Annotated in this window: 57 protein-coding genes (1 of these 57 running past the window's edge); 7 read left to right on the top strand and 50 right to left on the bottom strand. The window is 63.1% G+C overall.

Annotated elements, in window-relative coordinates; translation table 11 throughout:
• Nucleotides 1-219: 219 nt before the first annotated feature.
• The 34 genes from ISS99_RS00930 to ISS99_RS01095 form a co-directional block, all read right to left on the bottom strand.
• A complete protein-coding gene (locus tag ISS99_RS00930; RefSeq protein ID WP_204629693.1) occupies nt 220-630 on the bottom strand; it encodes a DUF2802 domain-containing protein in 411 nt (136 codons plus the stop codon).
• Complete coding sequence (locus ISS99_RS00935; RefSeq protein WP_204629694.1) at nt 620-1,096, bottom strand: chemotaxis protein CheW; 477 nt, start codon at nt 1,094-1,096, stop codon at nt 620-622. Before ISS99_RS00935 ends, ISS99_RS00930 begins: the two co-directional genes overlap by 11 nt.
• Before the next feature lie 9 nt (nt 1,097-1,105).
• Nucleotides 1,106-2,227 (bottom strand): flagellar motor protein MotD, encoded by a 1,122-nt coding sequence (gene motD, locus ISS99_RS00940; protein ID WP_204629695.1) that lies wholly within the window; start codon nt 2,225-2,227, stop codon nt 1,106-1,108.
• Entirely contained in the window at nt 2,224-2,964 is a 741-nt protein-coding gene (locus tag ISS99_RS00945) for a flagellar motor protein (RefSeq protein ID WP_204629696.1), read from the bottom strand. The genes motD and ISS99_RS00945 overlap by 4 nt, the downstream gene beginning before the upstream one ends.
• 76 nt (nt 2,965-3,040) lie before the next feature.
• Nucleotides 3,041-4,981 carry a chemotaxis protein CheA gene (locus tag ISS99_RS00950; protein WP_204629697.1) on the bottom strand — a complete coding sequence of 647 codons (1,941 nt, stop codon included), beginning with the start codon at nt 4,979-4,981 and terminating at the stop codon, nt 3,041-3,043.
• A 175-nt stretch (nt 4,982-5,156) separates the two neighbouring features.
• On the bottom strand, nt 5,157-5,801 hold the full coding sequence (locus ISS99_RS00955; protein WP_204629698.1) for a protein phosphatase CheZ: 645 nt from the start codon (nt 5,799-5,801) through the stop codon (nt 5,157-5,159).
• Nucleotides 5,798-6,205, bottom strand: a complete 408-nt coding sequence (gene cheY, locus ISS99_RS00960) for a chemotaxis response regulator CheY (RefSeq protein ID WP_204629814.1) — start codon at nt 6,203-6,205, stop codon at nt 5,798-5,800. Before cheY ends, ISS99_RS00955 begins: the two co-directional genes overlap by 4 nt.
• A gap of 50 nt (nt 6,206-6,255) precedes the next feature.
• A complete protein-coding gene (locus ISS99_RS00965) occupies nt 6,256-6,990 on the bottom strand; it encodes an RNA polymerase sigma factor FliA (protein WP_204629699.1) in 735 nt (244 codons plus the stop codon).
• Nucleotide 6,991: 1 nt separating this feature from the next.
• Entirely contained in the window at nt 6,992-7,918 is a 927-nt protein-coding gene (locus tag ISS99_RS00970; protein ID WP_284343857.1) for a MinD/ParA family ATP-binding protein, read from the bottom strand.
• 26 nt (nt 7,919-7,944) lie between these two features.
• Nucleotides 7,945-9,279 carry a flagellar biosynthesis GTPase FlhF gene (flhF, locus tag ISS99_RS00975; RefSeq protein WP_204629701.1) on the bottom strand — a complete coding sequence of 445 codons (1,335 nt, stop codon included), beginning with the start codon at nt 9,277-9,279 and terminating at the stop codon, nt 7,945-7,947.
• 304 nt (nt 9,280-9,583) lie between these two features.
• Complete coding sequence (flhA, locus tag ISS99_RS00980; protein WP_425490415.1) at nt 9,584-11,674, bottom strand: flagellar biosynthesis protein FlhA; 2,091 nt, start codon at nt 11,672-11,674, stop codon at nt 9,584-9,586.
• Nucleotides 11,675-11,852: 178 nt separating this feature from the next.
• A complete protein-coding gene (gene flhB, locus ISS99_RS00985) occupies nt 11,853-12,992 on the bottom strand; it encodes a flagellar biosynthesis protein FlhB (protein ID WP_204629703.1) in 1,140 nt (379 codons plus the stop codon).
• Between the two features lie 6 nt (nt 12,993-12,998).
• Nucleotides 12,999-13,766 (bottom strand): flagellar biosynthetic protein FliR, encoded by a 768-nt coding sequence (gene fliR / locus ISS99_RS00990; protein WP_204629704.1) that lies wholly within the window; start codon nt 13,764-13,766, stop codon nt 12,999-13,001.
• A complete protein-coding gene (gene fliQ / locus ISS99_RS00995) occupies nt 13,763-14,032 on the bottom strand; it encodes a flagellar biosynthesis protein FliQ (RefSeq protein WP_204629705.1) in 270 nt (89 codons plus the stop codon). Before fliQ ends, fliR begins: the two co-directional genes overlap by 4 nt.
• Nucleotides 14,029-14,847, bottom strand: a complete 819-nt coding sequence (gene fliP, locus ISS99_RS01000; protein ID WP_204629706.1) for a flagellar type III secretion system pore protein FliP — start codon at nt 14,845-14,847, stop codon at nt 14,029-14,031. Before fliP ends, fliQ begins: the two co-directional genes overlap by 4 nt.
• The gene (gene fliO, locus ISS99_RS01005) at nt 14,844-15,230 is read right to left on the bottom strand and encodes a flagellar biosynthetic protein FliO (protein ID WP_204629707.1); all 387 of its coding nucleotides are present in this window, start codon (nt 15,228-15,230) and stop codon (nt 14,844-14,846) included. Before fliO ends, fliP begins: the two co-directional genes overlap by 4 nt.
• Nucleotides 15,227-15,529 carry a flagellar motor switch protein FliN gene (gene fliN / locus ISS99_RS01010; protein WP_204629815.1) on the bottom strand — a complete coding sequence of 101 codons (303 nt, stop codon included), beginning with the start codon at nt 15,527-15,529 and terminating at the stop codon, nt 15,227-15,229. Before fliN ends, fliO begins: the two co-directional genes overlap by 4 nt.
• A gap of 59 nt (nt 15,530-15,588) precedes the next feature.
• The gene (gene fliM / locus ISS99_RS01015; RefSeq protein WP_204629708.1) at nt 15,589-16,605 is read right to left on the bottom strand and encodes a flagellar motor switch protein FliM; all 1,017 of its coding nucleotides are present in this window, start codon (nt 16,603-16,605) and stop codon (nt 15,589-15,591) included.
• Between the two features lie 12 nt (nt 16,606-16,617).
• On the bottom strand, nt 16,618-17,121 hold the full coding sequence (locus ISS99_RS01020; protein WP_239537537.1) for a flagellar basal body-associated FliL family protein: 504 nt from the start codon (nt 17,119-17,121) through the stop codon (nt 16,618-16,620).
• A gap of 206 nt (nt 17,122-17,327) precedes the next feature.
• Nucleotides 17,328-17,618: a type II toxin-antitoxin system RelE/ParE family toxin gene (locus ISS99_RS01025; RefSeq protein WP_204629709.1), complete on the bottom strand. Its 291-nt coding sequence runs from the start codon at nt 17,616-17,618 to the stop codon at nt 17,328-17,330.
• Entirely contained in the window at nt 17,606-17,878 is a 273-nt protein-coding gene (locus ISS99_RS01030) for a CopG family ribbon-helix-helix protein (RefSeq protein ID WP_204629710.1), read from the bottom strand. Before ISS99_RS01030 ends, ISS99_RS01025 begins: the two co-directional genes overlap by 13 nt.
• A 95-nt stretch (nt 17,879-17,973) precedes the next feature.
• Complete coding sequence (locus ISS99_RS01035) at nt 17,974-19,293, bottom strand: flagellar hook-length control protein FliK (protein WP_204629711.1); 1,320 nt, start codon at nt 19,291-19,293, stop codon at nt 17,974-17,976.
• A gap of 70 nt (nt 19,294-19,363) precedes the next feature.
• Nucleotides 19,364-19,798, bottom strand: a complete 435-nt coding sequence (gene fliJ, locus ISS99_RS01040) for a flagellar export protein FliJ (RefSeq protein WP_204629712.1) — start codon at nt 19,796-19,798, stop codon at nt 19,364-19,366.
• Nucleotides 19,798-21,162 (bottom strand): flagellar protein export ATPase FliI, encoded by a 1,365-nt coding sequence (gene fliI, locus ISS99_RS01045; RefSeq protein WP_284343859.1) that lies wholly within the window; start codon nt 21,160-21,162, stop codon nt 19,798-19,800. The genes fliJ and fliI overlap by 1 nt, the downstream gene beginning before the upstream one ends.
• Nucleotides 21,159-21,803, bottom strand: coding sequence for a FliH/SctL family protein (locus ISS99_RS01050; protein WP_204629713.1), 645 nt, complete (start codon nt 21,801-21,803; stop codon nt 21,159-21,161). Before ISS99_RS01050 ends, fliI begins: the two co-directional genes overlap by 4 nt.
• 88 nt (nt 21,804-21,891) lie before the next feature.
• Complete coding sequence (gene fliG, locus ISS99_RS01055; RefSeq protein WP_204629714.1) at nt 21,892-22,908, bottom strand: flagellar motor switch protein FliG; 1,017 nt, start codon at nt 22,906-22,908, stop codon at nt 21,892-21,894.
• On the bottom strand, nt 22,898-24,589 hold the full coding sequence (gene fliF / locus ISS99_RS01060) for a flagellar basal-body MS-ring/collar protein FliF (RefSeq protein ID WP_204629715.1): 1,692 nt from the start codon (nt 24,587-24,589) through the stop codon (nt 22,898-22,900). The genes fliG and fliF overlap by 11 nt, the downstream gene beginning before the upstream one ends.
• 82 nt (nt 24,590-24,671) lie before the next feature.
• On the bottom strand, nt 24,672-25,007 hold the full coding sequence (fliE, locus tag ISS99_RS01065; protein WP_204629716.1) for a flagellar hook-basal body complex protein FliE: 336 nt from the start codon (nt 25,005-25,007) through the stop codon (nt 24,672-24,674).
• A 36-nt stretch (nt 25,008-25,043) separates the two neighbouring features.
• Nucleotides 25,044-26,501 (bottom strand): sigma-54 interaction domain-containing protein, encoded by a 1,458-nt coding sequence (locus tag ISS99_RS01070; protein ID WP_204629717.1) that lies wholly within the window; start codon nt 26,499-26,501, stop codon nt 25,044-25,046.
• A 353-nt stretch (nt 26,502-26,854) separates the two neighbouring features.
• Entirely contained in the window at nt 26,855-27,442 is a 588-nt protein-coding gene (locus ISS99_RS01075; RefSeq protein ID WP_204629718.1) for a PilZ domain-containing protein, read from the bottom strand.
• A 119-nt stretch (nt 27,443-27,561) separates the two neighbouring features.
• Nucleotides 27,562-27,873 (bottom strand): flagellar protein FliT, encoded by a 312-nt coding sequence (gene fliT / locus ISS99_RS01080; RefSeq protein ID WP_204629719.1) that lies wholly within the window; start codon nt 27,871-27,873, stop codon nt 27,562-27,564.
• Complete coding sequence (fliS, locus tag ISS99_RS01085; RefSeq protein ID WP_204629720.1) at nt 27,870-28,307, bottom strand: flagellar export chaperone FliS; 438 nt, start codon at nt 28,305-28,307, stop codon at nt 27,870-27,872. The genes fliT and fliS overlap by 4 nt, the downstream gene beginning before the upstream one ends.
• 21 nt (nt 28,308-28,328) lie before the next feature.
• Nucleotides 28,329-29,804: a flagellar filament capping protein FliD gene (gene fliD, locus ISS99_RS01090; protein WP_204629721.1), complete on the bottom strand. Its 1,476-nt coding sequence runs from the start codon at nt 29,802-29,804 to the stop codon at nt 28,329-28,331.
• Nucleotides 29,805-29,997: 193 nt separating this feature from the next.
• Nucleotides 29,998-31,251: a flagellin N-terminal helical domain-containing protein gene (locus ISS99_RS01095; RefSeq protein ID WP_204629722.1), complete on the bottom strand. Its 1,254-nt coding sequence runs from the start codon at nt 31,249-31,251 to the stop codon at nt 29,998-30,000.
• 412 nt (nt 31,252-31,663) lie between these two features.
• Here ISS99_RS01095 and ISS99_RS01100 point away from each other — a divergent pair, with 412 nt between their 5' ends.
• Both ISS99_RS01100 and ISS99_RS01105 read left to right on the top strand, forming a co-directional pair.
• Nucleotides 31,664-36,661, top strand: coding sequence for a glycosyltransferase family 92 protein (locus tag ISS99_RS01100; RefSeq protein WP_204629723.1), 4,998 nt, complete (start codon nt 31,664-31,666; stop codon nt 36,659-36,661).
• A gap of 188 nt (nt 36,662-36,849) precedes the next feature.
• Nucleotides 36,850-37,287, top strand: a complete 438-nt coding sequence (locus ISS99_RS01105; RefSeq protein WP_239537539.1) for a hypothetical protein — start codon at nt 36,850-36,852, stop codon at nt 37,285-37,287.
• Between the two features lie 15 nt (nt 37,288-37,302).
• Here the strand turns inward: ISS99_RS01105 and ISS99_RS01110 are convergent, their stop codons facing one another.
• The 3 genes from ISS99_RS01110 to ISS99_RS01120 form a co-directional block, all read right to left on the bottom strand.
• Nucleotides 37,303-38,958, bottom strand: coding sequence for an MASE1 domain-containing protein (locus tag ISS99_RS01110; protein ID WP_204629724.1), 1,656 nt, complete (start codon nt 38,956-38,958; stop codon nt 37,303-37,305).
• A 258-nt stretch (nt 38,959-39,216) separates the two neighbouring features.
• Nucleotides 39,217-39,549 (bottom strand): multidrug/spermidine efflux SMR transporter subunit MdtI, encoded by a 333-nt coding sequence (mdtI, locus tag ISS99_RS01115; protein WP_306482348.1) that lies wholly within the window; start codon nt 39,547-39,549, stop codon nt 39,217-39,219.
• Entirely contained in the window at nt 39,539-39,904 is a 366-nt protein-coding gene (locus ISS99_RS01120) for an SMR family transporter (protein ID WP_204629725.1), read from the bottom strand. The genes mdtI and ISS99_RS01120 overlap by 11 nt, the downstream gene beginning before the upstream one ends.
• Before the next feature lie 144 nt (nt 39,905-40,048).
• Between ISS99_RS01120 and ISS99_RS01125 the strand changes: the two genes are divergently transcribed.
• The 3 genes from ISS99_RS01125 to ISS99_RS01135 all read left to right on the top strand — a co-directional run bounded on the left by ISS99_RS01125 (nt 40,049) and on the right by ISS99_RS01135 (nt 41,983).
• Complete coding sequence (locus tag ISS99_RS01125; protein ID WP_204629726.1) at nt 40,049-40,579, top strand: lipocalin-like domain-containing protein; 531 nt, start codon at nt 40,049-40,051, stop codon at nt 40,577-40,579.
• Between the two features lie 65 nt (nt 40,580-40,644).
• Nucleotides 40,645-41,580, top strand: a complete 936-nt coding sequence (locus ISS99_RS01130) for a bifunctional helix-turn-helix transcriptional regulator/GNAT family N-acetyltransferase (RefSeq protein ID WP_204629727.1) — start codon at nt 40,645-40,647, stop codon at nt 41,578-41,580.
• A 148-nt stretch (nt 41,581-41,728) separates the two neighbouring features.
• Nucleotides 41,729-41,983, top strand: a complete 255-nt coding sequence (locus ISS99_RS01135; protein ID WP_204629728.1) for a hypothetical protein — start codon at nt 41,729-41,731, stop codon at nt 41,981-41,983.
• A 73-nt stretch (nt 41,984-42,056) separates the two neighbouring features.
• Here ISS99_RS01135 and ISS99_RS01140 read toward each other — a convergent pair whose 3' ends face one another.
• The 13 genes from ISS99_RS01140 to ISS99_RS01200 form a co-directional block, all read right to left on the bottom strand.
• Complete coding sequence (locus ISS99_RS01140; RefSeq protein WP_204629729.1) at nt 42,057-42,779, bottom strand: methyltransferase domain-containing protein; 723 nt, start codon at nt 42,777-42,779, stop codon at nt 42,057-42,059.
• A 31-nt stretch (nt 42,780-42,810) separates the two neighbouring features.
• Nucleotides 42,811-44,055, bottom strand: a complete 1,245-nt coding sequence (flgL, locus tag ISS99_RS01145; RefSeq protein ID WP_239537540.1) for a flagellar hook-associated protein FlgL — start codon at nt 44,053-44,055, stop codon at nt 42,811-42,813.
• A 2-nt stretch (nt 44,056-44,057) separates the two neighbouring features.
• Nucleotides 44,058-45,959, bottom strand: coding sequence for a flagellar hook-associated protein FlgK (gene flgK / locus ISS99_RS01150; protein ID WP_204629730.1), 1,902 nt, complete (start codon nt 45,957-45,959; stop codon nt 44,058-44,060).
• A 52-nt stretch (nt 45,960-46,011) separates the two neighbouring features.
• A complete protein-coding gene (gene flgJ / locus ISS99_RS01155) occupies nt 46,012-46,971 on the bottom strand; it encodes a flagellar assembly peptidoglycan hydrolase FlgJ (RefSeq protein ID WP_204629731.1) in 960 nt (319 codons plus the stop codon).
• On the bottom strand, nt 46,971-48,056 hold the full coding sequence (locus ISS99_RS01160; RefSeq protein ID WP_204629732.1) for a flagellar basal body P-ring protein FlgI: 1,086 nt from the start codon (nt 48,054-48,056) through the stop codon (nt 46,971-46,973). The genes flgJ and ISS99_RS01160 overlap by 1 nt, the downstream gene beginning before the upstream one ends.
• Before the next feature lie 194 nt (nt 48,057-48,250).
• Nucleotides 48,251-48,949 carry a flagellar basal body L-ring protein FlgH gene (gene flgH, locus ISS99_RS01165; protein WP_239537541.1) on the bottom strand — a complete coding sequence of 233 codons (699 nt, stop codon included), beginning with the start codon at nt 48,947-48,949 and terminating at the stop codon, nt 48,251-48,253.
• 11 nt (nt 48,950-48,960) lie between these two features.
• Nucleotides 48,961-49,746, bottom strand: a complete 786-nt coding sequence (flgG, locus tag ISS99_RS01170) for a flagellar basal-body rod protein FlgG (protein WP_204629733.1) — start codon at nt 49,744-49,746, stop codon at nt 48,961-48,963.
• Nucleotides 49,747-49,771: 25 nt separating this feature from the next.
• A complete protein-coding gene (gene flgF / locus ISS99_RS01175) occupies nt 49,772-50,512 on the bottom strand; it encodes a flagellar basal-body rod protein FlgF (protein WP_204629734.1) in 741 nt (246 codons plus the stop codon).
• 23 nt (nt 50,513-50,535) lie between these two features.
• Nucleotides 50,536-51,762 carry a flagellar hook protein FlgE gene (flgE, locus tag ISS99_RS01180; protein WP_204629735.1) on the bottom strand — a complete coding sequence of 409 codons (1,227 nt, stop codon included), beginning with the start codon at nt 51,760-51,762 and terminating at the stop codon, nt 50,536-50,538.
• Between the two features lie 46 nt (nt 51,763-51,808).
• Nucleotides 51,809-52,495, bottom strand: coding sequence for a flagellar hook assembly protein FlgD (locus tag ISS99_RS01185; protein WP_204629736.1), 687 nt, complete (start codon nt 52,493-52,495; stop codon nt 51,809-51,811).
• Nucleotides 52,496-52,509: 14 nt separating this feature from the next.
• The gene (gene flgC / locus ISS99_RS01190) at nt 52,510-52,938 is read right to left on the bottom strand and encodes a flagellar basal body rod protein FlgC (RefSeq protein WP_204629737.1); all 429 of its coding nucleotides are present in this window, start codon (nt 52,936-52,938) and stop codon (nt 52,510-52,512) included.
• Nucleotides 52,938-53,351, bottom strand: a complete 414-nt coding sequence (gene flgB, locus ISS99_RS01195) for a flagellar basal body rod protein FlgB (protein WP_204629738.1) — start codon at nt 53,349-53,351, stop codon at nt 52,938-52,940. The genes flgC and flgB overlap by 1 nt, the downstream gene beginning before the upstream one ends.
• A 240-nt stretch (nt 53,352-53,591) precedes the next feature.
• Complete coding sequence (locus ISS99_RS01200) at nt 53,592-54,512, bottom strand: chemotaxis protein (protein WP_204629739.1); 921 nt, start codon at nt 54,510-54,512, stop codon at nt 53,592-53,594.
• A gap of 160 nt (nt 54,513-54,672) precedes the next feature.
• Between ISS99_RS01200 and ISS99_RS01205 the strand changes: the two genes are divergently transcribed.
• Nucleotides 54,673-55,983, top strand: coding sequence for a methyl-accepting chemotaxis protein (locus ISS99_RS01205; protein WP_204629740.1), 1,311 nt, complete (start codon nt 54,673-54,675; stop codon nt 55,981-55,983).
• A 62-nt stretch (nt 55,984-56,045) separates the two neighbouring features.
• A protein-coding gene (gene flgA / locus ISS99_RS01210; protein WP_239537542.1) for a flagellar basal body P-ring formation chaperone FlgA crosses the window boundary here: on the top strand, nt 56,046-56,366 show its 5' portion. The gene runs 360 nt beyond the window's last position; the window shows 321 of its 681 coding nt (coding positions 1-321); the start codon lies at nt 56,046-56,048; its stop codon lies beyond the right edge, outside the window.

Below are 56,366 nucleotides of genomic sequence, written 5' to 3' on the forward strand. Positions count from 1 at the left end.
GAACTCGTGGCGACAGGACATGAGGGTCTTCTCCTTCCACGGCATGACGCACTCCCAAGAGTCGACATCCCGTGAGACTAGGTGTTACCCATGTCTCCGAACACCTGTTACCCATGTCCCCAGTCCGTACAGAAGCGTAACCCAACAATTTGGGAGTTATGCGAAGAGGTGTTGGGTTACGCTGCGCTAACCCAAGCTACAAAATTACGAAACGGCGACTCAGGCGCGCTTGGCGTAAAGACGCAGCACCAGCTCCGCTTCGTTGCGCGACAGACCGCAGCGTTCCATCAATTGCTCCAGGTCGCCGCCTTCGCGCGCCAGGTGCTGGGCAAGCTCGTAGTTGCTGGACGACGCGTGGTGATGGGTCGTGCGCAGCGACGTCATCTGCACCGCCGGTACTTCGAGCGAACGCTTGACCGGTGCATCCGCCTGCGGGGCGCGTGTCTCCAGCAAGCTCAGGCGATGATCGATCTTGTTCAGCGCGTTGACCATCATCAAGGCCGGCACGCCGCCAGCCTCTGTCTCCTTGCCGGCCAGCGCGCGCTTCAGGCGAAGCCCTTGCTGCCAGAGCAGGACGATCGCAATCGCCTGCAATACCGCCAGCACGATCACTGCAACCTCAAGCCACATCTTTCATTTCCTTGTGCAGTCGGCACAAACGCGCCACGTCGAGCAAGGCGACGAAGCCGCCTTGCCAGCCGATCACCGCCTGCACCGGATCATCCACGCGGCCGGAGCGTGCCGGCGGCGGCTGGATCAATTCAACTTTCGGTTGCAGCAGTTCGCCCACCGCATCCACGCGCAAGCCCACGCGGTGAGCGTCGTGTGCAAACACCACGATGCGCACGGGCGACGCATCGCCGGCGGAAGCCTGCTGGAAACCCATGCGACGGCGACCGTCCATCACCGGCACGATATTGCCGCGCAGATGGCAGATGCCGAGCAGATCGGAGGCCGCACCAGGTACCGGCGTGGGCACGTAGTCGCGGATGACTTCGCTGACCTGGCTGAGCAGCACGGCATAATGCTGGCCATCCAGCTGAAACGACAGCCACGGTTCTTTGGCGATCTTCTCGATGTTCGGCACGGAACTCATGAGCGAGCGTTATCCCTTGCTGTCGGACGTGGCCGGCGGCGCTGCAATAGCCGGCGTGGTGACGATGGTGGCGATCGGCGTGATCACTTGAGGTGCAGGCAGTGCAGCGGACGGTGCCGGCGTGGCCGACGGCTGACTGCTCGCCGCCGGCACCTGCACCACTGGCGGCAGCGCTACGAACTCCGCCGTTTGCGCACTGTTCGCGGGCGGCGACGAGGCAACGGCCTGACCGTTGTCGCTGGAGCCGTCATCGGAATCCGCCGTCTGATTGATGTCGCCGCTGTTGGTGTAGAAGCGCCGTGGCGCAGCCTTGTCGCTCAATACCACCACCAGCACGCGGCGGTTCTTGTTACGGCCATCCACGCTGTCGTTGTCGGCGGCGGGCCGATACTGGCCCCAGCCGACGATGCCGAGGCGTTCCGGTTCCACGCCGTGCTGGGCGAACAGGCGCGCTACGCTGGCGGCACGTGCGGCAGACAGTTCCCAGTTCGACGGATAGACCGCGGTGTCGATCGGCACGTCGTCGGTGTAGCCCTCCACGCGCAAAGGATTGGCGAAGGGCGCCAGGATGTCGCCCAGGCTGGTCAGCACCTGGTTGGCGGTCGGCGACAAGGTGGCTACGCCGCTGGGAAACAGGATGTCGGTGCGAATTTCGATTTCCAGCCAGTTCGGCGTGCGCCGCACCGACACCAGGTTCTTGTCGATCAGCGGCTGCAGCGCGCGTTCCACTTCGTTGCGGATGCGATCGAGATTCTGCTGTTCTTCGCTCTGCTTGGTCTTGTTCTGGTCGGTCGGCGTACCCGGCGTGCTATTGGGTGTGTCGATGTGCTGGGTCAGCCTCGGCAGCAGCATCTGAGCGAGTGGCGAGCGCGGAATCGGGGCCGGCTTGGTGGTCGGCACCGGCGTACTGGACGGGGCGCTCGGCGTTACCGGCTGGATCACCGCACGCGAACCATTGAAGGCCGACGAGATCGCCTGCGCCAGGGCGCGGTACTTGGTGGTGTTGACGCTGGACATCGCGTACAGCACCACGAACAAAGCCAGGAGCAGGGTGAGCAGATCCGCGTACGGGATCACCCAAGCTTCGTGGTTGGCGTGCTCTTCGTGTTTGTGCCGGCGGCGCCTGCTCATATCAGGTAGCCCTGCAGCTTGCTCTCGATCTGGCGCGGGTTGTCGCCTTGCGCGATGGAGATCAGGCCTTCGATCAGGATTTCCCGCACCTGCGTCTGCTTGTTGATCAGCGACTTCAGGCGCGCGCCGATCGGCAGCAGCAGGAGATTGGCCAGGCTGATGCCGTAGATCGTCGCGACGAACGCGGCGGCAATGCCGTGACCCAGCTTGGCCGGATCGGTAAGGTCGCGCATCACCGCCATCAAGCCAAGCACCGCGCCGATGATGCCCATGGTCGGCGAATACACGCCGCCCTGTTCGTACACCTTGGCGGCATGCAGATCAGCCTGTTCGCGCGTCTCCACTTCCAGTTCCAGTACGCTGCGGATCGCTTCGGGCTCGCTGCCATCGACCAGCAGTTGCAGGCCCTTTTTCACCAGCGGATCGTCTTCCGCATCGATGTGCGGCTCCAGGCCAAGCAGGCCCTGACGGCGCGAAATTTCACTCCAGCCGACCACGCGGCTGATCAAGTCGGACGGATGCAGTTCCGGCGGCTTGTAGACCATTTTCAACATGCCTGCCGCGCGCTTGAGCACTTTGCCTTGCGTATGCAACATCAAGGCGGCGATGGTGCCGATGAACACGATCACGAACGCAGCCGGATTCCACAGCGCCGAAACGTCGGTGCCCTTGAGGATCGCGCCGACGATCAGCACCGCGAAGGCGAGAATGGTGCCGGCGATGCTTAAGGGGTCCATTTCGCACCACCTTGCCCGCGGCTCGCACTCCCTTCCGGGGAGACGGTAAATAAAGCAACGCGGCCCGAGTACCGGATCATGCGGACACCTTCAAAGCCGGCAGCAAGCTGCCGCCTTCCTTCGACAATGCCGCCAGGTCCAGCACGAGCGCGAGACGCCCGTCGCCGGTGACCGTGGCGCCGGCCACGCCCGGCACGCCTTCAAACAGCGGGCCCAGCGGCTTGACCATCACGTCTTCGCGGCCGATCACTTCGTCCACCAGACAGCCCAGGTGCACGTGACCGACGTGCAGCACCACCACGTGGCGGCCGTCCGCGGCGTTCACGCCGGCCCAGTCGCCAAGGTTGCCCAGCACCAGTGCGCGGCCGCGATGCGCGGCAACGCGCCGACCGTCCAGCACGTGATCGTGTTGCGGGTTGAGTTCGAACACTTCGCTGACATTGCTCAAGGGCATTGCGAACAGGCGATCGCTCACGCGCACCATCAGCACGCGCAGAATCGCCAAGGTCAGCGGCACGGTGAGTTCCAGCGTGCTGCCGTGACCCAGCCGCGAGTGCACCTGCAAGGTGCCGCCGAGTTCGGCGACGCGGGTTTTCACCACGTCCATGCCGACGCCGCGGCCGGAAATATCGGAGATCTGCGCGGCTGTGCTGAAGCCCGGACGGAAGATCAATTCATAGCATTCGACTTCGGACAGGCGCGCCGCCTGATTGTCGTCGATCACGCCTTTTTCGACCGCCTTGCGGCGCAATACGTCCGGATCCATGCCGCGACCATCGTCGCTCACGGAAATCACGATGCGTTCGCCGCGCTGGCTGGCCGACAACGTCACCTTGCCCTTGGCTTGCTTGCCGGCGCGTTGGCGTCCGGCGGGATCTTCCAGGCCGTGGTCGACGGCGTTGCGCAGCAAATGGATCAGCGGATCGGCCAGGGCTTCGACCAGGCTGCGGTCCAGATCGGTGTCTTCACCTTCGGTAATCAGCTCGATGTCTTTGCCGAGCTGGCGCGCCAAGTCGCGCACGATGCGCGGAAAACGCTGGAACAGGCGACCTACGGGCTGCATGCGCATGCCCAGCACGGCCGTCTGCAGATCGTCGGAAACGCGGTCCAGGTCGCCCGCCATCGCGGTCAGCGATTCGTTCTCGCTGCGCGACGCCAGGCTCAGCAGGCGATTGCGCAGCAGCACCAGTTCGCCGGCGCGGCTGACCAGCGTATCCAGTCGCGCGGTATCCACGCGCACGGTGTTTTCGGCTTGTGCGGGTTTCGCCACGGCAGGCGCACGCGCCGGCGTCGCCGCAGGTGCGGGTACCGGAGCGGGTGCCGGCGAAGCGGCAACCGGTTGGCCGGGTGCGGAACCCTTGCCATGCAGGTTGTCCAGCAAGGCTTCGAATTCGTCGTCGCTGATATCGGTCTTTTCGGCCGCTACGGGCTTGGCCGCACCAGGCGACGAACCCTTGCCGTGCAACGTGTCGAGCAGGTTTTCGAACTCGTCGTCGCTGATTTCCTTGGAGCTGTGCGTCGGCGCACCGGGAGATCCGCCCTGCCCGTACAAGGTATCGAGCAAGGCTTCGAATTCCGCTTCGATCGGATCGGCAGCGCGCGCCGGCTTGGCCGATTCAGCCGCCGCAACCGCTTCCACCGCCGGCTTGAGGCGTTCCAGCAAGGCTTGCGGCGGCGGCGCCATCGGTTCGCCATTGGCCAGCGCTGCCATCATCACATTGAGCAGATCCAGCGCTTCCAGCAACGCATCCATGTGCGCTGCATTGAGTACCAATCGGCCATTGCGTGCGTCGTTGAGCAGCTCTTCGGCGTTGTGGCACAGCTGCACCATCGGCTCGATGCCGAGGAAGCCCGCGCCGCCCTTCACCGTGTGAAAGACGCGGAATACCGCGTTGAGCAGCTCGCGGTCGAGCGGCGAGGCTTCCAGCTCTACCAGCTGTTCGCCCAGCCGCTGCACCAACTCCCCGGCCTCGACCAGGAAATCGTCACGCAGCTCGCTGTCCAGGTTCGCATCCATCAATAAGTGCCTTTCGCCACGCGGTGTTTCTTTGCAGTCGTGCTCGTGCCCACCCTGCCCTCATCCCGGCGAAAGCCGGGACTCGGGGTGTTTCCAGCGTGCAAGGCACTGGATCCCAGTTTTTGCTGGGATGACGGCCAAGCAAGGTGGGGTGGGCGACCGGCCATCCGCATTGTCAGAACCCGAACTCGCTCAACAAGCGATCCACTTCGTCCTGGCTCGACACCTTCGCCACTTCTACCGGCGCTTCGCGTCCGGCGAGCGCGCCGGTGAGGCGTACCAGTTCCAGCAGCGACGATTCGACGCTTTCGATGAAGCCGACCACTTTCTTTACGCGCTGGCCGGCCAGGTCCTGCCAGGACTGCACCAGCACCATGTCGTTGAGGCCTTCGGCACAAGCGTTGGCAAACACCTGTGCCTGGCGCGCCAATACGGCGACCGGATCCGATTCGTTGCCGCCATTACCGAGCACGGTACGCGCGTTGGACGACAGGGCCTCGGCTTCCGGGCGCATGCGGTCGACGAAGTCCAGGCTGCGATGCGCGGCCTGCGAACTCATGTCCAGCACTTCGGCCAGGTAGTTGCGTGCGTCGGTCATGCTTTCGGGCACGCCTTCATTGGCCAGGTCGCCGCCCAGGCGGCATACCGCGCCGTGCAGGTCGCGCGCCAGCACGCCCAGTGCACGGAACAGATGCTGCTCGCGCTGGCGCACCATGACGTCCAAGGCTTGTTCGAACGCGGTACCGTCGGCGCTGTTGAGCAGATCGAGTACTTCGGGGGGCAGGCTCTCGCCCACTACGGCGGTCATGGGTGCGGTCATGCGGATGCTCCACTGGCGGCCAGGCGCTCAAAGATCTTGTCCAGCTTTTCTTTCAGCGTGACCGCCGTGAAGGGCTTGACGATGTATCCGTTCACGCCGGCCTGGGCAGCGGCAATGATTTGTTCGCGGTTGTTTTCGGCGGTGACCATCAGCACCGGCATGCCTTTGAGCTTGGGCTCGGCGCGGATCGCCTGCAGCAGCTCGATGCCGGTCATGTTGGGCATGTTCCAGTCGGTGACGACCATGTCGAAGGGGTTGGTCTTCAACATCGTCATCGCGGCGTTGCCGTCGTCGGCTTCCTGGATCAGCGGATTGCTGAAGCCCAGTTCGACCAACAGGTTGCGGACGATTCGCCGCATGGTGGAGAAGTCGTCTACCACCAGGATTTTCATGTTCTTGTCCAAACGAATTTCTCCAAAACGCAAAAACGATAGGGAGGGGGAGTCAACCTTCGCTAACCGCGCCAATCGCCCATGCGTGCACGCAGTCTTACCAATGCCTGACCGTGGATCTGGCAGACGCGCGATTCGGTCACGCCAAGCACCAGTCCGATTTCCTTCAGGTTCAATTCCTGCTCGTAGTACAGGGACATCACCAATTGTTCGCGCTTGGGCAGGGTGCTTATCGCTTCGGCCAGGGCCTCGCGCAGGCCGTCCTGCTCGATGCTGTCCTGCGGGCCAAGGCTGTCGTTGTCGGCCACGTCCAGCGGACTGCCTTCGCCGCCGTCGCCGTCGTCCGGCGCGGTAAGGCTGAGCAGGCGCGCACTGGTCGCGTCGGCAAGCACCTGGTGGTATTCCTCGGCGCTGATGCCCAGCCGCTTCATCACCTCAGCGCTTTCCGCGTCGGCGCCGGTCTCGTTTTCGATCTGGCGCACCACTTCGGCAACTTCGCGCACCTTGCGGTGCACCGAACGCGGGGTCCAGTCGGTACGGCGCAATTCGTCCAGCATGGCGCCACGTATGCGGATGCCCGCATACGTTTCGAAGCTGGCCGCGCGGTCGGTCGTAAAGTTTCGCGCCGCCTCCAGCAAACCGATCATGCCTGCCTGCACCAAATCTCCTACGTCAACGCTCGGCGGCAACCGCCCCATCAGGTGGTAGGCAATCCGCCGCACCAGCGGCGCATGCTTGCGCACCAATTGATCCGCATCTTCGCGTTGCAGCTGCAGATATTCCGAAGCCACATTCATTTCACCACCCCGCAGCCGGCACGTTCTGGCCGCTGAAAAAGGCAATACGTCCGAGGTCCGGGTACGCGGGTTCACCCCATGTATCGACCGCACCCGCCAATTGCTTGAATCCCACCGCCGCACGGCTGGATGGCCACAGATCGACCACCGCGCCCTGCCGGCGAATGGCCTGACGCAGCCATTCGTCGTGCGGCAACATGCCCATGTAGTCCAGCGCCACGTCGAGGAAGCGTCCACATACCCGGGCCATCTTTTCGTACAGTTTTCTGGCGTCGGCGGCCTGCCGCACCATGTTGGCGACGATGCGGAAGCGACGTACGCCGAAGTCGTGAGCCAGGATCTTGATCAATGCGTAGGCATCGGTCAGCGAAGCCAGCTCGTCGCAGACCACGATCAATACGTCGTCGGCCGCCGCGGCGAACATCGCCACGTTGTCGGCGACGCCGGCGGCCGTATCCACAATCAGGAATTCCGGCGGCTGGATCAGGTCGTCGAAAGCGCGGATCACCGCCGCGTGTTCCCCGTTGCCCATCTTGGCCAGCCGGCGCACGCCCGAACCGCCGGGAATCACCTTCAGCCCATGTGCCGCCGGGATGATCAGATCCTGCAGCGTGCACTGGCCTTCGAGCATGTGGCCAAGATGACGCGTCGGATTGAGGCCCAGCTGCACGTCGATGTTGGCCACGCCCATGTCGGCGTCCAGCAACATCACGTTGCGGCCGGCCATGGCCATGGTCATCGCCAGGTTCACTGCGACGGTGGTCTTGCCCACCCCGCCCTTGCCGCCGGCGACTGCAATCGTGCGCGTGGTGCGGCGGTGCTGCACCATCGGGCGAAGATTGGCCGCCTGATGAAAGATCGGCAGTTCCTCCCGATGCGATGCCTGTGCCGCGGAAAAAAGATTCTGTAAGCCGGCTGCTTGATTCACTTGCAATGCCTCACGTGAGCCTGAGTTCATAGCCCAGCCACCGCCATACCGAAGCGGTCGGCCATATCCATGTCCTCGACCCCGGGGCCAAGGCGTTTTTGCGACTGCGCGGCGCGGCACACCAGCGTGCGCGCGTCGGCTGCGCTGATGTCTTCCGGCACGCGTTGGCCGTCGGTGGTGCAATCGAGCGCCAGGCGATGGCGGATCAGCACCGAAAGCAATCCGCCCAGGCTCGGCGCTTCGTCGAGCTTGGTGGCAATGCATGCGCTGGGCTGTAGCGGCAGATAGGCGCGCACCGATTCATCCAGGGCGGAAGCCTGCGCATTCGCAGCCAGCACCAAGCAGGCGCGCAATTTGTTGCCACCCTGCATGCCGGCATCGCGCAGCACTTCCATCTGCTGTTGCAGGCGCGGGTCGGTGCCGGATACGCCGGCGGTATCGACCAGCACGGTGTGGTGTTCGCGCAGCAGATTCAGCGTCTGCGCAAGACCGGCGGCGTCGTAGGCGGGGTAGACCCGCACGCCGAGCAACCGGCCGTAGTGTTCGAGCTGCGCAGCGGCGCCGATGCGGTAGTGATCGGTGCTGACCAGCGCGACTTTGGCCGGGCCGTGATTCATCACCGCGCACGCAGCGAGCTTGGCGATCGTGGTGGTCTTGCCCACACCGGTCGGTCCGACCAGCGCCGTGACGCCGCTGCTGTCGGCCAGGCGGCGACCGCTGACTTTCAGGCTGCGGCTGAGCAGGCCCAGCGGCAGGTAACGCGCCTGATCGGCATTCAGTTCTTCGGGCAGGCCATCGATCAACTGGCGTGCAACGTCGGTATCGATGCCCAGGCGCGACATGTCGCGCAGCACGCGGGCGCGCATCGGGCTGCGGCGCTCCATGTCGTTCCAGGCCAGGCTGGAAAGCTGCTGCTCGAGCAATTGGCGCAAGCCGCCGAGTTCGGTACGCATGCGTGCGGTTTCCAGCACGCTCTGCTCGACGATCGGCTGCAAGGCGGCGACCTCGCTCGGCGGAACCTGCATCGGCGGCGGAGGCGGTGGGGGCGGCGTGGCAGCACGCACTTCCTTGGCCGGCTCTTTCGCTGCTTGCTTCACGGTTTCCTTCGCGCGTTCCTTGGCCGTTTCCTTCACGGCCTCTTTGGCCGCTTCCTTCACCGGCGGCTTCACCGCTTCAGGTGCCGGAGCATTCTGGCGCACGGCTTCGCGCATCAGCGTTTCGTCGTAATCGACCGCCGCGATGATCTCGATGCCGTCTTCCAGGCGACGCGTGGAAAGGATCACCGCATCGGCACCCTGCTCCGCACGTACGTCGCGCATAGCCTGGCGCATGTCGGGTGCCAGGAACCGTTTGATCTTCATGAGTGCATCTCCGCTTTCGCGCCCCTGCGGCACGCGCGCGATTTGCCGCGGCCGTCGTTCCCGCGCTCGCGGGAACCGATATTGCCGTTGGGAACGGCGCAGAACTCGATGCCGGCTTTCGAGGGAAAGACATCGAAGCAGGCGCTTGCCCGCTTGGATTCGCGCTGCTTCCGTTCGAACGAAGCGAGTGCGGTTTGCAATATCGATGTCGTTGCCTGTCTGCTCATAGTTCGCTCGTTACCGTTTCAACCAATTCCGCTTGCATTGCCCAATCACTGTTCGTATTCGAGGAGGCCCGGGAGGGCTATCGCCCTATCGCCTGCACCAATCGCACGCGACGGTTATCCGGTACTTCGTTGTAAGCCAGCACGTGCAGGTTTTGCGCCACGTGGCGGGTAAAGCGCGCCAGCCACGGACGCAGTTGCGGTTGCACCAACATCACCGCCGGTTCGCCGCTGGCCTCTTGCCGCCGCGCGGCTTCCGCCACGCTCTGCTGCAAGCGGTCCGCAAGCCCCGGCTCGACCGCCGCACCCGCTGCACCACTGCTCGAAAGTGATCCGAGCAAGATCTGTTCCAACTCCGGTGCCAAGGTCAGCACCGGGATCTCGGTGCCCAAACCAGCGATTTCCTGGACGATCTGGCGGCCCAGCGCCACGCGCACGTAGGCAGTGAGGGCGCCGGGATCCTGACTCTGGCCGGCATGCTCCGCCAAAGACTCGACAATGCTGCGCATGTTGCGGATCGGCACCTGCTCGGCGAGCAGGTTTTGCAGCACTTTCACCACCACGCCCAGCGACAGGCGCTTGGGCACCAGGTCTTCCACCAGCTTGGGCGCGCTCTGCGCCAGCCGATCCAGCAACTGCTGAACGTCCTGGTGGCCCAGCAGCTCGTGGGCGTGGTTCTGCAGGATGTGCGACAGATGCGTGGCGATCACCGTGGCCGGATCGACCACCGTGTAGCCCAGCCCTTGCGCGTGATCGCGCTGGCTCGATTCGATCCACACCGCTTCCAGCCCGAATGCCGGATCGCGCGTGGCCACGCCTTGCAGCGTGCCGTGCACGCGGCCGGGATTGATCGCCAGATGGCGCTCGGTAAACACTTCCGCCTCGCCCATGGGCACACCCATCAGCGAGATGCGGTAGGTGTTGGGACCCAGGTCGAGGTTGTCGCGGATGTGTACCGCGGCTACCAGGAAACCCAGTTCCTGCGACAACTTGCGGCGCACCGACTTGATCCGCGCCATCAACTCGCCGCCCTGGTTCTTGTCGACCAGCGGAATCAGGCGATAACCCACTTCCAGCCCGACCGGATCGACACTGGCGACGTCTTCCCAGCCCAGTTCCAGTTTTTCCGCCGAGGCGGGTGCGGGCAGGGCTTCGGCCGACGCAGCGGCCAGGCGCTCCTTGGTTTCCTGCTCGCGGCGGATCATCAGGTAGGCCGCACCGCCGCATACCGCCGCCAGCATCAGGAAGGCGATGTTTGGCATGCCCGGCACCAGGCCCATCACGAACAGCACCACGCCGGCCACCGCCAGCGCACGCGGCTGGGCGAACACCTGCCCCATCACGTGCTTGCCCATGTCCTGCGCCTTGGACACGCGCGTGACGATCACCGCGGTAGCAATCGACAGCATCAACCCCGGCACCTGCGCGACGAGGCCGTCGCCGATGGTCAGCAGCGTGTAGGTACGTGCCGCTTCGGCCGCCGACAGGCCGTGCTGCAACATGCCGACGAAGAAGCCGCCGACGATGTTGATGAACAGAATCAGGATGCCCGCGGTGGCGTCGCCGCGCACGAATTTCGACGCACCGTCCATCGAACCGTAGAAGTCCGCTTCTTCGCGCACTTCCTGGCGGCGCTCGCGCGCCTGTTCCTGCGTCAGCAGGCCGGCGTTGAGATCGGCGTCGATCGCCATCTGTTTGCCGGGCATCGAATCCAGGGTGAAGCGCGCGGTCACTTCCGACACGCGCGTGGCACCCTTGGTAACCACCACGAAGTTGATGATGGTGAGGATGGCGAACACCACTAGGCCCACCGCGAAATTGCCGCCGATGACGAATTCGCCGAAAGCTTCGATCACCTTGCCGGCCGCGCCCGCGCCGTCGTGGCCGTGCAGCAGGATCACCCGGCTGGAGGCGATGTTGAGTGCCAGTCGCAACAGCGTGCCCAGCAGCACCACGGTGGGAAACGCGGCGAATTCCAGCGGCCGCAGCACGTAGACCACCGCCAGCAGAATCACCAGCGACAACGCGATGTTGAAGCTGAAGAGAATGTCCAGCACGAACGGCGGCAACGGCAACATCAGCATCGCCAGCATCGCCAACATCACGATCGGCGCACCGGCTCCGCGCCGGGTGGCTTGCTTGAAGGTATCTAACACGCTTGCTGTGGCCACGAATGAAACCTTGAGGGGAATCGGGGTCGGCGGCGAGGGCATGCAAGCCCTCGCCAAGGTGTCGGATTTCGCACGCGCCAAACCCGCTCCACCCCTACCAAGCACTTTGCGTGCCGGAATCGCGACAGGTGCCGGATACTCGACGAATTGAGCCTTTTTTCGACGGCGAGGCCGTCAATCAGGGCTGGCGGTAGCGGCCCTGCAACTCCGGGTCGACATCCGGCTTGGGTACCGTTGGCGCAGGACCGCCATTTTTGACGGCCTGTTTCAATTGATAGACGTACGCAAGAATTTGCGCGACCGCCACGTACAGCGCCGCCGGAATTTCGTGGCCGAGCTCGGTGGTGGCGTAAAGCGCACGCGCCAGCGGCGGCGCCTCCACCAGCGGAATGCGATGCGCGTCGGCAACCAGGCGGATCTGCTGCGCCATGACGTCGACGCCCTTGGCCACCACGCGCGGGGCGCGCATGCGGGCATCGTCGTAACGCAAGGCCACGGCGAAGTGGGTCGGGTTGACCACCACCACGTCGGCCTTGGGCACTTCCTGGATCATGCGCCGACGCGCCATCTGGTGCTGCATCTGGCGAATGCGGCCTTTCAGCTGCGGATTGCCTTCGGTGTCTTTGTGCTCGTCCTTCACTTCCTGCTTGGACATGCGGTGCTTGCGCTCGAAATCGAAGCGTTGCCAGGCCGCGTCAATGCCGCCGATCACACCAAGCACCACGGCGAAGATCAGGCCGGCGTGCGCCACCAGCGTCAGCGCTTCGCCCACACCCGCGCCGATCGCTCCGTTGCCGGTCGCCATCACCGCGGCCTCGTCGTGGCGCAACAACAGCACCAGCGCACAGCCGATAAACAGCACCTTGAGCAACGACTTGCCCAGCTCGATCAAGCCGTTCAAGGCAAACAGCCGGCCGAGGCCGGCGATCGGGTCGAGGCGCTCGAACTTGGGTATCAGCGCTTCCGAGCTGAAATTGAGCCCGCCGATCAACACCGACGAGCCCACCGCGGCCAGCAGCGTCGCGCCGAATATCGGCATCAGCAACGAAAGCATTTCGCCGGCGACCAGGTGGAACACGCGCCCCATCAAGTGATCGCTGAACAAGGCCTCGCGCGAATAACCCAGACCGAGGCCGTAAATGCGGCGCACGTGTGCATACATGTCGGCACCGCCGGACAGCAGCATGCTGATGCCGGCGAGCACGACCATGGCGCCGGACAAGTCACGCGATCGGGGAACCTCGCCTTTCTCGCGGGCTTCCTGCAGGCGTTTTTCCGACGCTCGTTCGGTGCGGTCTTCGTTTTCGGTATCGGCCATGGCTGATCAAAGCCCCGCCAAATGCTGCATCAGGGTCCAGGCCACCGATTGCAGCGAGCCGTAAGCGCTGGCCAGTCCGCGCATGGCCAGCCACAGCGCGATAAAGCCCATGCAGATGCTGATGGGGAAACCCACCGCGAACAGATTCATCGACGGCGACGCGCGGCTGGTGGCGGCGAAGCCGATATTCACCAGCAACAGTGCCGTCATCGCCGGCAAGGCCACGCGCAGCGCACCGGAAAACAGATCGCCGCCGGCCATCACCACCGCCCACAGCGACCTTTCATCCAGGCCCATGGCATTCGGCGGCAGGCTGCGGAAACTGTCGGCGAGCAGGGAGATAACCTGCAAATGGCCATCCATCGCCAGAAACAGCAAGCTGACCATCACCAGGTAAAATTGGCCGAGCACCGGCGAAGAGGTGTTGTTGGTCGGGCTGACCATTTCGGCGAAACCCAGGCCCATGCTTTGCCCGATCAGTGCGCCGCCATACGAAACGGCCTGGAAAACCAACTGCAGGACAAAGCCGATGCTGCCGCCGATCAGCACTTGCGTGACCATGGTGGCCACGCCGATGCCGCTGAAAAGATCGAGCTGGGTCGGCGCCAGCGGCGCCAACACCAAGGTCAGCACCACGATCACCGCCACGCGTATGCGTGCAGGCATGACCGTCGCATTGAAGATCGGCGCGATCATGCAAAAGCCGCCGACGCGCCCCAGTGCCCAGAGCAAGCCGGACAACCAGGTGATCAACGTCGACATCTCGATGGTCATTTCACCGCACCGGGCAAGCCGACGATGATGTCGTGCGTAAATTGCACCAGTGTGTGCAACATCCACGGACCCAGCACCAGACCCACCGCGGCCATGGCCAGCAGCTTGGGAATGAAGCTCAGCGTCATCTCGTGAATCTGCGTGGCAGCCTGGATGATGCCCACCAGCAAGCCCACCAGCAAAGCCGTGAGCAACAGCGGCGCGGCGACCAGCATGGCCACGTACAAGGCGTGCTGGCCGAAGTTGATAACCCATTCCGGCGTCACGTGTAGAAACTCCCCGCCAGCGTGCCGATCAGCAACGACCAGCCGTCCACCATGACGAACAACATGATCTTGAATGGCAGCGAGATGATCGACGGCGACACCATCGCCATGCCCATCGACATCAGCACGCTCGCCACCACCACGTCGATCACCAGGAACGGAATGAACAGCAGGAAGCCCATCTGGAACGCGGTTTTCAGCTCGCTGGTGACGAACGCCGGCATGGCTACGCGGAACGGCACGTCATCCTTGCTGGCGTAGGGTTGTTCCTTGGCCAGATGCGTGAACAGCTGCAAATCCGAATCGCGCGTCTGGTCCAGCATGAAATGCTTGAACGGCGCAGCGGCGGCGGGCAGCGCCTGTTCCGCGCTGATCTGATGATCCATGTACGGCTTGACGCCGTCCTGGTAGGCCTTGTTGATAACCGGCGACATCACGAACATGGTGAGAAACAGCGCCAACCCCAGCAGTACCTGGTTGGGCGGCGTGGACTGCGTCGCCAGCGCTTGGCGCAGAAAGCTCAGCACGATAATGATGCGCGTAAACGACGTCATCATCAGCAGCACTGCCGGCAACATGGTGAGCACGGTCATCAGTGCTACCACTTGCAGCGACAGGCTCCAGTTCTGGCCCGCACCCGCGTTCTGCACAGTCAGCACGGGAATGCCGGCCGATGAGCTGATGGGTGCGATGGGAGCGATCGGTGCTACCGTGGGGGAAGCGGTGCTGGTCGTCGTGGTGGTTGCGGCCTGCACTCCCAAGGACACCAGCGAAAGCAGCAATAACGCAACAAACCGGTAAAACCACTTCTTCATGACTTGCGCCCCAGGCGGCTCAACAACTCCGCGAAAGGCGGTACGGCGGCGGGCGCCTGTACTTCCTCGACCGGAACATTACCTTCATAAACGTGCAGGGCGCGTACTCCGCCTGCACCGACACCGACCAGCAAACGCTTGCCATCCGCCTCGATCAGCAGCACGCGCTCGCGCGCACTGATCGACATGCTTTCCACGCAGCGCAAGCGGCGGCCACCAATGAACTGGCGAGCCTGCAGGCGCCGGGTCAACCAGCCGGCGGCGAAAATCAACGCCACGATCGCACCCAGGCTGAGCACTACCCGGATCAGTTCGCCGGTCACGTTGACATCGGGCACGCTCGCCGCAGGCGCGCGCGCCAGGATTGCTGCAACGACACTCATCTCAGTTTCCGCACCCGTTCGGCCGGGCTGATCACGTCGGTGAGACGGATACCGAACTTTTCGTTGATGACCACCACTTCACCGTGCGCAACCAGCGTACCGTTGACGAACACGTCCAGCGGTTCGCCGGCGGCGCGGTCCAGTTCCACCACCGAGCCCTGGTTGAGCTGCAGCAGGTTGCGGATGCTGATGCGGGTGCGGCCGACTTCCATGGCAAGGGTCACCGGCACGTCGAGAATCATGTCCAGGCTGACGTCGGCGCCTTCGCTCGCACCATCGTTCAAGGTGTCGAACTCCATGCGGCTCTCGCCGTTTTTCGATGCGCCGTTGCCGGATGTGAGGGGATTCGTGTTCTGGCTCATAGCACTTTTTCTTGGGCGAATTCGAGGGAGGGAAGCGGCGGACGGCGACCGGCAGCGGCTTTGTAGCGCACCGCGTAACGGCCGTTGGCCTGGCCGTAATGGCCGCGGAATACCGGTACGTCTTCGGCAAACACGGTGGTGATGTCGGGCAGATTGACCGGAATCACGTCACCGACGCGCAGACCGATGAATTCGCCGATGTTGATCTGCGTTTCCAGCAACAGCGAGCTGAGTTCGACCTCGGCATCCAGCACCTCGTCGTGCAGGCAATGGATCCAGCGTTCGTCGCGCTCGCCCATGCGATCGCTCTGCACGCCGGCATCGAGCACGGTACGGATCGGCTCGACCATCGAGTAAGGCAAGGTCAGGTGGATTTCGCCGCCACCGCCGTCGAGTTCGACGTGGAAGCGCGATACCACCACTGTTTCGGTCGGGCTGACGATGTTGGCGAACTGCGGATTGATTTCCGAATTGAGAAATTCGAATTGCACCTGCATGGCCGGCGCCCAGGCTTCGCTCATCGCGCCAAAAACCTCGGCCAGAAGAATCTGGATCACGCGGTTTTCGGTGGGCGTGAAATCGCGACCTTCGATGCGCGCGTGGTAGCGCCCGTCGCCGCCGAAGAAGTTGTCGATCACCGTGAACACCAGTCGCGGCTCCATCACTGCGAGCGCGGTGCCGCGCAGCGGCTTCACCTTGATCAGGTTGAGGTTGCTGGGCACGGCCAGCCCGTGCACGTATTCGCTGAACTTCACCATTTTCACGCCGAGCACCGACACTTCGCAGGTTTTGCGCAGCACGCCGAACATGGCGGTGCGGAAGAAGCGTGCAAAGCGGTCGTTGATCATTTCCAGTGTGGGCAGGCGACCGCGCACGATGCGGTCCTGCTGGGTGAAATCGAAATCGAGCACCGTGCCGGGCGGCGGCGGCTGATCGCTTTCGGTTTCGATCTTGCCGTCGTCCACGCCATTGAGCAGCGCGTCGATTTCTTCCTGGGAAAGCAGGTCGCTCATCGCAAGCCTCTGTTATTGCATCACGAAGCTGGTGAAATACAGGGCATCGACATCCGACTTGCCGGTCTTGTCGGCCACGATCTTGCGCACAGCATCCAGCGCCTGCGCCTGCAACTTCTGCTTGCCCGCGGTATCGCTCAAGCCCGCATAGGTCTGGCTGGAAAACAGCATGACCAGCGCATTGCGAATCACCGGATCACTGTCTTTCATCGCCTGCACGGCATTGGGATCGTGCGTCATCACGGTGACGCCCACCTGCAGGTAGCGCGTGGAGTCCTGGTCCTGGAAATTGACCACGAAGGCAGGGTCCAGCGGCAGGTAAATTTCCGGCGTTTTCGGCGCAGTCTGTGCCGCCGCAGCGGCGCCGCCGGCCTTGGCCGTGCGCGACTGCATGAACAGGTAGCCGCCGCCACCCAGCAACAGCAACACAACGACACCCACTATCAACATCATGCGGCTGCCGCCTTTCTTGGCGACGGCGGGTACTGCTTCCTGATCACTTTCGGCGCTTGCCATGAACGACCTCAACTCCCGTAAATGTGAATGCCGGCTCACACCGAGCCGGCCTGGTCTACGGGAGTTTTAGCAAGCGGCGTGCCATCGCCGGGAACCGCGCCATGGCGCGATCCGGCGTCAATCCGGTGCTGAGAATGGCGTTTTATTGACGCGCGACGGGATGCGGGCGCGCAGATGGTGTAGCGATTCCGTCAGGACCGCTCCGATCAGTAACCGGCGTCCTTTTGATGTCTTACAGCCAGAATGGCTGCGATGTCGCCGTCCAACCGGTAAAGCACCACATAGCCGCTGTCGCCAAAGTCTACGGGCCATTCGCGATACGGGTGCTCCATATCGTCGACAGGGCGGCCGATCTGAGGCTGACGCGCCAGGATCTTTACGGTTGCGCGAATGGCTTGCACCGCGCGCCGCGCAGCATGGCCATCTTTGACCGCGAGAAAACGATAGAGACGCTGCACATCAGCCAGGGCGCTGGGAGTCCATATCACTCGTGGCACTCAGGCAGCTCCGCATCCTTTCCTGCTTCCAACTGCGCCAACCACGCGTCGGCTTCTTCCAGAGTCAAGTGCCTGCCATTGGCCTTATAGCTTTCCCAGGCACGAACGGCTTCCTGCTTGAAGCTCTCGCGTGCTTCTTCGCGAACGACGTACTCTTTGATCGCTTCGCACATGATCCAATGTGCCGATCGATGACGCAGATCGGCCAGATGCTGGATCCGCCCTTTGAGCTCTTCATCGATTTTCAGTGATGTCGCCACGACGCGGCCTCGTATCAAAAGGTAATACCTAGTGATACATGGTATACCGCGCCGCCAGTCAGCTCAAATTAGGCAGCCAATCAAAGAGTTACCGATCAGGCAAACGCATCAACCAGGCCGATGGCCACGCGCTTCAGCGTCTCGGCGGTCGAGCTGCCGGTCGCCTGATCGCTGTCGGCTGTCGTTTGCGCACCGGACTGCTGTTGTTGCTGTTGGGAGTTTGCGAACTGCTGTTGCGATGCATGTTGTCCGACGCTGGTATGGCCGAGCGACAACCCTTGCGCGCCGAGCATCTGATGAAGCTGGTCCAGCCCCTGCTGCACGGCGGTAGCCGCCGCCACGTGCTGCGTCATGAACGCCACGTCCACGCGGCCGTGTTCCACGCTGACTTTCACGTCGAGCGGGCCGAGATTTTCCGGATTCAGGCGGATTTGCGCCTGCTTGATGTCCTGGCCGCTGAGCCAGGTGACTTGCTGGCCCAGTTCCTTGGCGAAGCCTGAAGCACCGACCGGCGTATTCACCGACAAAGTGTGCTCGCCCAAAGGCGTTGCCGTGGGCTGTGCGGTGACGGCGCTTGCACCCAACGCGCTGTTCAATGAACTCAAGTCGGGCGTACTGCTCGATGTGCTGCTCGTGGTCGGCAACGCGCCGGCGACAGTGGATGCTGCGTGATCGATCGCCGACAACACGCCGGCAAACGTCTGGCTGCCGTCGCTCGCGCCTTGCGTCGACGAAGCATTGTCGCCGCCTGCTGCATTGACGGCGCCGGGATCGGTGCCGTCGGCATCGTCCCCGTCATCGCCAAGGGATGATTTCTGCATGCCGGCGGCGAGACCCGCACCGGGCGCCTGCAACGCCGCCACGCCGCTGCCTGCGGCCGTACCGTTATCGCTGGCTTTGCCCGTTGTCGCGGCGGGCGGCAACAGCGGCGGCACCACGCCTGCAGCTTGTTGCGGATTGCCCTGGTTATCGGCGGCTGGCTTGGCGCCGGCCGTCTTGGCGTTCGCCGCGGCGTGTCCGTGGCTGTCGCCGGTGGCCTGGTCGATCAGGCTCAACACGGTTTTGGCCAGGGAGCCGATGCTGGTCGGAATGCTGAGGGTGAGTCCGCTGCTGCCGTCGTCCGCAGCACCGGTTTGTGCGTTGCCCGCATCCGATGCATCCGCGCCGGAGGTTGCCTGCGTACCGGCCTGCGCGTTGGCCTGGCCGGCAGTCTGTTGCTGAGCCTGCTGATCGCCCTGATCGTGCTTGGACGACGACGCCTCATCGGAAGAAGAAGACTGTTGCCGCTGCACGTGTTGCAGATGCGCATTGAATGCCGACTGGCCACTCTGGCTGTTGCGCGCAGGCGCCGGCGACGGGCTCGCGGCCACGGCCGGACTGGTCACGGGAACGGCGGGTAATGGGGTGGCGCTCATGCCTCGGCACTCGTACAAACGGAAATCACGGAAATGGCAGCAAGAACCACGCCAGAGCGGTTTGCACGCATCATGGCGTACTTGCCCGACGGTTGCGGTACTGCATGCGTTCGTCCACCTCGGCCTGCTCCAGCCGCTGCTCGCGCTGCTGCTCTTGCTGGCGGAAGCGCTCCACCACGCCATCCAGCGCGTTTTCGCGAGCGTGCGCCTGCAACCAGCGCTGGCGCGCGCTTTCGAGCTGGCGCTGCAATCGGTCGACCAGGTGGCCTTGCTGGATGATCGCCTGATCGATGCGGTCGACGAATTGTTGACGGTTGATCAAGGCGCTTACCGTCAGGCCGCCGTCGCTCAACGTGTAATCACTGCGATAGCGCTTGAGCTCGTCCAGCTGCTGCTCGGCATGCGCGAGTTTTTGCTGATGCTCGGCCAAGCGCTGCAGCGCCTCTTTTTCGCGGCGCTGGGCTTGTTCTACGGCGGGTTGCAGTCGATCCGAACGCGATGGCATCAGCTAATCTCCGCGACCAGGGTGCCCAGGACTTCCTGCGCGGTGCGCAGTTCCATGGGCTCGTCGACTTCCTGTTGCAGGAATCGCACCAAGCGCGGCCATGCGGCGATCGCCTGGTCGACTTGTTGATCCGAACCTTTTTGGTAGGCGCCGACGGCGATCAGGTCCTTGCGCTGGCTGTAGGCCGAATACACCTGGCGGAAACGCTGCGCCGCGCGCATCTGATCCTTGCTGACCACCGCCGGCATCACGCGGCTGATCGAGGCTTCGATATCGATGGCGGGATAGTGACCGGCTTCGGCCAGGTCGCGCGACAACACGATGTGGCCGTCCAGAATGGCGCGTGCCGCGTCGGCGATCGGATCGTGGCGATGATCGTCGCCTTCGGTAAGCACGGTATAGAAAGCGGTAATCGAGCCACGGCCTTCCGCATCGTTGCCCGCGCGCTCGACCAGGGCCGGCAGCATGGCAAACACCGACGGCGGATAGCCCTTGGTCGCCGGCGGTTCGCCGATGGCCAAGGCAATTTCACGCTGCGCCTGGGCATAGCGTGTCAACGAATCCATCAGCAGCAACACGCGCTGGCCGCGATCGCGAAACCATTCGGCAATGGCGGTGGCGTACTGCGCGCCGCGCAGACGCTTGAGCGGCGGCGCATCGGCCGGCGCGGCCACGATCACGGCGCGCTCGCGCCCCTCGTGGCCCAGCGTCTGTTCGACAAATTCCTTCACTTCGCGACCGCGCTCGCCGATCAGTCCGACCACGACCACGTCAGCGTCGGTGTAGCGCGTCATCATGCCCAGCAAGGTGGATTTGCCCACGCCGGAGCCGGCAAACAGGCCGATACGCTGGCCGCGCCCCACCGTCAGCAATGAATTGATTGCACGCACGCCGGTATCCAGCGGCGTATCGATCGGCTTGCGCGCCATCGGATTGATCGGCTCGCGCTTGAGCACCGCATGATGATCGGCGCCCAATGGGCCCTCGCCGTCGAGCGGCGCGCCATCGGCGCCGACCACGCGCCCCAGCAAGGCTTCGCCCACCGGCAGGCCGCCGGCATGCGAACAAGGCCGTACGCGTGCATTGGGCAGCACACCGTGCATTTCGGTGACCGGCATCAGCAGCAGGCGCTCGTCGGCAAAGCCGACCACTTCGGTATCCAGTTCGGTGCCGTCGGCGGCATCGACCAGGCAGCGCGAACCCAGCGGCGCTTCGCAGCCTTCCGCTTCCAGGGTAAGCCCCACCACGCGGCGCAGGCGACCTTCCACCGTCAACAATTGGGCAGCGTGCACGCGCTGTGCGCGGCGCGCCAGTTGCTGCCGCCAGCGCTGTTGCCGCGCTATCGTGGCGGCTGAAGGATTCACGCCGACACCTCGGCTTCACCGTCGTCGACATCGTCGCCGAGCACCGCATCGACCACCGCGGCAAGACGCGTGGAAACGCGCGCATCCAACCGCGAACGCTCGCTTTCCAGCACGCAATCGCCGCGATTGAGCGCCGGATTGGCGCCGAAACGCCAATGCGGTTCGGTAGCGCCCAGTTCGCGCAGCAGATCCAGGTCGCTCGGGTTTACCCACACACGCAATTCGCGCGTGGCCGATGGCAAGGCTGCCGCCGCTTCGCGCACGGCGCGCTCGATCAGCGACGGATCCAGTTGCAGCTCGCGCCCCACGACGCGCCGCGCGATAACGGTGGCGAGCAAGGCAAGCTCGCGTTCGGTCTCGTCATCGAACTGAGTGAGCGGACGCGCGGCGGCGGTGTATACGGCATCGAGACGCGCGAGACGTTCGTCAAGCTCTTTCTTCGCCGCGGCGCGACCTTCGGCCAGGCCTGCGGCATAACCTTCTTCGCGCGCCTGGCGCTCGATCTCCTCCAGCTCGTACACCGTGGGGCCTGGAGGCGCGGCGGGTTCCGGTTCGGATTCGGCAGTTGGCGCAGCGCCGACCACCGGCGGTTCCCAGCGGTCGAAGATGTCGATGCTTTCGCGAGAGAGGATGCCGGGCATCAGTGTGCCTCGCGTTGCAGTTCCCTCTCCTGCGTGCAGGGAAGGACTGGAGAGAACGTGGATTTACCGCGTGATGGCAAGACCACCATCACACAAACTCGTCGCCGCTGGCGGTCAGGCTGATCTGTCCGTCATCGGCCAGCTTGCGCGCAATGCCCAGCACTTCTTTCTGTGCGGCATCCACTTCGCTGAGCTTGACCGGGCCCTTCACTTCCAAGTCGTCGCGCAGCATGTCGGCGGCGCGCTTGGACATGTTGGCGAAAATCTTTTCGCGCACGGCCGGCTCGGACCCCTTCAACGCCACGATCAGGCGCGCCGACGGCACTTCGCGCAGCAGGGTCTGCATGCTGCGATCGTCCAGGTCGGCCAGGTCTTCGAACACGAACATCAGGTCTTCGATCTTGCCGCTGAGGGTGGCGTCCTGGCTGCGGATCGCCGTCATCAATTCGGTTTCGCGCGAGGTTTCCATCGCGTTGAGAATGTCCGCGGCCGCCTTCAGGCCGCCCACGCTTGCCGACTTGAGCTTGGACGACGTGCCGGAGAATTGCCGCTCCATGATTTCGTCCAGTTCGTTGAGCGCCTGCGGTTGCACGCCGTCGAGATTGGCGATGCGCATGACCGCGTCGCTGCGCGTGCGCGCCGGCAGGTAGCCGATCACTTCGGCAGCCTGGTCCGGCTCCAGGTGCGCCAGCACCAGCGCGATGATCTGCGGATGTTCCATGCCGATCATTTCGGCGATGGCACGGCTTTCCATCCACTTCAGCGATTCCAGGCCCTTGGTGGAGCGGCCGAGCAGAATGCGGTCAATCAGGCTGCCGGCCTTGGTTTCGCCCAGCGCGTTGACCAGCATCTTGCGGATGTAATCCTCGGTACCCACGCCCAGCGCCGTCTGGCGGCCGATGTCGTCGTTGAGACGGTTGAGCACGGACTCGACCTGGTCGCGCGAAACATTGCTCAGCGTTGCCATGGCGGTGCCGACGGCTTGCACGTCGCGCGCACTGAGATGCTTGAGCACCTCGGCCGCGTCCTGCTCGCCCAGCGTCAACAGCAGAATGGCTGCGCGCTGCGGCCCGCTGAGTATGGTGTTGCCGTGCTCAGCCGCCATCGTCGCCTACCCAATTCATCACGACCTGCGCTACCTGCTTCGGATTTTCCTGCACCAGCTTGCGCGCAAGGCCGATCTTCTGTTCGTACGCCATGCTCTGGATCTGCGGTGAGGAGATGCGCACCTGGTCTTCGCGCTCGTCGCGAACGTCGTCGTTGATGCGCACCGAAACCGTGGGAATCGGGCCGGCCAATGCAGGCATCGGCTCCGCTCCGCGCAGCAGGCCCTTCAGCATGGGCTTGAGCAAGCCGAAAGCGATCAGTACGGCGATCAAAATGCCCGCGCCTTGCTTGATCAGATCGAGCATGCCGGGACGCTGCCAGAACGGCTGGGCCAACGGCGCATCGTCAACGGGCTGATCCGAGAACGCCTGGTTGATCACGCTGACGCTGTCGCCGCGCTGCGAGCTGAAGCCCACGGCGTTCTTGGTGAGATCGGTGAGGTGCTGCAGTTCCTGCGCGGACAGCGGCACGCTCTTGCCCTTGCCGTCTGGCGCCTGCTTGTTGTCCACCACGACGGCCACGGTCAGGCGCACGAGGCGTCCTGCAGGATCGCTGACGTGGCTGATGGTGCGGCCCAGCTCATAGTTGCGCGTGGAGCTGGACGAGCTGTCGGTGGGCGTGGAAGAAGTCTTGGCGGCGGCCGTCGCGGCGGCATTGGCAGCGGGCGGCGTACCGGCATTGGGCTTGGCCGCGGTCGGCTGCGCCACAGTGTTCGGCGGCTGGTTGCTGAGTGCGCCCGCCACACCGCCTGCGCCGCCATCGGCCTTTTGCTCGCTGCTGGTCTGCTCGCTGCGCAAGGCAGGATTGGCGCCGTCGTAGCTTTCGCTGGCTTTTTCGGTCTGGCTGAAATCCAGATCCACATCGACCTGCGCTCGCACGCGCCCCTGCCCCACCAGCGGCGTAAGCAAGTCTTCGATGCGCTGCGCGTAACCGTTTTCCATGCGCGTGGTAAGCCGCATGTGCTCATCGCCTACTGCGCTGGGGCTGTCGGGATCGGAAACGGTGAGCAAGGCACCTTGCTGATCGACCACCGACACCTGCGAAGGGTCCAGGTCCGGCACGCTGGACGAAACCAGGTGCACGATCGCGGCCACCTGGCTGCTGTCGAGCTGGCGGCCCGGATAAAGCGTCAACAAAACCGATGCGCTGGCCGGATGATTGTCGCGAATGAAAGCCGACGGCTTGGGCAAGGCCAGGTGCACGCGCGCGGCGCGCACGAACTGCAAGCCGGCGATGGTATTGCCCAGATCGGTTTCCAGCCGTTCCTGATAGTGCGCGTTTTCGGCCATGTCGCTCATGCCGAACGGCGAATCGTTCTGCGGCGCAGTGCCGCCGGCCGTGCTGCCCTGTGGCAGACCCTGGCTGGCCAGGCGCAAGCGCGTATCGGCCAATACGTCGGCGGGCACGGAAATCGAAGCGCCGTCCGGTCCCAGGCGATAAGGCGTGCCGCTGGTCTGCAAGGCCTGTGTCACGGCGGCGGCGTCTTTCGGATCGAGCCCCGCATACAGCAGCGCGAAATTGGGGCCGCGCGACCACAATACGATGGCGACACCCAGCGCCACGGCCGCCGCTACACCCACCAGCAACATCAGCAGGCGCGTCGTCGGATTGCGCAGCAGACTCTTGAGCGAGTCCATGCGCGCCGTCTCGTTCGTGGTGGTGACAGTGTTTTCGGCCATGAGGCGAGAAACGAATCCGTGGGTGGTGGAACGATGGTCTTTGGCGCGTCATCCCGGCGCATGCCGGCATGACGCTGGGGATTTAGACCGGCATATTCATGATGGTGGTGTACGCATCGGTAAGCTTGTTGCGCACTTCGACCAGGCCGCGAAACGCCAGGTCCGCCTTCTGTCCTGCAATCGACGTCTTGACGATGTCGGCGCCGGGATCGCCGCGCTCGAAAGCGCTGATCTGCGATTGCGCTTCGTTCTGCTGCGCAACGACCGAGCCGAGGGATTGCTTGAACACCGTGCCGAAATCCACTGCCGGTGTTGCACCCGTTGCCGCAGGCAACGCCTTGGCAGGCAGCACACCGGAAGCTTGCGCACCAAGTGCGCGCATCTGCGAAAGCACACTGTTGACGTCAATCTGGCTCATGTCGGTTTTCCAACGCTTGATCGGTTATGTGGTGCTTCAAGCAACTGCCGTGCCACTCTGCGGAGACGCATCGTTAGCGCGGGCGCAGGCTTGCAAACCGTACTTGCGCAGTTTTTCGACCAGCGTGGTGCGCTGCATGTGCAGCAGCTTCGCTGCGTGCGCCACCACGCCGTCGGTGATGTCGAGCGCCTGGCGGATCAGGCCCACTTCGATGTCGGCCAGGTGATCTTTCAGATCGACGCCGCCTTCGGGCAGCAGCACTTCGGTGTCCATCAGGCCACGGCCCTGGGCGGACGCGGGCTTGTTCTGGCCGTCGAGCATGGCGCGCAGGATGCTGCCGCCTTCGTCGATCGGCTGCACGCCGCGATATTTTTCCGGCAGGTCGTTGGCACGCACTTCGCCGTTCGGATAAAGAATGGCGAGGCGCTCGACCAGGTTGGAAAGTTCGCGCACGTTGCCCGGCCAGGTGTGCTGGCGCATGGCCTGCAGGGCACTCGTGCTGAAGCGCACGATATTGAGGCCGCGGCGCTGCAGGCGCTGGTTGAATTCGGAGATCAGCTCCGGCATGTCGTCCAGGTGCTCGCGCAAGGAAGGCATTTCCAGCGGGAACACGCTGAGGCGGTAATAGAGGTCTTCGCGGAAGCGGCCTTCGGCGGTCGCCGACTCCAGATTGCGGTGAGTGGCGGCAATGATGCGCACGTCGCAGCGCTGCGTGCGGTTGCTGCCGACGCGCTCATACATGCGCTCCTGCAGCACACGCAGCAACTTCACCTGCATCGGCAGGCTCATGTCGCCGATTTCGTCGAGGAACAGCGTACCGCCCTCGGCCATTTCAAAACGTCCCTTGCGGGTGCTGATGGCGCCGGTGAACGCGCCCTTCTCGTGGCCGAACAATTCGCTTTCCAGCAGCTCGGCCGGGATCGCGCCGCAGTTGATGGCCACGAACGGCTTGTCGCGGCGCGGCGAGCAGTCGTGGATGGCGCGCGCCACCATTTCCTTGCCGGTACCCGATTCGCCCAGCACCAGCACGCTGGAATCGAACGGCGACACCTGGCGGATCAGCGCATTGACGCGGCCCATGGCGGTGGAGCCGCCGACCAGCTTCAGCGGCGCGGCGGAAGGCGCCACGCGCGGCGTCGGCGCACGGCGCACGGCTTCGGCCAGGCGCTCGTAGCGCAGCGGAAAGTCGAGCACTTCAATCTGTGCCGCATAGGTGGACCCACCGCGCGTCAGGCGCTGCAGTTGCGGCGAATCGGCGCCGACCAGCACCAGCACCTGGTCCGCCGGCATGTCGAGCGAGGCCAGCGCCTGCTCGCACGCTTCGTCGTCTTCGATGCCGCCAACGTAAACCGCACGCCAATCGTGCGTAATCGAATCGGCCGGCACGGAAGCATCCCATCGCTGGGGGACGTATCCCATGAATTGCATGGCCGACGTCACGATGTCGGCGCGGGTACCGTTGGATTCGATGATGAGTACGTTGCTGTTTGGCATGTGCACGGGTCCGGCTGCGTTACTACGACTGCTGACGAACAACGGCGATTCCCATCCAAAGTCGCGTTGTCCCCTGTGTGTCAGGTATCCGTCGTGACACGTGTGCCAATGCAGCAAGAAGAGCGCCAAAGAGTTGGTGCTCCGTCACGTCACCCCGTCTGTTTCGTGACGCGCTTCGCGCTCCATACCTCGATGAATTCACAGATCGTTGACTGGCGGACACCCCATTTATCAATGATTTAGGTCGATTAGATCGACTGGCGCTCGCCTGAATTCAGGCGTCAACGTCTTCACGTGCATACGTATGCAAGCCGAAAAATCGTCGCCCCGGATATGCCATCGCGTGATGACAATCACATTCCGCGCTTGCTGTCCGACACATTTTCTATAGCGGCCGTCATGCGCGCTTCTGCCACTTTTCGGCGGTGGTGACAAAAAACGAAACGTTCCAACCCATCCTCGACCAATTCGCTCAATTCACAAAAGTAAACGAAAGCGTGCAAGTCGCCAGATGGACGTCCGCGTTTTGCCGGAAGCTCCAACGCCAGCGCGCGGCAAGTGTCGAAATGAAGGCGCACCAGCAAGGAGTCGCCGGGCGGAAGCAGGTTTTCCGGCACGCTTACGCCGACGGCGTTGAAACGCACCACGTGGCGGGCCGGAAGCAGGGAAACGGGCATCAACAGGCGATCGACGATATCCAGCAGGACATTGATCTTGCTGTCCATGCGCTGCAATTCCAGCATGATCGGATCGTCGACTTCGCTGCCGTTCTCCTGGCGCCGTTCGTCGAGTGAAGCCAGTGTGCGCAACACGTGAAGACTGCGTTCATTGCAGTGCGCCACCGCGTCGAGCGTGGCTTCGAAGGGCTCGATCGCTACGTGCAGCGCCCCTTCGTAGGCCATTCGCTCGGAAAACTGCTGCCATTTTTCGTCAGTCTGCATCGCCGACTCCTCGCGCCGCACGTGACCGCTCAATCGCGGTTCGTGGCCATTATGAGGCCCTCTCCCGTTGGCAGAAGGAGCCGCTTGGGGGAGTTTTTCAAATCGTGATACCCGACGTCTCAACGCAGCGAGGCGGAAGATATATAAGTAGCGAGCGCGCGATGGTTGTACTGGTGCTGATCCAGTTCCTGCTTCACCGCCGCACGCGCGGCCTCGGCGTGCGCCATCAAGGTCTGATTGTGGTTTTGCAGCGCAGTGATCGCGTCGCGGTCCGCCGGGGTCGCCGCAACCGGCTTCCAGGTTTGCAACAAGCGATGGCGCTCGGCGTCGAGCTGGCTTACGCGGTCCCAGTTGCCGACATTGGCCGCATCGAGCATTTCCTGGGTCACCCGCAGGGCCTGCTGCACGTTGGGATGCGCGCCCTTTTTCAAGGTGCCACCGCCTGGACCTTGGCTTGCGCCTGTCCGGCCAGGAATTCTCCGCGGATCGCATGCCAGGCATCGCGGATCGGTGCGATCAGGCGCTCGCATTCGTCCAGCGCACGCAGATCGTCTTTGACCTGGGCATGCAGCAGGCGACGGGTAATGTAGTCGTAGAGGCTGTCCAGCCGGCCGGTCAGCGTCGGCTCGACGCTGTGGTCCAGGCTTTGGCGCAACTCGCCCAGAATGCCGATCGCCTTGGAAAAGGCCTGCCCTTTGGCGGGAATGTCCTTGTGCAGGATGTGCCCGCGGGCCTGGCTGATCCGGTCGACCAGGCCATCCAGAAGCATGGCGATCAGCTGATGGCGATCGGCCCCTTCGATGCTGCCCTGTGCCTTGGTCTGGCGGTACAGCGCACTCGGATTTCGCATCGATGCGTAGCTCATGGCGCTCTCTTCATCAATTGATTAGCTGCTGCTGCTTTGTTTGCCAAGCGCGGTGAGGTAAGAGCTGGTGTTGTTCAGTGAACTCATCAGCGTACCGAGATTGGTGTACTGCTTGACCAGCTGCTGTTGATAGACGGCCATGCGCGCATTGAGCGCGGTCTGCTGGGTCTGCTGGTTGCTGACATCCGAATTGAGATCGTTGATCTTGGTTTGCAGGATGCCGGTGCTGCTGTTGTAGTTGGTCACCAGGCTGCTGAGCTGGGTGGCAATGCCCTTGGTGCTGGAAAACAGATTCTGTACGGCCGACGGATTGCTGCTGAGCGCCGTGGATAGCGTATTGCTGTTGAGCGTCAGGCTGCCATCGGTATTGCGCGTGATGCCCAGGCTCGCCAACGTGCCGATGCTGTTGCCCGACACCGTACTGCTCATGGCTTGCGAAATCTGGCTCTGGATGGCCGCCAGGGTAGGATCGCCCAGCAGAATACCGGCCTGCTGCGTGGTGGAGTTATAGCTGGTGAGCTGGCTTACGGCAGAGTTATAGGCGTTATAGGCGGTGACGAAATCGTTGACCGCCGTGGTGATGGGGGTGGTGCTTTGCGCCACGGTCAGGGTGGAGCTGCCGGTCGCGGTCAGGTTCATCGTCACGCCGGTCAGGGCGCCGCTGACACTGTTGGTGGCGCTGGTCACGGCAATGCCGTCGACGGTCAGCTTGGCGTCGTTCGCCTCGCTGCTGCCGGGCGTGTTGAGCGCAGTCGCCAGCGAACTCAGGCCGCTGCTGCTGCCGCTGCCCGCGGTGATGGTGAAACCGTTGGCGACGCCGGTCTTGCTGGATGTCAGCACCAGCTGGTCGCCGCTCACGCCCGACACCACCGTGGCCGTGACACCCGGATTGTTGGTGGCATTGTTGATATTGGTGGCAATGCTCTGCAGCGTATCGGTGGACGACACCGAGATATTCATGCTGTTGCTGCCGACCCCGATGGTCAGCGAACCGGCGCCGATCGCGGTACTACTGCTATAGGCGCTACTGGTGCGAGTCTGGGCCGTGGCCAGCTGGCTCACGCTGATGCTGTAGGTGCCCGGCGAGGCATCCGGCAGCGTGGTCGCCGTGCCGATGCTGGTGGAGCCGCTGCTGGAAAAGGTGGCGTTGTAAGTCTGGTAGGTGGAGCTGGAGGTCAGTTCCGACAGCGCCGACTGCAAGCCGCTGAGCTCCGTGCTCAGGCCGGTGAGCGCGGCGATCTGATTGTTGTCGGAGTTGGTCTGATTGGTGATCTGCGCTTGCGGGCCGGCTTCGGCCGCATTCACCATCGCGCTGATGATCGAGTTGACATCGAGGCCGGAGCCCAGGCCCAGCGAGCTAAGCAGCCCCGTACCGGAGATGTTCGCCGCACCCGCACCGCTGGTACCGCTGGAGCTGGTGCTGCCGGTGGCGGCAGAACTGGTGATGGCGCTCGACAGCGCACTAGAGGTGCTTCCAACGCTTGAAATGCTGCTCATGTCAGGCCTCGCAAAGTCGCTTTTCGGATCGCGGTGTTCGATCGTCGATCCGCCAAGCCGCTGGCAAAACCCACACCCTTGGTGAAAGCTTTACCTGCCGCTCGAGTAAGTTTTCTGGCGGCCAACGCGGCCGCCAGATCCCTTAAAGCAAGATCCCGGCCATGGCGATCTCCGCCATGGCCGGTCGTACCTGTTACTGCAACAGCTTGAGGATGTTCTGCGGTTCGGAGTTGGCGGTTGCCAGCACCGAGATACCCGCCTGCTGCAACACCTGAGACTGGCTCAACTTGGCCGTTTCCGCGGCAAAGTCGGTGTCCTGGATCGAGCTTTGCGAGGACGTCAGGTTGGTCTGCTGTGCACTCAACGTGGAGATCGCGGACTGGAAGCGGTTCTGCACGGCACCCAGCGTGCTGGAGAACGTGCTGACCGAAGCCAGGGCCGCATCGACGCGCGAGATCAGCTGGTTGGCATCATCCACCGTCAAAACGTCGCCGCCGTTGAGCGAACCCGAAGCCTGGATCACGTTGCCGGCCGTGTAGGCCGAACCGGTGGCTGCCAAGCCGCTGGCCGCGCTGCCCACGCCGCTGGCGCCGAAAGCAATGGCACCGGAGGTCAGGTTGGCGAAGCCGCCGGAGGCTGCAGAAGCGGCCGAAGCACCGGTCACTGCCGAGCCGTTTACCGCCAGCTCACCGGTCGAGTAGATGTTGATACCGCCGCTGGCGTTCACAGCCGCGCTGACGCCATCGATGCCCGCCGCGTTGATCGCGTCGGCCACGTCCTGCGCACTGCTGGCGGTGACGCTGCCAGAGAAGGTGAACGAGGTGCCGTCTGCACCGGTGATCGACAGACCGCTCAGGCTCATGGAAGCACCGGAAGCGCCCGAAGCATTCAGGAACGCGCCACTGATGTCGCCGGTGGACACTTCCGAAACCTGGCCCATCTGGCTGGAGGTGACACCCTGGCCCAGCTGCACGTTGATCGCCTGGCCAACGTTGGCGCCGATCTGGAACGACAAGCTGCTGGTCGAACCATTCAGCACGTTGGTGCCGTTGAACGTGGTCTGGTTGGCGATACGGGTGATTTCCGACAGGTACTGCTGCACGGAGGTGTTGATCGCCGAGCGGTCGGAAGCCTGGTACGTACCGTTGGCCGCCTGCACGGCCAGATCGCGGATCGACTGCAGGTTGGAGGTGATCTGGCTCAGGCCCGAACCCGCCGTCTGCGCCAGGTTGATGGCGTCGCTGGCGTTCTGGCTGGCCTGGCTCAGGCCACCGATCTGGGTCTGGAAGCGCTGCGAAATGGCATAGCCGGCAGCATTGTCAGCGGCGCTGTTGATCTTCAGACCCGAGGACAGGTCTTCGGTCGCGGTGCTCAGCGAGCTGGACGAAGCCGTCAGGTTGTTCTGAGCCTGCAGCGAGGAAATGTTGGTGTTTAGAACGAGTGACATGGAAGTCTCCTGGAACCGGTAAGTTTGTACTCATGCCGGCGGGGTCCAGTGACTGCTGTGCCGTCCGCCTCAGGAACTTTTTCGGCGTCCGGAGGGAATACTTAAGCGCTCCGATGCAAAAAAATTTCAGTGGCGGCAAAGAGATGCGCGATAAAAATGTGATGGAGTGTGCCTAAAGGTTTGGCCGGAGCTGTCGACGGCAGGCCTTCGGGAGCGAGTGGATAGAAGTAAGGAGTGAGAAAAGGCCGCAGCAACCCGCATCCCGGCGTTTCTCTCGCTCCTCTCCACTTGCTCTTCGCCCATTGGCACCAAGCTTGCTCCTTACCTCGCATATCCGGCGCGGAAGCCCGGAAGCGTCGGATTTCTGACGCTTCGGCCCGTGTCACACAGATAGATAAGGTGAGGAAGGCAAATGCGTTGTGTGCTTGCGATCTGCGCGATCTTCAAGGACGAGGCGGCGTACCTGCGCGAATGGGTCGATTTCCATCAAATGATGGGTGTGGAGCGTTTCTACCTCTACAACAACAACAGCTCCGACCGTTATCTCGATGCCCTGCAAGCGCACGTGGAATCGGGATCCGTGGTACTGCACGAATGGCCGCAGAAACACAGCCAGAAGCAGGCCTACGAGCACTGCCTGAAAAATCACGGCCACGAAACCGACTGGCTCGCCTTTATCGACGTCGACGAGTTCCTGTTCTCGCCCAAGGCGCAATTGTTGCCGGACGTACTGGCCGGCTATGCCGACCATCCCGGCGTGGGCGTCAACTGGGTGATGTTCGGCTCCGCCGGGCACGAGCAAAAACCCAAGGGCGGCGTGCTGGAAAACTTCCTGCGCCGCGGACAGCTGGAAAGCGGCCTGCCCTACCCTCACCTGCGCCTGCCCGACGGCAGCTACCGTTCGGAAAACTCGCACATCAAGAGCATCGTGCAACCATCCAAGATGGTCGGCTGCACCAATCCGCACTTCATGCACTATGCCAACGACGCGCGTGCCGTCGACGAGAACGGACAGCCCATCGAGGGCCCGTTCACCGCCAAGGTGTCGGTGGAGCATCTGCGCATCAATCACTATTGGAGCAAGTCGGAAGAGGAATGCCGCTACAAATTCGCCAAAGGCCTGGCCGACGGCGAAGGCGAGCGCGACTGGAACGAATTCCTCTCGCACGACAAAATTCTCAATGAAGTGCACGACGACACCGTGCTGCGCGTGGTTGCGCAACTGGGCGTGCTGCCGCTGCGTTGGCCGCTGGAAACCTTCGTGCGCAACGACGAAGGCGTGCTGCATTCGCCGCTGCGCAATCGCCCGGCGCACAAGGCGATCCACGACACGGCCACCCGTCTGTTCGACCTGATGCACCAGGCCGGCGACACCAGCCTTTATTCGGCGGAGTTGGCCAAGGAAATCCACAGCCGCACCAGCGCCCTGCACCTGTCGCCGCGGCGCGCCAACGTGCTGCAGGCCTTCGACGGCATCGCGCCGGGCAGCCGCGTGCTGGAAATCGGTTGCGGCGGCGGCGTGCTTGCGCAGGCATGGATCGAGCGTGGTTGCCAGGTCGATGCCATCGAGTTCGCGCCGCACTGGGCACGCGTGGCCGCTGCACGCCTGCGCGAGCAAGCGAATGCCCGCGTGTTCCAGGCCAGCTTGCGCGAGCTGGAATTGCGTCCCGAATACGACGTGGTGGTCCTCAACGGCTACAACGAATACGCCGAAGCCTGGCCGCGCGGCGAAGCGTTGCGCGAAGCGATCGCCAGCGCCGCCGGTGCCCTGAAACCGGACGGCGTGCTGCTGCTCTCCAGCGGCAATCGCCTGGCTACACCCGAGGACCGCTCGCTGCCCACGCGCAGCGAGCTCGAAGCCGCGTTGCGCGCGGCCGGCCTGCTCGACATCGATGCACGGCTTGCCTTTCCGGATGCGCAGCTTCCCGAAGTATTGATCGCCGACCAGGCGCTTGCCACCGGCTTGCGCGTGGACGAACTGGTTTCGCGCCGTGCGCTGTTGCGCCACGGCGACGAGGAAGCCGTGCATTGGTCTCAACAGCGCGATGCCGGCACGCTGCAACATTACGCACCCGGTGCGTGGCTGGTGGCGCGCCGCCCGGGCGTTGCCGTACCGCTGCGCGCGAACGTGCTGGCGCAAAGCTTTGCCGACAATCGCATTCCCGCGCTCAACACAGTGACCGATTATCTGCGCGAGGCCGACGCCGTGCAGGTGGCGCCCCGCCACCTGCTGGGAGAGCAGTATTGGAGCACCGCCGGCTTCGAGCAGGTGTTGGCTCCATACCCGTACACCGCCGAGCGCTGCTTGCTGGTGGAAATCCGCAAAGCCATTCGCGCGCAACGCAGCGACCGCCTGATCGCCCTGCTGCGCCAATGGGGCGCGCTGCTCTACGCACAGGCCGACGACGAGGACAAGATTCCCGCCGAATGGCTCGATGCCCTGCCCGCCAACATCGCCATCGATGCCGACGGCGGCATGGCTTTCCGCGGCGGCGAGTGGCGCGCGCGCCAGCCGATCGAAAAACAGATTCCCGTGTACGTCGGCCTGTGGCAGATCGCCTACGAAAGCGGCTTGGAAACGCTGCTGGGCATCAGCTCGCCGATCGAGCGCGTCACCTGGCTTTGCAAGCGCTTGCTGATCGATGCTTCCGCCGAATGGATCGGGCACGGTCGCAATATCAACGAATCCTTCGCCCGCGAAATCCACGAGGGCGATTGCTGGAACCGCACCGATCGCCACCTGAAAGTGCTGCCGGATTGGCTGATTCCGCCTCCGCCTTCCAATCTCTACAAGCACTGGCAGGCCCAGCAGACGCTGAGCGACGTAGCCATTGCCAGCGCCCTTCGCCACATCGAGCAACTCGGTGCGCCGCCGCGCATCCAGGTGTTGCTGATCGACACGGAAAACAACGAGACGGCCGTAGCCGCCACCCAGGCCAGCCTGGACGCGCAGCACTATCCGCATCATCAGCTCACCGTCCTTTCCGGCGACGACGCACTGATGTCGCGACTGAACCAGGCCGTCGCTGCAAGCGATGCCGACTGGATCCAGCTGGCCTACGCCGGCGACGTGCTCAACCCCGCCGCCTCGTTGCTGCTTGCCGAGCGCGCCGCCTCGCAGAGGTACCTGCACGCGATTTATTTCGACGAAGACACGCACGGCAACGGCGCGTTCGAGAACCCGATCTTCAAGCCCGACTTCAACCTCGACATGCTGCGCAGCTATCCCTACGCGGGCCGCGCCCTCGCTTTCAAACGCGAGCGTTGCCTGACGCTGGGCGGCTTCAACGAGCAGTACGGCGACATGGCCGGCCACGACCTGCTGTTCCGCCTGCTCGAAGCCGACGGCCTGCACACCATCGGCCACGTAGGCGAGATGATGTATCACGCCGCGCTGCCCTATACGCATTGGCTGGCTTCCGATTCGGTGAAAGCGCACAGCGCGACGATCGTCTCCGACCATCTCCGGCGCATCGGCGTTGCGCACACGCTGGAACCCGGCACGCTGCCCGGCTTCAACCGCGTGGTGTACCAGCACGCGCGGCAGCCGCTGGTGTCGATCATCGTGCCGACCAAAGACCAGTTGCCGATGCTCAACGGCCTGATCGACAGCCTGCTGTCCAAGACCACCTACACCAACTATGAGCTGCTGATCGTCGATAACAACACCGAAGAGGCGGCAGCCTGTGCCTACCTCGACGGCATCGAACGCCTCAACAGCGCGCAGATCCGCGTGCTGCGTTATCCGCATCCGTTCAACTACTCGGCGATCAACAACTTCGCCGCGGCGCAGGCGCGCGGCGAATACCTGATCCTGCTCAACAACGACACCGCGGTGCTGCACGGCGAATGGATCGAAGCGCTGCTCAACCACGCACAGCGCCCGGAAGTGGGCATTGTCGGCGCCAAGCTGCATTACCCGGACGGGCGCATCCAGCACGGCGGTGTGGTGCTGGGTTTGCGCGGCCCCGCCGATCATCCGTTTATCGGCCAGCCGATGGAGTCGGACGGCTACATGCACCGTCTGCGCGTGGACCAGAATTACACGGCCGTCACCGCCGCCTGCCTGATGATCCGCTCGTCGGTGTATCGGGAAGTGGGCGGCCTCGACGAGCAGGATTTCAAGGTCTCCTACAACGACGTCGACTTGTGCCTGAAGGTGAACCAGGCCGGCTACCTCACGGTGTGGACGCCCTACGCGCGCCTCATGCACGTGGGCAGCGTCAGCCAGACCAAGGTCGACACGACCGCGCAGGAAGCCAAGCAGAAACGCTTCCAGGGCGAACAAGGCGCGATGTACCGCAAGTGGCTGCGCCTGCTCGCGCGCGACCCGGCCTACAGCGTCAACCTCAGCATCGACGGCGCCGGCTTTGAACTGGATGCGCACCGCGGCAAGGGCTGGCAGCCGTTCACCCAGCCGTTGCTGCCGCGCATGTTCTGCGTGGCCGCCGATCAGCACGGCTGCGGCCACTACCGCATCATGCAGCCGTTCTCGGGCATGCAGCGCCACGGCATTGCCGAAGGCATGATTGCCGGCATCCATCTTTCGCCGGTGGCGATGGAACGGTTCCAGCCTACCTCGCTGGTGATGCAACGCCAGATCACCGACCAGCAAATCAAGCTGCTGGAAAGCTATCGCGACTACTCGCGCGCCTTCAAGGTGTTCGAGCTGGACGACCTGATCCACCAGATTCCGATCAAGAGCCACTTCCACGGCCTGATGCCCAAGGACGTGATCAAATCGCTGCGGCGCTCGCTATCCACGGTCGACCGCTTCGTGGTCTCCACCGACGCCCTGGCCGAACAGTTCAAGGGCTTCCACTCCGACATCCGCGTGGTGCACAACCGTTTGCCGACCGACTGGTGGAGCGACCTGCCAGCCAGCCAGCGCCGTGCCGGACGCAAGCCTCGCGTAGGTTGGGGCGGCGGGTCCAGCCATCGCGGCGACCTGGAGTTGATCGCCGATGTCGTGCGCGACCTCGCCGACGAAGTGGAATGGGTGTTCTTCGGCATGTGCCCGGACAAATTGCGTCCCTACATCCACGAATTCCACAACGGTGTGCCGATCGAGGAATACCCGCGCAAGCTGGCTTCGCTGAATCTCGACCTCGCCCTGGCCCCGCTGGAAGAAAACGCCTTCAACGAATGCAAGAGCAACCTGCGCCTGCTGGAATACGGCGCCTGCGGCTTTCCGGTGATCTGCACCGATATCGTCAGCTACCAGAACGGCCTGCCGGTGACCCGCGTCAAGAACCGCTACAAGGAGTGGGTCGCGGCGATCCGCATGCACCTGGACGACCTGGACGCCTCCGCGCTAGCCGGCGACGCGCTCAAGGACGCCGTGTGCAAGGACTGGATGCTCAGCGAGGACAAATTGCTGGATTGGCGCAACGCGTGGCTGCCGAATTGACGGTTTGAACGATACAAATGCGATGTGGCCGCCGCTGGCGCATTGCGTCAACAAAACGTGAAGACGAGCCGGTGCTATAGGCCCGCTGAACATTCTCGCTTTCGTGCGCGGTGTTGTGCTTCTGCGCACATTTCCCCTGTTACATTGCCGTTTCCGGTAGACGACTACCAATTACCAGGGGAAACCCCATGCGCACGAAAACACGTTTTATCCGCAGAGCTGCACTGACTGGCCTGTTTGCACTTTGTGCAAGCTCGATGGCGTCTGCCCAGACTGCCACGCCCTCCAACGGGCTGGGCCAGGCTTGGCCGAATGCCGCCGACGTCAGCGCCAGCCCGAACTGGCACGTCTATGTGTTCGTCATGAACGGTGTGAAATACGTGCAGGTCAACGATCTGAACGGCACCGTGCATGCCGCCGTGGCAGTGGTCAACAACGCGACCGCCGTGCTTCCGATGGGTGTTGATTCGCAGAACGTGACGACTGCACCGACGGCCGCAACGAACTCCAGCACTCAGACGGTCTACAGCGACGCCACCACCACGGTCACCGCAACTCCCAAGAGCGACGGGACCATGATGTTCAGCGCGATGTCCTGCCCGGCGGGCTGCACGGGTGGCGGTTAAACCCAGAGATAAGAACTACTTGACCCAGAGGCGCAGAGGAGCGGAAGTAGTTGCCGACATCTGCGCCTCTTGCGGCACATCGTGCAGCATAGCCGTCAGTCTCAACTTGTCCCTCGGCGTACGCATGTGAAGGACACCGTCAAAAATACTTACGTGGTCGCGCAATTCCGGTAGTTCCAGCGTACTCGCACCGAGCTTTGCGGCAAGCCGCTGCCGCTCTTCGGAATAGAACACGGCGTTGGCAACCCCCGTGTCCTCGAGCACGCCCTCGACGCGAAGCACCACCCACCGCCTGCCATGGGTTTCGCCGCCGCGCAGCACCAGCCGAACGCGGTTGCAAGCCAAGCGCGACGTGGCATACACGATGGCTTCGCATATCACCCGATAAGTCGCAGTGAGTACCGAAGGCGCCATGCGCGTAAAGCCCCGCCCGGTAATTTCACAACGATAAGCAATACCGGCTTCATCAAGAGCGCGCGCCACGGTCTCATTGAGGGCTGCGGGCAAGCCACGGTCACGCCAAGCGACCGGATGCATGCTTTCGGCCAGCCGATAGACCTGGGTCTGGGTTGCAACAGCCTGCTTGTAGAAGGCGTGGCTTTCGATGTTCGGCACGATGCGGCGCATCTGCTCGAGCAGACGGCTATTGTTCACGTGCAACGTGCCGGCCAGGTACTCCAGCGCCTGAGACGTCTTGCGCATGCGCAACTCACCGGCTTGCATCGTCTGCCGCGCAAGGCGCTGCACATTCATTGCGCTGAGCCGTTCCTTCTGCTCCTGAATCAACTGGGCACTGATGCGTGCACCCAGTGCAAACAGGCTGGTAGCGCAAATCGCCAAGCAAACCTGCGTGACGTAGGTTACCGAGTCAAAATCGCCGAGTATCGAGATCGACAAGGAGAAGACCGTTATCGCGAGCGTCGAGCTCACCGCCGCTGCGCGCCAGCCGTGCTTGAGTGTCAGCCAGGCCATCGGAAGGAACATGGCAACGGAAGCCACTTCCTTCACCTGTTGATCCTTGCCCACTGCCCCCAGCCACGAAAGGATCACTACGGCAGGAACCAGCAGGGCAATCGTATCGAGAAACAGTTTGCTCGCCAGGATTCTCCGTCCCTGTTCGCGCAGTTGACCTGGGCGATAGTCGAGTTTGGCCATCACTGCCCAGGGCACTACGGACAAGATCGCCAGATACGGCCCGAGAAAGAAGCCAATGGCGGCCACCGCGATGGGGAGAGACGGACGCACGGCATCCGGCAGCAATGGGTAAGCGGCGGTGCTGTAGATCATCCCGGCAGCCGAACTCAGCAAGATGCAGATGATCAGCGCCTTGATGTCCACCACGTGCTTGGCGGGGAAAGGCGGCATCTTGGTCCGGCACCACCAAACAACAGGCATGGTCGGCAAGATGGGAGGAATGGCACGGACAAGTACCCAGGCCAGACCCAACGTATCGAGACAGGTATAGACCTCATAGCCATTTGAAACTGCTTCGCCGATCAGCAACGCAGTCCAGTAGCGATAGGGAAATAGCAACAGGCACGCAAAACGCAAGCCTGCATGGATGGGCCAGTGAGACGTCGAAATTGGGCTGGTGGCGAGATAAAGCAGCGCATAACCGACCGCAACGCCGATTTGCGCCAGCCACTCGTTTCTCTGGAATACCTTGCCCATGCTCCGCGCCCCTTGTAGAACTGCTTTTTTTGAACCCGCTGAGTGGCCGTCTGTGTGCTTCTAAATTCAATGGATTATGGAACAATTCAAGGCGTGAAATCGGCGTGAGTCGCACATTTTGCATGTTACAGGGATCCGTTCCTTTGTTTGTTTGATATCAATCAGTTAGCAAAATCTTCGATGCATTGCTGCGACGCCACGGGGCCCCAGGCAGGACCACGGTGCACCGACAGGGCAAACTGCGACAATATGTCGCAATCAGGTGAATTTCAGCAGCACCACGCCCGAGGTGATCAGCAGCAGGCCCAGCCAGCCTGACGGGCGCAACCGCTCGCCAAAAAGCGTGATGCCGAGAATGGCCGTGGCGATCAGTCCCACGCCGCCCCACACGCCGTAGGCCACCGAAAGCTGGATGCCCTCGATCGCATAGCTCAGCGCGGTAAACGCCGCCAGGGCGCACAGGATCGCCGCTGCTGCGGGCAACTTGCGCCGAAAGCCTTCGGAGAACTTCATCAGCACGTTGGCGGCAATTTCCAGCGCGATGGCCACCGCCAGGTAAAGGGCGTGGATGGGAGCGAAATCAGGCAGCACGATCGTGCCCCTCCGCGGGTTGGCCCGGTTGTTCCTCGGTGCCGCGTTCCAGCAGCACGATGCCGGCGATGATCACGCCGATCGCGACCATCTTGACGATGCCCAGCGATTCGCCGAACAGCCACGCGCTGCACGCGGTGATCAACACCAGGCCCAGGCTTTCCCATGCACCGTACGCCACCGCCAGGGGAATGCGCGCCACTGCCAGGGCCAGCGTGGTGTAGGAAACCACCAGCATCGCGTACATCACGCCCAATCCCAGCAGGTGGGCATCGTGGCTGCTGCCGTATTTCATGGCGAGCGTGCCGATCACCTCGGTGAGGATGGCGCAGCCCATGAATAGCCAATGGCGCACGTGAGGACTCCTTTTCGCCGCGGCGAACCCCATGGCGATCATGGCGATTCGCAATCACTGAAATACATTTTCCCCAGTGTTGCACGATGCCGCGCGGACATAGCCTACGCCAGCACCACCCGTGCTCACAGGAATCCCCTCCCCATGTATCGCATTGCACATTTCCTCGTAGTGGGTGCCTTGGCGCTCACCTTTGCTGCGCCCGTCGCGCACGCCGACTCCGCCGCCACCATGCCTTCGGCCCAGGTGCCTACGTGGCTCGCCGGCACCTGGACGCTGGTTAGTTGCGACAACGTATATCCCGACGGCCACCGGGTCGAACTGTACGGACACAATCCGCAAGGTCTGTGGATGATCGATGCCCAAGGGCATTACATGATGCACATCGCGCGCATGCAGCGCATGCCGTTCGCATCCGGAGACAAATCCAAGGGCACGGCCGAGGAATACCGTGCCGCCTCGCTGGACAGCAATTCGCATTTCGGCAGCGTCAGCGTCCAGGGCGACCAGATGACCACGCACATCGTGCAGGCCTCCTTCCCCAACTGGAACGGCCGTGGCGGCAGCGAGCACTACACCCGCAACGGCAACCAGCTCACCTACATCGTGGCCAAACCCAGCAGCGGCGCGGCGGAAGGCGCACACGGCGAAGTCACCTGGCAGAAACTGGACTGAGTCACGATAGTTGACTCAGTCAACTACATGGGCGTACCTTCCGTCTCTCGATCGGGAGGTACCCCATGGCTGCTACAGACGCCCTTGCCGAACAAACGGAAGCCATCCGCAGCTTCAATCGGTTCTATACCCGCCAGATCGGCGTGCTGGACGAAGGCCTGCTCGCCAGCCCCTATACCCTCACCCAGGCGCGCGTGCTGTTTGAGCTGGGTACCCGCAAATCCGCCACCGCCGCGGAAATCGGCGAAGTGCTCGGCCTGGATGCCGGTTACCTCAGCCGTATCGTGCAGCACTTCATCGCGCAGACATTGATCGCACGGGCACCCTCCAGCCAGGACGGACGGCAATGGGTGCTGTCGCTGACACCGGCAGGACGCAAGGCATTTCGTTCGCTGGATCGCGCATCGCATGAGCTCACTGCGTCCAATCTGTCGCGGCTCTCCGCCGCACGCCGCGAGCGCTTGCTTGCTTCGATGAAAGACGTGCAACAGTTGCTGTCGTCTGCCGAACACACCCCGCAGGTCGTCATCCGCACGCACCGGGTGGGCGACATTGGCTGGGCGATCGAACGCCACGGCCGCCTCTACGCCGACGAATTCGGCTTGAACGAAGAATTCGAGGCGCTGGTTGCCACGCTCTTCGCGCAATTTGCCACCCGCCACGATCCGGCCAGAGAACGCTGCTGGATTGCCGAAGCGGATGGCGAACGCGTCGGCTGCGTTTTCGTGGTGCGCCATGCCGAAAACCCCGATACAGCCCAACTGCGCTGCCTGCTGGTCGATCCGAAGGGACGCGGCCTCGGCGTCGGCAAGCGGCTGGTGGACGAATGCATCGCTTTTGCCAAAAGCGCCGGTTACGCGAAGATGATGCTGTGGACCAACGACGTGCTCGTCTCGGCGCGGCGCATTTACCAGGCGGCGGGCTTTTCGCTGGCCTCGCAAGAGCGGCACCACAGTTTTGGCCACGACATGGTTGGCCAGGTGTGGACACTTACCTTCTGAGGCACGGCTTGCTTTCCGGACTGGCCGAATCCGGGGTTATTTTTCAAAAAAACTGGCCAACCCCCGTAAAAAGCCGTCTATTTGGCACGCCTCGTGTATGGATATACCTGCAGCCAGCCGTTCGGCCGTGCAAATCAGGGGACCCGCCATGGGCAACAGAGCATCGACGCATGCCTGCCTTCGCCAGGATTTCAAAGGGCATGAGATAGCGAACAAATACGGCGAAATTCCGATCCGCATCTTTCGGCTGATCTATGGACCCGGCTTCGCGCCCGCATTCTGCTCATCGCATGGGCTGCGACATACGCTGGCGATCCTGGATCGCCCTTCGCTCGACAAATTGCTGGCGGACGACAAAGGCGGACTGCTGGAAGGCAAGATTTCCGCAGCGCTGGCGCAGTAATCCCAAGCCGGGGCGCAGTTGGGAAACGGGAGAAAGGCCGGTGCGTTGCGACCCAGCCCTTCTCCCCTGAGGCTCAACCCAGTCTGAAAAACTTGCCCGGCACGCCCTGGAAACCGACCGCATTGGCCACGTGCAGGCCCTTTTCATAGGAAAAGCTTTTGTCGGTAGTGGGCTGGAAGAACTCGATGAAATCGAGGCTGCGCTTGCTGAGCACGAATCCGCCGATCAACGGATGGTTCATCGCATACATCACCGGGGTCAGCGCCATCATCGCGCTGGCTGGCACGCCGATCAGATGTTCTTCCAGATCGCCGCTCTGCTGGCTGTGCTGCGGATAGAACCACAGCGGCGTGCTCACGAACAAAAAGGCATTCGGGCCCATGCTGGTCAACAGCGTACGCAGCAACCATCTTGCGGTATCGGCCGTCAGATGCTCGATGACGTCGAGCAGGCAGATGATGTCGTACTGGGCAAAGCGATCCGACGGCACCGCCTGCGCCAGGCCGTGCCACACGTTGCGATAGATTTTCCGCTCGAACAACGCCGGATGGTTGCAACTGCCTTCGAAACCGTCGACACCGTCCACCGACCAGTGTGCGGTCTGCGGATTGGCCTTGATCACCTCGCCAAGATTTCCCTTGCCGAACCCAATATCCAGCACCTGCACCTTGGCGGCGTTGTCCTGCAGGATGTGAAAGATCAGCTCTTTGGGCGAAGCCGATTCGCCCGCCGGCATCAGCGTGGAATTGACGATGGGGTCGATGACCTCATAATCCTTGACGATTTGTCGCAACATGGCTTTGCTCTAGAAATAGTGTGCGCAGGCATCAGCCCTGCAGATAATTGAACAGGCTCGTACCCTGCACCTTCGCAAACACCTGCTGCGACGCCTGCAAGGCGGTCGATTGCAGCGACAGATTGCTGATCGCCGTCGCCATGTCCACGTTTTGCACGTCCGACAGAGCGCTTTGATAGGTGAGGCCGAGATCGGAGTAATCGGTTTGTTGCTGCTGCAAGGTATCCATGCGGCTGCCCACGGCAACCTGCGTGGTGGATACGCTGCTCATCGCCTGGTTCAGCGATTCGAGCTGGCGGTTGAGCGTATTGCTCAACTGCGCCGAACTGCCACCGTTTTGCAGCGCATTGATCATGTTGTTGAGCGTGGTGAACACGTCCTGCGTGTTCGCCGCCGAATCCGATTGCACATTGACGGTATCGCCCGCCGCCGGCGTGCCGCTCATGGTGATGGACATGCCGTCGAAACTGATGCTGCCGCCATCGGTGTAGGTACCGGTGATCGGATTGCCGCTGCTGTCGGTAACCGGGTTGCCTGCCGCATCTGTCACCGCATAGGTGCCATTGGCACCGAAGGTGATGGTGTCGTTGATCGGACCGGACGCCGTCGCAGACTGGAAAGCGCTGGTGCTGGCCACGCTGTTCGCGCCAACGACCAGGGTACCGGTATTGGCGCTGCCCGCGCTGGAAACGAACGAACCGTTGCCGGCCGCCAGGTTCATGAACAACGAGGAGCCGGGATCGCCATTGGCAACCTGCAGGCCCGAGCCGACCGCCGCGTACGACGTCTCATCGTTGCCGGCATAGGTCACCGCACCGGAACTGCTGTTCATCACGAACGGCGAGGTGGTGTTGCTGGTGCCTGCAAACAATGCCTGTCCGTTGGCGTCGCTGGTATTGGCCAACTGCACCAGCTGATCGCGGTACTGCGAAAGCTGGGTCGCCATGTTGCTGAGGTCGGTGGGAGACATCGCGCTGTTCATCGCGCTGAGCGCGACGTCGTTCACGCTGTTCAGCAGATTGCTGACCGAACTGAGCGTACTGGTCTCCGTCGACAGCCGCGTGTTGGCGCTGTTGATGTTGGTGGTGTACTGGGTGTTTTCGGCCAGGATGTGGTTCAGGCCGACGATCTGCGCGGCGCCGACCGGATTGTCGGAAGCCACGTTGATCGCGTTGCCCGTACTGACCTCGTTCTGCGTCTGCGACAGCTCGGCCTGCTGGTTGAGCATGGTGCTGAGCGACTGCTGATACATCCAGCTCGTAGAGATGCGCATCATGATTAGCCGTCCTGTATCGCGGTGATCAGACTGGAGAACAACTGCTGCGCGGTCGAGATCACCTGCGCCGAGGCTTGGTAGGCCTGCTGGTACTGCACCAGGTTGGCGGCTTCCTGGTTGAGGTTCACGCCGGCCAGACTTTGCTGGTTGCTCGCCGCCTGGTTGTACAGATTGGTTTGCGTGGTCAGATCGGAACTGGCCGAGCTGCCCGCATCGCCGATCTGCGTGGTGAGGTTGGAGTAGCTGGTCACCACCGAAGTCTTGCCGCCATCCAGCACACCGGTATCGGAAAGCGACGCCAGCGCCAGCGCGTTGGCATTGCCGTTGAGGCCGCTGGTGTTGGCTGCGACGGTGAAACTGTCGCCGCTCGCCGGCGTGCCGGTAAGGCTCATGCTCCAGCCATCGGCGGTAATCGGTTGACCGGCGGTATAGGTACCGTTGGTGGTGTTGCCGGCACCGTCGGTGATCGTATACGTGCCGCCTGCGCCGAATTTGATGGTGGCGCCGGAAAGCAGGTTGGCATTGGCGGAATTGGTGACGCTCACCGTGCCTGCCACGCCGGTACCCGTATTGCTGGTGGCGGCGGTCGCGGCCAGCGCAGACGTCGCGGCGATGCCGCTGGGGCTGGTCATGCTGACGGCGAGCGACGTTGCCGCGTTGCGCGTGGGTTCGATCTCGTAGCTGTCGCCCTTCTGTGCCGTGCCAGAGACGTTGAGCGTGAGTCCATCGGCGGACAGGCTGCCATTGGCATTCGCGGTCAGTGCCACGCTTTGTCCGCTGGTGGTGTTCAGGCTCCAGCCGTTGGTGCCGGTGCCCGCACCGGTGTAAGTGAGAACGTAATCGGAGCTGGTCAGTTGCGATACGTCGCTGATCGATGCACTGACGGTGGCGCCGTCGGTGGAATTCTTGCTGGAGGGCAACACCGCCGGCGAGCCGACGCTGAATATCGCCTGGCCTTGCTGGCCGTTGAGATCCAAACCCTGCGCCTGCTGTCCGTTGACACTGGACGCCAGGGCGATCGCCGACTCGCCCAGCGCATTCTGCGCGGGCTCGAGCACGGTATTGCGATAGCTGATCAGCGCACCCAGGGTGCCGCCGCTCATCTGCGAGGTGACGTCGTTGCCGGAGCTGTCGAATACGTCGGTGCTGCCCGGGTCGTATTGATTGGCACCCGAGGAGAGCGCGTACGACTGCGCGCCGCTGACCAGGGTTCCACCTGCCGAGGTGTACACGCTGATCGAGCCGTCGCTGTTGGTCGCCGCGGAGATTCCGGTAAGCCCGGCAAGCTGCTGCACGAGACTGTCGCGCTGGTCCAGCAGGCTGTTCGGCGCGCCGCTGGTGCCGGTCTGCGCGGCGATCTGGCCGTTCAGCGAGGCAATCTGCGTCGCGATATTGTTGATGCTGGTAACGGTGTTGCCGATCTGCTGATTGACCTGCGTCGACTGCTGACTGAACTGCTGGCCCAGCGTGTTGTATACGCTGGCCAATGACGACGCGCTGCCCAGGGCCGCCTGCCGCACCGACGAGGAACTGGGCGAATTGGCGACGTTGCTGAAGCTGCCGTAGAAGTTGTCCAGCGCCGTCTGCAGATTGCCGCTGTTGCTCAGCAAGCCATTGAGCGTGCTGGTAAGGGTGTTGGTGGTGGTGGCGCTCTGCAGGCTGCTGTTGCTGCTCCACAAGGCGCTGGTCAGGTACTGGCTATAGGCGCGCTGCACGGACACCACGTCCACACCGCTGCCGATGGTGTACATGCCGTTGCTCTGCGTGACGCTTTCCACCTGCTGCACGCTTTCCTCGCTGTAGCCGCTGGTGCTGGCGTTAGCGATGTTGTTGCTGACCGTGCTCAGCGCGACCTGGGCGGCGTTCAACCCGGAAATGCCGATATTGAGCATGCTGGAAGACATGAAGCGTTCCTTGGTGGCTGATCTTGGTGCGAGCGATCCTCATAGGTCACGCTCAGGGTGTCGGCAGAGAGACGGATTTCTTGAGCGCGTCCAGCGCCTGGCGCATCATCGGGCTGTTGGCGATGGCCGCGACTTTGCTGGCGTAGGAGGGGTCGGTGGCGTAGCCGCCCTCGATCAGCGCCTTGGCGTAACCCAGCACGTCGTCGCCCCGGCCGCGCGCCTGCGCGTAACGCGGGTTGTTGTTGATCAGGTCGGCGTAGTCGGCCAACGATTGCGCCGTGGATGCATACGAACGGAACTGCGCCTGCTTGCGCACCGCAATGCCGCCTTCGTATTCCACCGTCGGCACGTTCACGCGGGCGCCATCCCAACTGCTGCCGGCCTTGATGCCGAACAGGTTGAAACTGCTGCTGCCATCGGAATGCGCGGGCATGTGTTTGCCCCACTGCGTTTCCAGCGCGGCCTGCGCCAGCACGGCGCGTACCGACAGACCCAGCTGCTTGGCGACGATGCTGGCCTGCGGCGCGAGTTCGCGCACGAAGGCCTCGGCGTCGGCGGGCATCCACGCGGTGGCTTTTTGCGCGGTGGACCGTGCCGAATCGCCCAGGTCGTAGAGGCGCTGCTTCCAGTTGTCGAGCTGGCCGGTGGCCGACGGATCGACCATACCGGCCTTGTGATCCGCACCTTGCGCGCTGCTGTGCCCGCCGAGCTGCTTGACCAGCATGTCGGCGATACCCAGGCCCCTGCCGTGCTGGGAAAGATTGAGCGAAAGCTGCTGGTCGTACATATCCTGCCATTGATCGCCGGCCTGGCTTTCGAACAGCGGATCACCGAAGTTCGCTTCGCGCATCGACTTCAGCAGCATCTGGGTAAACATGGCTTCGAACTGCTTGGCCACCACCGGCAGCGTCGAGTTCTGGTCGGTCTCCGCCTGATGACGCAAGGCACTGAACCCGGACAAGTCTGTCCAGGTGCTCAGGCTTTGCGCAGCGGCGTTGCCGATATCGGCCATCAGATGACTACCAGGTCCGCGTGCAAGGCGCCGGCTTGCTTCAGCGCTTCGAGAATCGAAATCAGATCCGTCGGCGTGGCGCCAACCTGATTCACCGCGCGCACGATCGAATCCAGGCTCACGCCCGGGCCGAACTTAAACAAGTGACCGCCGTCCTGGTTGACCGACACCTGGCTGTTGGGCACGACGGTGGTCTGGCCATTGCTGAATGGCGCCGGCTGGCTGACTTGCGGTTGTTCGCTGATGGTCACCTGGATGGAACCGTGTGCCACGGCGGCTGCGCTCACGCGCACATCGGAACCGATCACCACCGTGCCGGTACGCGAATTGACGATCACGCGTGCCGGTGCATCGCCGGGACTTACGTCCATCGATTCGATCGCACCCAGCCACGCCACTTTCTCGCCCGGATCCACCGGACCGCGCACCGACACCGAACCGCCGTCGAGCGCACGTGCCGTGCCGGCACCGTAGAGATGGTTGATCGCTTCGACGATGCGATTGGCGGTGACGTAATCGGCGGTGTTCAAGTCCAACACCAGGTCGCCACCGTGGGAAAACGAATTGGGCACCGTGCGTTCCACCGACGCACCGTTGGGAATGCGGCCGCTGGCGGAAATGTTGATCTGCACGCTGGAGCCGCTACGGCCGGACGCGCTGACGCCGCCGACCACTACGCTGCCTTGCGCCACGGCATACACGTTGCCGTCCGCACCGCGCAGGGGCGACATCAGCAGCTCGCCGCCGCGAATGCTCTTGGCGTTGCCGATTGAAGCCACGGTCACGTCGATGGTCTGGCCCGGCTTGGCAAACGGCGGCAGTTCAGCCGTGATGGTCACCGCGGCCACGTCTTTCAGCTGCGGCTGGATGCCGGTGCTGGGAATGGACACGCCGAACTGCTTCAGCATGTTTTCCAGGCTTTGCGTGGTGAACGGTGCCTGTGTGGTCTGGTCGCCGGTGCCATCGAGACCGACCACCAGGCCGTAGCCCACCAGTTGGTTGCTGCGCACGCCGGCGACCTGCACCAGGTCGCGGATTTTATCGGCGTGCGCCGCCGGCATGAAAGCGCATAGCGCAACCAGCATCGCAACAATTCCTGCAACCTTTGCCCCCTCTCCCCTCCGGGGAGAGGGCTGGGGTGAGGGGCCGGTCTTGCGACCATGCTCACTTTTTTTGCGATGAAAGATCTGCATGCTTTTGTACTCGAAAAATGGAGTGCTTCGCGAGATTGGCCCCTCACCCCAACCCTCTCCCCAGAGGGGAGGGGGAGAAGGGAGAATCAGAACGGCATCCACTTGGAATTGAAGAATTTCGCCAGCCAGCCCTGCGTATTGGCCTGGTCGATGGTGCCGCGGCCGGTGTAGGTGATGCGCGCATCGGCCACGCGAGTGGAGTCGACGGAGTTGTCCTGCGCGATGTCTTCAGGACGAATGATGCCGGAGAGGCGAATCAATTCCTGGCCCTGATTGATGGTCAGCCACTTTTCGCCGCGCACCATCAGGTTGCCGTTGGACAGGCGCCGCGACACGGTAACGGTGAATTCGCCGGTCAGCTGGTTGCTCTGCGTGCTGCTGCCCGCGCCATCGAAGCTGTTGGCGGAATTGAGTGCGGAATTCGCTGCCGCACCACCGCCCACGCTCAGCGAATGGCCGAGGATTTCCGGCGCACCGACATTGACCTTGTCGGTCTTGCTGGTGGTGGTCTCGGATTTCTTGCTGGCCTGCATCGCCTCGACCAGATTGATGGTGAGAATGTCGCCAATGCGATGTGCGCGCGGATCGTTGAACAACTCCATGTTCTGCATGTCGTGGTAGATCGAACCGTCGGCGGGCGCCGGTTCCTGCTGCGTCACCGGTGCGGTGGCGGCCCACTCGGCGTCTTCCTGTTTCTGCCGCTGCTGAATGCCCGCACAGCCGGCAAGCATGGCGATAACCAGTGCCGCAACGACGAGACGCACGTGCATGGATGGATGAGACATAGGAGTACTACTCAGGTTTTATTGATGACGAACTGCAGCATGTCGTCGACGGCGCTGATCGACTTGGAGTTCATCTCGTAGGTACGTTGGGCCTGGATCATGTTGACCATCTCCGCCACCACGTTGGTGTTGGACGATTCCAGCGAGCCTTGCGCGAGCGTGCCCATGCCGTTGATGCCGGGCTGCCCGGTCTCGGCCGTGCCGCTGGATTCGGTTTCCAGATACAGGTTCTGCCCCATGGCCTCCAGGCCCGCGGGGTTGACGAAATTGGCCAGCTGGATCACGCCCAGCTGGGTGGCCTTGGTGGAACCGTTGCTGGTCGCGCTGACCGTGCCGTCGGTGCCGATGGTGATGCTGTTGACGTTGTTTGGCAGCGTGATCGACGGCACCAGCGGATAACCGTCGGCGGTGACCAGCTGGCCGGTGGAATCCTGGTGCAGCGAACCGTCGCGCGTGTACGCCACGGTGCCGTCCGGCAGGCTGACCTGGATGAAGCCGTTGCCCTGGATCGCCACGTCCAGCGGATTGCCGGTCTGCGTGACCGCACCCTGGGTGAACAGCTTTTCGCTGCCAACCACTTTCACGCCGGTACCCAGCAACAGGCCCGAGGGTGCCTGGGTCTGCTGCGTGGTCTGGCTGCCTGGCTGGCCTTCGTTTTGATACATCAGATCCTGGAACGATGCGCGCGAAGCCTTGAAGCCGGTGGTGCTGGCGTTCGCAAGGTTGTTGGAGATGACGTCCATCTCCGTCTGCTGCGCATCCAATCCGGTTTTGGCAATCCAAAGTGAGGAAAACATCGCTTAACTCCGTTCGTAGGCTGCGTCAGCTGTTCTGCAGCAGTTTGGTGCTGTCGTCCGCGTCGTCTTCGGAAGTCTTGATCGAGCGCACCTGCATTTCGTATTGGCGCGACAGCGAGATCATCTTCACCAGCTCAGAGGAGGCATTGACGTTGCTGGCTTCGAGCGCGCCGGGCGTTACTGTGACGGTCGGATCCGCGTCAGCGGTGCTGCCGTCGTTCATGTGCATCAGGCCATCCGAACCCTCGGTCATCTGGGTGGGATCGGGATTGACCAATTTGAGCTGGCCCACCGCCGCAATGGTGTCGGGCCCCTGCCCCATCGGCACGGTGGAAATGGTGCCGTCCTTGCCGACCGAGATCGATGCGCTTTGCGGAATGCTGATCGGACCCGCGGCGCCCATGACGGGATTGCCGCGGCTGTCGGTGAGATTGCCTTGCGAATCCATTTGCAGGTTGCCGGCGCGCGTATAAGCCTCGCTGCCGTCCGGTGCCTGCACCGCAATCCAGCCCGGACCGTTCACGGCTACGTCGAGCGAACGGCCGGTTTGCTGGATGGTGCCCTGCGTATCGTCCTGCCCTTCGCCCTGCGCCACCGCGTTGATGCGCGTATTGGCGCCCGGGCCGAGCACCGGCACGCTCTGAAACGCGCTGAGCTCGGACTTGAAGCCGACCGTGGAAGCGTTGGCCAGGTTGTGGCTGACCGCTTCCTGCGCACGCATCGTCTGCGTGGCGCCGGTCATTGCGATGTAGACGGAACGATCCATGGGTCAGGGCCTTAGGGTGTCGTTTAACCGCGGTCGACAGCCTGGAACAGCGCCTGATCCAGCGAGCTGACCGTGCCGAGCATCTGTGAGTTGGCCTGGTAGTTCTGCTGCGCCTGGATCATGTCGACCAGCTGCGCCGTGGTGTCGGAGGTGTTGGAGGTTTCCAGCTGGCCCTGTTCGATGTCGCCGAACTGACCCGTGCTGGCCGTACCCATCACGGCCGTACCCGAAGCCTGCGTGCCCACCCAGTTGTTGTTGCCCACCTGCTGCAAACCCTGCAGGTTGGAGAAGTTGGCCACGGCAATCTGGCCGAGCTGGGTGGTCTGGTTGTTGGAATAGATCGCGGTGACGATGCCGTCGGTGCCGATTTCCACGTTCTCCAGCGTGCCGGCTTCGTAGCCGTTCTGGTTGATCGTGCCCGGCGCGTAGGCGGTACCGAACTGCGTGGTGTTGGACATATTCACCGTCAGCGGACTGGACAGCGTGGCGCCGTTGGAAAGCGCCGTCGGCGTGAAGCTCAGATTGCCGTTGGCCGGGCTGGTCAAGGCGCCTGCACTGTTGAAGGTCAGCGCCTGCGTGCCCGCGCTCTGTCCATCGATGTACAGATTCGCGTTCCAGGTGTTGTTGCCGGTCTTGACGTAGTAGATCGATGCCGAATGCGCGCCGCCCTGCGAGTCGTAGATGGTCAGGGTAGAAGCGTTGTTGTAGCTGTTCGGATCGGTCGGGCTGAACGTCGCGTCGGTGGGAAGGGCGGCCGAGGCCGGCAGGTTGGAGCTGGCCGTGATGGTGCTGGTCGGCGTCGCCGCACTCTGCGCGGTGTTCAACTGCAGGTTGGTGAGCGTGCTGGTGTTGAAACCGCCGGCGGCATTGGGCGGATACACCTGCAGGTTCGCGCCGGAGGACGTCACCACGTTGCCGTTGGCATCCTGGTGGAAGGCGCCGTCGCGGGTGTACTGATTGCCGCTGCCGTTATTCACCACAAAGAAACCGTTGCCACTCATCGCCATGTCCAGGCTGCCGTTGGTGGTTTCCAGGTCGCCTTGTCCGAACTGCTGCGCCACGCCGGTGAGTTCCGCGCCGCTGCCCACAGCCACCGAGCTCAGGTTGAGACCGGTCACCGCGTAGACTTCGGAGAACTGCGCGGTGGAGCCTTTGAAGCCCACCGTGCCCGCGTTGGCGATGTTGTTGGAAATGACGTTGAGATCCGCCTGAGCCGCGTTGATGCCGCTGAGTGCCTGATTGAGAGCCATGCTGTATTCCTCTGGAGTTGATGACGGCGGGCGATGCGCGCCGACCTCAGTTGATCTGTGCGACCTGGCTCAGCGGCACGCCGCCGACACCCGCCACTTGCACGTAAGTACCGGTGCTGCTGCCGCCGTAACCGACGCCGGTCACCGAACCGGCGGCGTACGTGGTCAACGACGCGCTGCTGCCACCGCTGTTGGCCGAAATGCTGTAGGTGCCGTTGGCCACCGTGTTGCCATTGCTGTCCTGGCCGTTCCAGCTGAACTGCGAAAGGCCGACCTGCTGATTGCCCAGGTCATAGCTGTTGACGGTGTTGCCGTTGCTGTCCTTGATGGTGACCACCACGTCGCCGGGGGTGGTGACATTCACCGCACCGCTGGCAGTACTGCCGCTGTATTCGAGCGTGGTGGACGGCACCAGCACCTGCTTGCCGACCAGGTTCGCGGCGCCGAGCACCTGCGAGGTCTGCATGCCGCTGCTGACGTTGCTGCTCAAGGTCTGCAGATTGGTGTCGATATCCTGAGTCGAGGACAACGTTGCAAACTGCGCCAGTTCGGCGGCCATCTGCGAATTGTCCATCGGCTGCGTGGGATCCTGGTTTTGCAACTGCGTGGTGAGCAATTGCAGAAAGTCCGACTGCGACATGATCGAGCCGCTGGGCGTGCTCGTGACGGTGCTGCCGGTCAGGCTGAGGCCCGATGTGGAAAGACTGGAAGTGGCGCTGCCTATGGCGGACATGCAATGGCTCCGGATCAGTTGCCTAGATCAATGGTCTTGATCATCAACTGCTTGGTGGTGTTCATGACTTCGACGTTGTTCTGATACGAACGCGATGCAGAGATCATGTTCACCAGTTCATCGATGGGATTGACGTTGGTGCCGTACACGTAACCGTTGGCGTCGGCCATCGGGTTGCCCGGCTCGTAATGCGATTCGACCGGCTGCTGGCTTTCGGAAACGCCAAGCGTGCGCACGCCGTTGTTGACCTGGCTTTCCTGCGAAGCGAACGGACCGTCGCTTTCCTGCGTCGGCGCAAACAGCAGCTCTTTCGCCTTGTAGGCACTGTCGGGGCTGCTGCTGACACTGTCGGCATTGGCAAGGTTGCTGGCCACGGTGTTGAGCCGCAGCGATTCGGCAGCCATGCCGGAACCGGCGGTATCGAATATCTTCATCAGCGACATCAGCTTTGTCCTCCACCGTTGATGGCCAGGCGCAGCGTCTGGATCGCGCTATTGATGAAGCTCAGGCTGGCCTGGTAATGCACCATGTTGCTGGCATAGGCCGACTGCTCCACCTGCGAATCGACGGTATTGCCGTCCATGCTCGGCTGCAGCGGCACGCGGTATTTCAAGGCGTCGGCCGATTGCGTCGTGGTGTTGATCTGGCCCTGCGTGGGCGTATTCAACTCGAGGTTCGAGGACGACGAATCGCCGCTGGCCTGTTGCAGGACCTGGCGGAAGTCGACATCGCGCGCCTGGTAATTGGGCGTATCGGCGTTGGCGAGGTTGGAGGCAATCACTTCGGAACGGCGCTGCCAGACCTCCAGGGCCTGGCTGCTCAAACCGAACACGTTGTCGAGGGTATTGCTACTCATGACGGATTCCCCGCAGCACTGACTGCTTGCGTAGGGTCACGAGCAAGTTGTATGCCACGCGTCAGAAACCGCGTGGAGCCGCCCTTTTCGCCCTCGCGGGCGTTTTCGCCGCCTGCGCGGCGACGTTATACCGGCGCGGAAGGACGGATTTCCGACATCGGCGTGACGCGGGCGGCGCCGTCAATTTGTTGACGTGCGCCGTGCTTTCAACTCCCTATTCCTTTGGGGAGAGGGAGTCAGTCATTGCGCCAACATCATTTCTATTACCGTCTTGGCCAGCAAATCCGGCTGGAATTTCGCGATGAAGCGATCCGCGCCCACGTCGCGCACCAGTGTTTCGTTGAATACGCCGCTCAGCGAGCTGTGCAGCACTACCTTCAAAGAACGCAGCGTGGGTGTGTCGCGGATGGCGCGCGTCAGGGCGTAGCCGTCCAGGCGCGGCATTTCAATGTCGGAGAGCACCACGGTGATTCTTTCGTCTTCGCCGTCGGCCATACGCTTGAGCAGTTCCAGGGCCTCCTGGCCGTCCTGGGCCACCACGCATTCGATATCCATCTGCTTGAGCAACTGGATGATGCGCAGGCGCGCCACGGTGGAATCGTCCACGACCATGATCCTGCGCGGCGAAAGATCGTGCAGATCCGCCTGCTGCTGGATGCGCGGCGACACGTCGGCCGCGGTGCCTTCGATGGTGGCCAGCACGTGCTCCACGTCGACCACGGCCATCAACTGACCCTCGATGCGCGTGACCGCGTTGACCCGGCCGCCGAACCCCAGCGTGGGCGACGGCGCCTCGAGCGATTCGCCCGTGCAATGCACGATGCGCTGGAAATCCGCCACCAGGAAGCCCTGCACCGAACGGCTGAATTCGGTCACCACCAGATGCGCCGAATGGTCGTTTTCCAGCGGCGGATAGCCCAGCGCGGCCGCCAGGTCGATCACCGGGATGGTTTTGCCGCGGTAGTCGAAGCTGCCGGCAAGCAGCGGATGCATGCCCGGCAGCTTTTCCAGCGCCGGCTTGCGCAGCACTTCGCGCACCTTGAATACGTTGATGCCGAACAACTGCGCCTGGCCCAACCGGAACAGCAGCATGGCCACGCGGTTGTGGCCGGCCAGCCGGGTGTGACTCTCCACGCTGTCCAGCAGTGCCGCGCCGCCCATGGGAATTCCTGTATTGCTTTGGTCTCGCCGGGTTATCGGCTCGCCCGCGTGGGACTTTAGGAAATAGCAGGACGCAAAAGGCATGGCACACCACTTGCTTCCTCAACTTCCAACGTTTCCCGCCGATGTCAGGGAACCCACGTATGGAATTGCTTTGTCTATGAGCCTGATTCGCAGCCAACACCTGGCCGCCTTGACGCAAGCCGCCCTCGCCGGAAACGACGCGGAGCTGACGCGGCTGAGCCGCAAATACCCCGTGGCGGCAGGCATTCTTGGGCCGTTGTTCGCACGCCTGGCGCCGCGCGCGCCGGCGGCAGTGGCCTTGCAGTCGCTGGAGCAGCAAAGCCTGGTGCTGACCCATGCCCAGGTGCTGCATCGCGACCTGACCGGGCTTGAGCAGTCGATCGGCGAAAGCCGCGACGGCGTCGGCCAGTTGACGGAGCACGGCGCCGGGATGTCGACGATCCTGCAACAGGCGCAGGGCGGTATCGACCAGGCCTCCAGCACCGGCACGCAAAGCACCGCCAGCGTGGCCGAGCTGAACGGCCAGCTGCGCCTGCTGCGCAGCGCGCTGTCGGCGATGAACCAGAATCAAAGCCTGCTGACCGAACAGGTCGCGCAGATCCGCGCGCTGACCACCACCGTGCAGGACATTGCCCACCAGACCAACCTGGTAGCGCTGAATGCCGCGATCGAAGCGGCACGCGCGGGTGACGCCGGCCGCGGCTTTGCCGTGGTGGCCGACGAAGTGAAGCAACTGGCGGAAAAAACCACCCAGGCCACGGCAGAAATCGAAACCGTGACCAGCTCGATCGGCGAGTTCTCGTTGCAGATGAACGGCAACGTGCAGCTCGGCCTGCAACGGCTGGAGCGCGCGCAGAGCGGCGTGGGCGAAACCGAACGCTCGCTGCAGCAAGGCAGCGAAGTATTGCAAGGCGCCAGCGACCGCCTGCGGGCGTTGCGCGAAACCCAGGATGCCGCGCAAGTGCGTGCCACCAGCATGAAAGCCACGCTGGGCGCCTTGCAGCGCCGCGCCCACGAAGCACGCCGCCACGGCGAGGCGCTCAACCGCGCTGCCGCGCTGGCGCATCGCCTGTGCCTGGGCTGGCTGGAAAGCGAGAGCGGCAACGACATCGCCAGCCTCAGCCTGACCGTGCGCGAATCGGTGGTCGGCCTGCGCCAGAGCATCGATCTGGCCTTGCAGGAACCCACCTCGCTGGATCGCCGCTGGTTCGATACCGACGTCTTGCAGCGCAGCCTGGACCGCCTCACCGCGCGCCGCAGCCAGCATCCGTCGAGCGAATCGTTGCGCGAATCCGCCGCCCGCCTGCAGGAACACGGCAATGCCTTCCTCGAACTGCTGATCAACGGCCAGTTCGACCAGGCCGCGCAGATGTCCGGCAAGCTGGACAGCGAACGCGAAACCATCAACAACCAGCTGGCGAGCATGCTCGCCGACAGTTATTCATGACATTGCGCAGAGCCCGCTTCCACGCCTCAAACATCCATCCCCCTGTACGCAGGGGAATGAGCATGCTGTTTGCAGCTGTCGGTGTGCTCGCCTTGTCCAACGCCGCCATGGCCGATACCACCGCCGACCAGTTGCGCAGCGCCGCCGAGCAGGCCGTGCGCACGCAATACAGCATCGCCGGCAGCCGCGTGGTGATCACTCCGACCATGCTCAATCCGCGATTGCGCCTGGCCGCTTGCCCGGGCACGTTGCAGACGCACCTGCCCAACCGGCAAGGCACGCCTTCGCGCGTCGCCGTCGCGGTCAGTTGCAGCAGCGGCCCGCACTGGACCATCCAGGTGCCGGTGCAGATGCAGGTCTTCCGGCAGGTGCTGGTGACCAGC

Origin of the sequence: Dyella mobilis (genome assembly GCF_016904945.1) — a bacterium.
Classification (GTDB): domain Bacteria; phylum Pseudomonadota; class Gammaproteobacteria; order Xanthomonadales; family Rhodanobacteraceae; genus Dyella_B; species Dyella_B mobilis.

What these genes read in the sequence shown, in the direction of transcription:
- ISS99_RS00930 (WP_204629693.1), bottom strand. Translation starts at nt 630, where the DNA reads ATGTGGCTTGAGGTTGCAGTGATCGTGCTGGCGGTATTGCAGGCGATT.
- ISS99_RS00935 (WP_204629694.1), bottom strand. Translation starts at nt 1,096, where the DNA reads ATGAGTTCCGTGCCGAACATCGAGAAGATCGCCAAAGAACCGTGGCTG.
- motD (WP_204629695.1), bottom strand. Translation starts at nt 2,227, where the DNA reads ATGAGCAGGCGCCGCCGGCACAAACACGAAGAGCACGCCAACCACGAA.
- ISS99_RS00945 (WP_204629696.1), bottom strand. Translation starts at nt 2,964, where the DNA reads ATGGACCCCTTAAGCATCGCCGGCACCATTCTCGCCTTCGCGGTGCTG.
- ISS99_RS00950 (WP_204629697.1), bottom strand. Translation starts at nt 4,981, where the DNA reads ATGGATGCGAACCTGGACAGCGAGCTGCGTGACGATTTCCTGGTCGAG.
- ISS99_RS00955 (WP_204629698.1), bottom strand. Translation starts at nt 5,801, where the DNA reads ATGACCGCACCCATGACCGCCGTAGTGGGCGAGAGCCTGCCCCCCGAA.
- ISS99_RS00965 (WP_204629699.1), bottom strand. Translation starts at nt 6,990, where the DNA reads ATGAATGTGGCTTCGGAATATCTGCAGCTGCAACGCGAAGATGCGGAT.
- flhF (WP_204629701.1), bottom strand. Translation starts at nt 9,279, where the DNA reads ATGAAGATCAAACGGTTCCTGGCACCCGACATGCGCCAGGCTATGCGC.
- flhB (WP_204629703.1), bottom strand. Translation starts at nt 12,992, where the DNA reads ATGGCCGATACCGAAAACGAAGACCGCACCGAACGAGCGTCGGAAAAA.
- fliR (WP_204629704.1), bottom strand. Translation starts at nt 13,766, where the DNA reads ATGACCATCGAGATGTCGACGTTGATCACCTGGTTGTCCGGCTTGCTC.
- fliP (WP_204629706.1), bottom strand. Translation starts at nt 14,847, where the DNA reads ATGAAGAAGTGGTTTTACCGGTTTGTTGCGTTATTGCTGCTTTCGCTG.
- fliO (WP_204629707.1), bottom strand. Translation starts at nt 15,230, where the DNA reads ATGAGTGTCGTTGCAGCAATCCTGGCGCGCGCGCCTGCGGCGAGCGTG.
- fliN (WP_204629815.1), bottom strand. Translation starts at nt 15,529, where the DNA reads ATGGAGTTCGACACCTTGAACGATGGTGCGAGCGAAGGCGCCGACGTC.
- fliM (WP_204629708.1), bottom strand. Translation starts at nt 16,605, where the DNA reads ATGAGCGACCTGCTTTCCCAGGAAGAAATCGACGCGCTGCTCAATGGC.
- ISS99_RS01020 (WP_239537537.1), bottom strand. Translation starts at nt 17,121, where the DNA reads ATGGCAAGCGCCGAAAGTGATCAGGAAGCAGTACCCGCCGTCGCCAAG.
- ISS99_RS01035 (WP_204629711.1), bottom strand. Translation starts at nt 19,293, where the DNA reads ATGAGCGCCACCCCATTACCCGCCGTTCCCGTGACCAGTCCGGCCGTG.
- fliJ (WP_204629712.1), bottom strand. Translation starts at nt 19,798, where the DNA reads ATGCCATCGCGTTCGGATCGACTGCAACCCGCCGTAGAACAAGCCCAG.
- ISS99_RS01050 (WP_204629713.1), bottom strand. Translation starts at nt 21,803, where the DNA reads ATGCCCGGCATCCTCTCTCGCGAAAGCATCGACATCTTCGACCGCTGG.
- fliG (WP_204629714.1), bottom strand. Translation starts at nt 22,908, where the DNA reads ATGGCGGCTGAGCACGGCAACACCATACTCAGCGGGCCGCAGCGCGCA.
- fliF (WP_204629715.1), bottom strand. Translation starts at nt 24,589, where the DNA reads ATGGCCGAAAACACTGTCACCACCACGAACGAGACGGCGCGCATGGAC.
- fliE (WP_204629716.1), bottom strand. Translation starts at nt 25,007, where the DNA reads ATGAGCCAGATTGACGTCAACAGTGTGCTTTCGCAGATGCGCGCACTT.
- ISS99_RS01070 (WP_204629717.1), bottom strand. Translation starts at nt 26,501, where the DNA reads ATGCCAAACAGCAACGTACTCATCATCGAATCCAACGGTACCCGCGCC.
- ISS99_RS01075 (WP_204629718.1), bottom strand. Translation starts at nt 27,442, where the DNA reads ATGCAGACTGACGAAAAATGGCAGCAGTTTTCCGAGCGAATGGCCTAC.
- fliS (WP_204629720.1), bottom strand. Translation starts at nt 28,307, where the DNA reads ATGAGCTACGCATCGATGCGAAATCCGAGTGCGCTGTACCGCCAGACC.
- fliD (WP_204629721.1), bottom strand. Translation starts at nt 29,804, where the DNA reads ATGAGCAGCATTTCAAGCGTTGGAAGCACCTCTAGTGCGCTGTCGAGC.
- ISS99_RS01095 (WP_204629722.1), bottom strand. Translation starts at nt 31,251, where the DNA reads ATGTCACTCGTTCTAAACACCAACATTTCCTCGCTGCAGGCTCAGAAC.
- ISS99_RS01100 (WP_204629723.1), top strand. Translation starts at nt 31,664, where the DNA reads ATGCGTTGTGTGCTTGCGATCTGCGCGATCTTCAAGGACGAGGCGGCG.
- ISS99_RS01105 (WP_239537539.1), top strand. Translation starts at nt 36,850, where the DNA reads ATGCGCACGAAAACACGTTTTATCCGCAGAGCTGCACTGACTGGCCTG.
- ISS99_RS01110 (WP_204629724.1), bottom strand. Translation starts at nt 38,958, where the DNA reads ATGGGCAAGGTATTCCAGAGAAACGAGTGGCTGGCGCAAATCGGCGTT.
- ISS99_RS01125 (WP_204629726.1), top strand. Translation starts at nt 40,049, where the DNA reads ATGTATCGCATTGCACATTTCCTCGTAGTGGGTGCCTTGGCGCTCACC.
- ISS99_RS01130 (WP_204629727.1), top strand. Translation starts at nt 40,645, where the DNA reads ATGGCTGCTACAGACGCCCTTGCCGAACAAACGGAAGCCATCCGCAGC.
- ISS99_RS01135 (WP_204629728.1), top strand. Translation starts at nt 41,729, where the DNA reads ATGGGCAACAGAGCATCGACGCATGCCTGCCTTCGCCAGGATTTCAAA.
- ISS99_RS01140 (WP_204629729.1), bottom strand. Translation starts at nt 42,779, where the DNA reads ATGTTGCGACAAATCGTCAAGGATTATGAGGTCATCGACCCCATCGTC.
- flgL (WP_239537540.1), bottom strand. Translation starts at nt 44,055, where the DNA reads ATGATGCGCATCTCTACGAGCTGGATGTATCAGCAGTCGCTCAGCACC.
- flgK (WP_204629730.1), bottom strand. Translation starts at nt 45,959, where the DNA reads ATGTCTTCCAGCATGCTCAATATCGGCATTTCCGGGTTGAACGCCGCC.
- flgJ (WP_204629731.1), bottom strand. Translation starts at nt 46,971, where the DNA reads ATGGCCGATATCGGCAACGCCGCTGCGCAAAGCCTGAGCACCTGGACA.
- ISS99_RS01160 (WP_204629732.1), bottom strand. Translation starts at nt 48,056, where the DNA reads ATGCTGGTTGCGCTATGCGCTTTCATGCCGGCGGCGCACGCCGATAAA.
- flgH (WP_239537541.1), bottom strand. Translation starts at nt 48,949, where the DNA reads ATGTCTCATCCATCCATGCACGTGCGTCTCGTCGTTGCGGCACTGGTT.
- flgG (WP_204629733.1), bottom strand. Translation starts at nt 49,746, where the DNA reads ATGTTTTCCTCACTTTGGATTGCCAAAACCGGATTGGATGCGCAGCAG.
- flgF (WP_204629734.1), bottom strand. Translation starts at nt 50,512, where the DNA reads ATGGATCGTTCCGTCTACATCGCAATGACCGGCGCCACGCAGACGATG.
- flgE (WP_204629735.1), bottom strand. Translation starts at nt 51,762, where the DNA reads ATGGCTCTCAATCAGGCACTCAGCGGCATCAACGCGGCTCAGGCGGAT.
- ISS99_RS01185 (WP_204629736.1), bottom strand. Translation starts at nt 52,495, where the DNA reads ATGTCCGCCATAGGCAGCGCCACTTCCAGTCTTTCCACATCGGGCCTC.
- flgC (WP_204629737.1), bottom strand. Translation starts at nt 52,938, where the DNA reads ATGTCGCTGATGAAGATATTCGATACCGCCGGTTCCGGCATGGCTGCC.
- flgB (WP_204629738.1), bottom strand. Translation starts at nt 53,351, where the DNA reads ATGAGTAGCAATACCCTCGACAACGTGTTCGGTTTGAGCAGCCAGGCC.
- ISS99_RS01200 (WP_204629739.1), bottom strand. Translation starts at nt 54,512, where the DNA reads ATGGGCGGCGCGGCACTGCTGGACAGCGTGGAGAGTCACACCCGGCTG.
- ISS99_RS01205 (WP_204629740.1), top strand. Translation starts at nt 54,673, where the DNA reads ATGAGCCTGATTCGCAGCCAACACCTGGCCGCCTTGACGCAAGCCGCC.